This window comes from Bartonella sp. AU16XJBT, from assembly GCF_028618665.1.
Lineage (GTDB): Bacteria > Pseudomonadota > Alphaproteobacteria > Rhizobiales > Rhizobiaceae > Bartonella.
The window spans coordinates 1-57671 of record NZ_JAQITF010000007.1; the positions used below are offsets into that span (position 1 = coordinate 1).

The 57671-nt window shown below is 38.1% G+C and carries 45 protein-coding genes (1 of these 45 running past the window's edge); 33 read left to right on the forward strand and 12 right to left on the reverse strand.

All coding sequences use genetic code 11. From position 1 onward, the window contains the following. Window positions 1-23 precede the first annotated feature (23 nt). The 16 genes from PVV66_RS05310 (at window position 24) to PVV66_RS05385 (ending at window position 19624) form a co-directional block, all read left to right on the forward strand. Window positions 24-5900, forward strand: a complete 5877-nt coding sequence (locus tag PVV66_RS05310) for a YadA-like family protein (protein WP_273760960.1) — start codon at window positions 24-26, stop codon at window positions 5898-5900. Beyond that, the gene (locus PVV66_RS05315) at window positions 5897-6493 is read left to right on the forward strand and encodes an invasion associated locus B family protein (protein WP_273718116.1); all 597 of its coding nucleotides are present in this window, start codon (window positions 5897-5899) and stop codon (window positions 6491-6493) included. The genes PVV66_RS05310 and PVV66_RS05315 overlap by 4 nt, the downstream gene beginning before the upstream one ends. Window positions 6494-7443: 950 nt before the next feature. Next, on the forward strand, window positions 7444-8754 hold the full coding sequence (locus PVV66_RS05320) for a Ppx/GppA phosphatase family protein (protein ID WP_273718118.1): 1311 nt from the start codon (window positions 7444-7446) through the stop codon (window positions 8752-8754). Window positions 8755-8783: 29 nt separating this feature from the next. Then, window positions 8784-9512, forward strand: a complete 729-nt coding sequence (locus PVV66_RS05325) for an RlmE family RNA methyltransferase (RefSeq protein WP_273718120.1) — start codon at window positions 8784-8786, stop codon at window positions 9510-9512. A gap of 173 nt (window positions 9513-9685) precedes the next feature. Next, entirely contained in the window at window positions 9686-10711 is a 1026-nt protein-coding gene (obgE, locus tag PVV66_RS05330; protein ID WP_273718122.1) for a GTPase ObgE, read from the forward strand. Between the two features lies 1 nt (window position 10712). After that, window positions 10713-11852 carry a glutamate 5-kinase gene (gene proB, locus PVV66_RS05335; RefSeq protein WP_273718283.1) on the forward strand — a complete coding sequence of 380 codons (1140 nt, stop codon included), beginning with the start codon at window positions 10713-10715 and terminating at the stop codon, window positions 11850-11852. 44 nt (window positions 11853-11896) lie between these two features. Further along, window positions 11897-13153 carry a glutamate-5-semialdehyde dehydrogenase gene (locus tag PVV66_RS05340; protein ID WP_273718124.1) on the forward strand — a complete coding sequence of 419 codons (1257 nt, stop codon included), beginning with the start codon at window positions 11897-11899 and terminating at the stop codon, window positions 13151-13153. Between the two features lie 29 nt (window positions 13154-13182). Further along, on the forward strand, window positions 13183-13776 hold the full coding sequence (locus PVV66_RS05345) for a nicotinate-nucleotide adenylyltransferase (protein ID WP_273718126.1): 594 nt from the start codon (window positions 13183-13185) through the stop codon (window positions 13774-13776). 107 nt (window positions 13777-13883) lie between these two features. Further along, complete coding sequence (gene rsfS, locus PVV66_RS05350) at window positions 13884-14273, forward strand: ribosome silencing factor (protein WP_273718128.1); 390 nt, start codon at window positions 13884-13886, stop codon at window positions 14271-14273. A gap of 1 nt (window position 14274) precedes the next feature. After that, window positions 14275-14757, forward strand: coding sequence for a 23S rRNA (pseudouridine(1915)-N(3))-methyltransferase RlmH (rlmH, locus tag PVV66_RS05355; protein ID WP_273718129.1), 483 nt, complete (start codon window positions 14275-14277; stop codon window positions 14755-14757). Between the two features lie 134 nt (window positions 14758-14891). Beyond that, window positions 14892-16136: a murein hydrolase activator EnvC gene (locus tag PVV66_RS05360; RefSeq protein WP_273718284.1), complete on the forward strand. Its 1245-nt coding sequence runs from the start codon at window positions 14892-14894 to the stop codon at window positions 16134-16136. Then, on the forward strand, window positions 16126-17436 hold the full coding sequence (locus PVV66_RS05365; RefSeq protein WP_273718131.1) for a S41 family peptidase: 1311 nt from the start codon (window positions 16126-16128) through the stop codon (window positions 17434-17436). The genes PVV66_RS05360 and PVV66_RS05365 overlap by 11 nt, the downstream gene beginning before the upstream one ends. A 37-nt stretch (window positions 17437-17473) precedes the next feature. Further along, on the forward strand, window positions 17474-17995 hold the full coding sequence (locus tag PVV66_RS05370) for an RNA pyrophosphohydrolase (protein WP_273718133.1): 522 nt from the start codon (window positions 17474-17476) through the stop codon (window positions 17993-17995). A gap of 109 nt (window positions 17996-18104) precedes the next feature. After that, a complete protein-coding gene (locus tag PVV66_RS05375; protein WP_273718134.1) occupies window positions 18105-18665 on the forward strand; it encodes an invasion associated locus B family protein in 561 nt (186 codons plus the stop codon). Between the two features lie 328 nt (window positions 18666-18993). Further along, complete coding sequence (locus tag PVV66_RS05380; RefSeq protein ID WP_273718136.1) at window positions 18994-19287, forward strand: YggT family protein; 294 nt, start codon at window positions 18994-18996, stop codon at window positions 19285-19287. 22 nt (window positions 19288-19309) lie between these two features. Then, window positions 19310-19624: a DUF167 domain-containing protein gene (locus tag PVV66_RS05385; protein WP_273718138.1), complete on the forward strand. Its 315-nt coding sequence runs from the start codon at window positions 19310-19312 to the stop codon at window positions 19622-19624. A gap of 52 nt (window positions 19625-19676) precedes the next feature. On the opposite strand, the gene ppa is transcribed toward PVV66_RS05385, so the two are convergent. The 3 genes from ppa to mgtE all read right to left on the reverse strand — a co-directional run bounded on the left by ppa (window position 19677) and on the right by mgtE (window position 24718). Then, a complete protein-coding gene (gene ppa, locus PVV66_RS05390) occupies window positions 19677-20207 on the reverse strand; it encodes an inorganic diphosphatase (RefSeq protein ID WP_273718140.1) in 531 nt (176 codons plus the stop codon). A 66-nt stretch (window positions 20208-20273) separates the two neighbouring features. Next, a complete protein-coding gene (gene typA, locus PVV66_RS05395; protein WP_273718141.1) occupies window positions 20274-22100 on the reverse strand; it encodes a translational GTPase TypA in 1827 nt (608 codons plus the stop codon). A gap of 1241 nt (window positions 22101-23341) precedes the next feature. Next, on the reverse strand, window positions 23342-24718 hold the full coding sequence (mgtE, locus tag PVV66_RS05400) for a magnesium transporter (RefSeq protein WP_273718142.1): 1377 nt from the start codon (window positions 24716-24718) through the stop codon (window positions 23342-23344). A gap of 958 nt (window positions 24719-25676) precedes the next feature. Between mgtE and PVV66_RS05405 the strand changes: the two genes are divergently transcribed. Further along, the gene (locus PVV66_RS05405) at window positions 25677-27701 is read left to right on the forward strand and encodes a M3 family metallopeptidase (protein ID WP_273718143.1); all 2025 of its coding nucleotides are present in this window, start codon (window positions 25677-25679) and stop codon (window positions 27699-27701) included. Between the two features lie 163 nt (window positions 27702-27864). Here PVV66_RS05405 and PVV66_RS05410 read toward each other — a convergent pair whose 3' ends face one another. Further along, window positions 27865-28941: an SGNH family hydrolase gene (locus tag PVV66_RS05410; protein ID WP_273718145.1), complete on the reverse strand. Its 1077-nt coding sequence runs from the start codon at window positions 28939-28941 to the stop codon at window positions 27865-27867. A gap of 15 nt (window positions 28942-28956) precedes the next feature. Beyond that, window positions 28957-30213: a lytic murein transglycosylase gene (locus PVV66_RS05415; RefSeq protein ID WP_273718146.1), complete on the reverse strand. Its 1257-nt coding sequence runs from the start codon at window positions 30211-30213 to the stop codon at window positions 28957-28959. Between the two features lie 262 nt (window positions 30214-30475). Here PVV66_RS05415 and PVV66_RS05420 point away from each other — a divergent pair, with 262 nt between their 5' ends. Both PVV66_RS05420 and PVV66_RS05425 read left to right on the forward strand, forming a co-directional pair. Beyond that, entirely contained in the window at window positions 30476-31366 is an 891-nt protein-coding gene (locus PVV66_RS05420; protein WP_273718148.1) for a UTP--glucose-1-phosphate uridylyltransferase, read from the forward strand. A 40-nt stretch (window positions 31367-31406) separates the two neighbouring features. Then, on the forward strand, window positions 31407-32399 hold the full coding sequence (locus PVV66_RS05425; RefSeq protein ID WP_273718150.1) for an SIS domain-containing protein: 993 nt from the start codon (window positions 31407-31409) through the stop codon (window positions 32397-32399). Window positions 32400-32672: 273 nt separating this feature from the next. Here PVV66_RS05425 and PVV66_RS05430 read toward each other — a convergent pair whose 3' ends face one another. Continuing rightward, a complete protein-coding gene (locus PVV66_RS05430) occupies window positions 32673-33041 on the reverse strand; it encodes a hypothetical protein (RefSeq protein WP_273718152.1) in 369 nt (122 codons plus the stop codon). Window positions 33042-33307: 266 nt separating this feature from the next. Between PVV66_RS05430 and PVV66_RS05435 the strand changes: the two genes are divergently transcribed. The 3 genes from PVV66_RS05435 (at window position 33308) to guaB (ending at window position 38300) form a co-directional block, all read left to right on the forward strand. Beyond that, window positions 33308-34693 (forward strand): sigma-54 dependent transcriptional regulator, encoded by a 1386-nt coding sequence (locus PVV66_RS05435; RefSeq protein WP_273718154.1) that lies wholly within the window; start codon window positions 33308-33310, stop codon window positions 34691-34693. A 387-nt stretch (window positions 34694-35080) separates the two neighbouring features. Continuing rightward, window positions 35081-36652, forward strand: a complete 1572-nt coding sequence (locus PVV66_RS05440; protein WP_273718156.1) for a phospholipase D family protein — start codon at window positions 35081-35083, stop codon at window positions 36650-36652. A 148-nt stretch (window positions 36653-36800) separates the two neighbouring features. Beyond that, window positions 36801-38300, forward strand: a complete 1500-nt coding sequence (guaB, locus tag PVV66_RS05445; RefSeq protein ID WP_273718157.1) for an IMP dehydrogenase — start codon at window positions 36801-36803, stop codon at window positions 38298-38300. A 181-nt stretch (window positions 38301-38481) separates the two neighbouring features. Here the strand turns inward: guaB and PVV66_RS05450 are convergent, their stop codons facing one another. After that, window positions 38482-38628 carry a hypothetical protein gene (locus PVV66_RS05450; RefSeq protein ID WP_273718158.1) on the reverse strand — a complete coding sequence of 49 codons (147 nt, stop codon included), beginning with the start codon at window positions 38626-38628 and terminating at the stop codon, window positions 38482-38484. Window positions 38629-39135: 507 nt separating this feature from the next. Here PVV66_RS05450 and PVV66_RS05455 point away from each other — a divergent pair. The 7 genes from PVV66_RS05455 to PVV66_RS05485 all read left to right on the forward strand — a co-directional run bounded on the left by PVV66_RS05455 (window position 39136) and on the right by PVV66_RS05485 (window position 48231). Beyond that, window positions 39136-40422, forward strand: coding sequence for an RsmB/NOP family class I SAM-dependent RNA methyltransferase (locus tag PVV66_RS05455; RefSeq protein ID WP_273718160.1), 1287 nt, complete (start codon window positions 39136-39138; stop codon window positions 40420-40422). 133 nt (window positions 40423-40555) lie between these two features. After that, window positions 40556-42112: a glutamine-hydrolyzing GMP synthase gene (guaA, locus tag PVV66_RS05460; RefSeq protein ID WP_273718286.1), complete on the forward strand. Its 1557-nt coding sequence runs from the start codon at window positions 40556-40558 to the stop codon at window positions 42110-42112. A 171-nt stretch (window positions 42113-42283) separates the two neighbouring features. Next, window positions 42284-43006 (forward strand): glycerophosphodiester phosphodiesterase, encoded by a 723-nt coding sequence (locus PVV66_RS05465; protein ID WP_273718162.1) that lies wholly within the window; start codon window positions 42284-42286, stop codon window positions 43004-43006. A 986-nt stretch (window positions 43007-43992) separates the two neighbouring features. Then, window positions 43993-45327 carry a sn-glycerol-3-phosphate ABC transporter substrate-binding protein UgpB gene (gene ugpB / locus PVV66_RS05470; protein WP_273718164.1) on the forward strand — a complete coding sequence of 445 codons (1335 nt, stop codon included), beginning with the start codon at window positions 43993-43995 and terminating at the stop codon, window positions 45325-45327. Between the two features lie 95 nt (window positions 45328-45422). Then, window positions 45423-46307, forward strand: a complete 885-nt coding sequence (gene ugpA / locus PVV66_RS05475) for a sn-glycerol-3-phosphate ABC transporter permease UgpA (protein ID WP_273718166.1) — start codon at window positions 45423-45425, stop codon at window positions 46305-46307. 23 nt (window positions 46308-46330) lie between these two features. Then, on the forward strand, window positions 46331-47182 hold the full coding sequence (gene ugpE, locus PVV66_RS05480) for a sn-glycerol-3-phosphate ABC transporter permease UgpE (protein ID WP_273718168.1): 852 nt from the start codon (window positions 46331-46333) through the stop codon (window positions 47180-47182). A gap of 2 nt (window positions 47183-47184) precedes the next feature. Further along, window positions 47185-48231 carry a sn-glycerol-3-phosphate import ATP-binding protein UgpC gene (locus tag PVV66_RS05485; RefSeq protein ID WP_273718170.1) on the forward strand — a complete coding sequence of 349 codons (1047 nt, stop codon included), beginning with the start codon at window positions 47185-47187 and terminating at the stop codon, window positions 48229-48231. A 930-nt stretch (window positions 48232-49161) separates the two neighbouring features. Here the strand turns inward: PVV66_RS05485 and PVV66_RS05490 are convergent. The 3 genes from PVV66_RS05490 to PVV66_RS05500 are packed head-to-tail and all read right to left on the reverse strand — an operon-like array spanning window position 49162 to window position 51717. Then, the gene (locus PVV66_RS05490) at window positions 49162-50082 is read right to left on the reverse strand and encodes a metal ABC transporter solute-binding protein, Zn/Mn family (RefSeq protein WP_273718171.1); all 921 of its coding nucleotides are present in this window, start codon (window positions 50080-50082) and stop codon (window positions 49162-49164) included. 9 nt (window positions 50083-50091) lie between these two features. Further along, window positions 50092-50961 carry a metal ABC transporter permease gene (locus PVV66_RS05495; protein WP_273718172.1) on the reverse strand — a complete coding sequence of 290 codons (870 nt, stop codon included), beginning with the start codon at window positions 50959-50961 and terminating at the stop codon, window positions 50092-50094. 3 nt (window positions 50962-50964) lie between these two features. Then, window positions 50965-51717, reverse strand: a complete 753-nt coding sequence (locus PVV66_RS05500; protein ID WP_273718173.1) for an ABC transporter ATP-binding protein — start codon at window positions 51715-51717, stop codon at window positions 50965-50967. A gap of 682 nt (window positions 51718-52399) precedes the next feature. Here PVV66_RS05500 and nrdH point away from each other — a divergent pair. From nrdH to nrdF, 4 genes are read left to right on the forward strand one after another with little or no spacing between them, the layout of a single operon-like run. Further along, window positions 52400-52624 (forward strand): glutaredoxin-like protein NrdH, encoded by a 225-nt coding sequence (gene nrdH, locus PVV66_RS05505; protein ID WP_273718175.1) that lies wholly within the window; start codon window positions 52400-52402, stop codon window positions 52622-52624. After that, window positions 52624-53022 (forward strand): class Ib ribonucleoside-diphosphate reductase assembly flavoprotein NrdI, encoded by a 399-nt coding sequence (nrdI, locus tag PVV66_RS05510; protein ID WP_273718177.1) that lies wholly within the window; start codon window positions 52624-52626, stop codon window positions 53020-53022. Before nrdH ends, nrdI begins: the two co-directional genes overlap by 1 nt. Continuing rightward, window positions 53004-55154, forward strand: a complete 2151-nt coding sequence (gene nrdE / locus PVV66_RS05515; protein ID WP_273718180.1) for a class 1b ribonucleoside-diphosphate reductase subunit alpha — start codon at window positions 53004-53006, stop codon at window positions 55152-55154. Before nrdI ends, nrdE begins: the two co-directional genes overlap by 19 nt. An 11-nt stretch (window positions 55155-55165) precedes the next feature. Next, a complete protein-coding gene (nrdF, locus tag PVV66_RS05520) occupies window positions 55166-56140 on the forward strand; it encodes a class 1b ribonucleoside-diphosphate reductase subunit beta (protein ID WP_273718181.1) in 975 nt (324 codons plus the stop codon). Here the strand turns inward: nrdF and prmC are convergent. Together prmC and prfA are read right to left on the reverse strand one after the other, a co-directional pair. Further along, window positions 56137-57003: a peptide chain release factor N(5)-glutamine methyltransferase gene (prmC, locus tag PVV66_RS05525; protein ID WP_273718183.1), complete on the reverse strand. Its 867-nt coding sequence runs from the start codon at window positions 57001-57003 to the stop codon at window positions 56137-56139. The two genes, nrdF and prmC, sit on opposite strands and share 4 nt — an antisense overlap. After that, on the reverse strand, window positions 57000-57671 hold the 3' portion of the coding sequence (gene prfA / locus PVV66_RS05530) for a peptide chain release factor 1 (RefSeq protein ID WP_273718185.1). 405 nt of this gene lie beyond the right edge of the window; only the last 672 of its 1077 coding nucleotides appear in the window; the start codon falls outside the window, past its right edge — the gene reads right to left on this strand; the stop codon is at window positions 57000-57002. Before prfA ends, prmC begins: the two co-directional genes overlap by 4 nt.

Consider the following 57671-nt stretch of genomic DNA (forward strand, 5'->3'; position numbering starts at 1 on the left):
GTCTTGATACGAATATCAAGAATGTGAATGATCGTATTAAGGAAGTGTCTGAAAGTGTTGCACATGATTCCTTGTTATGGAGTGATGACGCTCATGCTTTTGTAGCGCGTCATGAAAAGAGCAAAGGTGAAAAAGGTAGAGCTGTAGCAACCCAAGAAAACAGCAAGATTACATTTCTGCACGCTGGTGATGTTTCTAAGGATTCGACAGACGCTATTACAGGTGGTCAGCTTTATTCAATGGGCGGCGAAATTTTAAAGTATTTGGGTGGTGGAGCTAAGTACGAGAATGGTCAATGGACAGAACCCAGTTTCAAGATTAAAAAATTTGCATCTGATGGTAGTACAACAGATGAAAGTTATTCAAGTGTAGCAGCTGCTTTTGAAGGTGTGAATAGTTCTTTTTCAGATCTTCATAAAGAGATTAAGAATGAAATTACCAATGTAAAAGGTGATAGTCTTGTTAAGTGGGATGAAGAGAAACAACTAGTCAGGATTGGTGGAGAAAAAGATGGTTCTGCAATCAATATTGCAGATAAGGGGAATAAGGATAGAATCCTTTCAGGCGTAAAGAAAGCAGAAAAGTCCAATGAAGCCGTTAATAAAGCGCAGCTTGATGAGAACGTGGATAAACTTTCTAAAGATATTGAAGATGTTCGTTCTGTGGCGGTTTTTTATGATTACGATACAGAAGAGATCAATCCACTTATGAGATCAGCGCGTAAAGCGAAACAAACCAGTGTGACTTTTGGAAATCCAAAGGAAGGTACTGTTAGTTTGCGTAATGTTGGAAATGGTAATATTGCCAAGGATTCAAATGAAGCAGTAAATGGTTCGCAGCTTTTTGAGACAAATAGTAAGGTTTCTACTTATTTAGGCGGTGATGCTAAGTATGAGAATGGTCAATGGGCAGCCCCAAGCTTCAAGGTTACAACAGTCAAAGATGATGGCAACTCTGAAGAGAAGAGTTATGGAAATGTAGCTGAAGCTTTAGCGGGTGTTGGCACTTCCCTCACAAATGTAAAAAATGAGATTACCAATGAAATTGCCAATGTGAAAGGCGATAGCCTTGTTAAGTTTGATGAAAAGGCAAATCTGATCAAGATTGGTGGCGAAAAAGAAGGTACGAGTATCAGTATTTCGGATAAGGATAGAGGGGATAGAACGCTTTCCGGTGTGAAAACAGCAACGAAGGACAATGAAGCCGTTAATAAAGCGCAGCTTGATGAGAACGTGGATAAACTTTCTAAAGATATTGAAGATGTTCGTTCTGTGGCGGTTTTTTATGATTACGATACAGAAGAGGATTCAGAAGAGATCAATCCACTTATGAGATCAGCGCGTAAAGCGAAACAAACCAGTGTGACTTTTGGAAATCCAAAGGAAGGTACTGTTAGTTTACGTAATGTCGGTAATGGTAATGTTGCTGAAGCTTCAAATGAAGCAGTAAATGGTTCGCAGCTTCATTCATTAGGCGATAAGGCTGCGACATATTTAGGTGGTAGTGCAACATTTACAGAGGGTGTTTTTACCGCTCCGACTTATAATATTTCTAATATTACTGACGATGGTACGGCAACAGAAAAGTCATATAGCGATGTTGGTAGTGCGTTTGCTGGTCTTGATACGAGTGTCAAGAATGTGAATACTCATCTAACGAATGAGATCAAAAATTTTAATGAAAAACTAACGAATATTACGCAAGAAGTCCAAGGTGATGCCTTGTTATGGAATGAAAGTGAAAAAGCGTTTGTAGCCTTGCATGGGGATAAGGAAAGCAAAACAAGCAGCAGGATCACATCACTTGCGGCTGGTTCTATAGCATCAGGCTCGAGCGATGCGGTTACGGGTGGACAGCTTCATACTATTACAGATGATTTATCAAAGATTTTAGGTGGTACTGTATCCTTTGATGGTGAAAGCTTTAAAGGACCAAAGTATGACTTATCGACAGTTTCTAAAGATGGTAAGGTAGATGACAAAACCTATGAGGATGTTGGTTTGGCCTTTAAAGGACTTGATGATAATATCCAGATTGTGAACGATCGTATTAAGGAAGTCTCAGAGGGCGTTGCGCATGATTCCTTGTTGTGGAATGATGAGGCCAATGCCTTTGTAGCGCGTCATGAAAAGAGCAAAGGTGAAAAAAGCAGAGCTGTAGCAACTCAAGAAAACAGCAAGATTACATTTCTTTTAGATGGTGATGTTTCTAAGGATTCGACAGATGCTATTACAGGTGGTCAGCTTTATTCAATGAGCAATACGCTTGCGACCTATTTTGGCGGTGGAGCTGAATATAAGGATGGCCAATGGACAGATCCTAGCTTCAAAGTTAAGCAAATCGGCTCTGATGGCGATATTGGTGAGGAGTCCTATAACAATGTAGCAGATGCTTTATCTGGTGTTGGATCTTCTTTCAAGAGTATTCATGATGAGATTAGCACTATGATAAGTGATAGCCTTGTGAAGCAAGAAGACAAAACTAATCGTATTACTGTTGGAGCAGAAACAGGTGGGGGTGAAATCAATATAGCCAACAAGAATAAAGAAGATCGGACTCTTTCTGGTGTAAAGAAAGCAGAGAATGATAATGAAGCTGTTAATAAAGGTCAGCTTGATAAAAGTTTAAAAGATCTTTCTGATAATCTTCAATCTGATGAATCAGCCGTTGTTCATTATGATAAAAAAGATGGAGAAAATGGCGGCATTAATTATACAAGTGTGACTTTGGGTAAAGGTAAGGATTCTACAGCTGTGGGTCTCCATAATGTTGCGGATGGTTCTATAGCATCAGGCTCGAGTGATGCGGTTACGGGTGGACAGCTTTATACACTAGGGAGCAGTGTTGCAAAGTCTTTAGGAGGAGAAGCTAGCTATGAGAGTGGCAAATGGGTAGCCCCAAGCTTCAAAGTTAAGACAGTTAAAGAAGATGGCAGTGCTGTTGAAGAGAGCAGCTATGATGATATAGTTTCAGCCTTTGCGGGAGTAGGTACGTCTTTTGAGAATCTTCAAAAAGAGGTTACTCAAAGCAATACGGAGGTTACTGAAAATATTAAGCAGAATGCACTATTGTGGAGTGATAGTGCAAAAGCGTTTGTAGCGCAGCATGGAGAAAAAGATGGTGAAAAGACAAACAGCAAGATTACCTCTCTTCAAAATGGAGAGATTTCTGAACACTCAACGGATGCGGTTACGGGTGGACAGATTTATTCATTGAATAAGACGGTTGCTTCATATTTTGGCGGTGGTGCTGGATATAATGATAAGGGAGAATGGGCAGCGCCAAGTTTCAAACTTAAAACCATTAATTCAGATGGCACTCCTAGTGAAGAGAAGAGTTATGATAATGTAGCGGATGCCTTTGCTGATGTTAGCAGCTCATTCACGAATATTAAAAATGATATTACTAATGTAGTAAGCGATAGCCTTGTTAAGCAAGATGCCGAAACAAAGGTTATCAAAATTGGTGGCGAAAAAGATGGTGCTGCAATCACTATTGCCGATAAAGACAGTAAGAGTCGCACTCTTTCTGGCGTGAAGGAGGCAGAACAGGACGATGAGGCAGTTAACAAGGGTCAGCTTGATAAAAATGTAACGAAACTTTCTGATGAAATTAAAGAGGTGCGTTCAGCTGCAGTTTTCTATGATTATGATGAGGAAGAAGCTTCAGATGACGTCCGCGGATTTACAAGATCAGCTCGTAAAGTTAACAAAGATAGTGTGACTTTTGGAGACCCAAGTAAAGGTCAAGTTGCATTACATAATGTTGCCGATGGTAAGATTGCCAAAGATTCTCATGATGTTATCAATGGTAATCAGATTGATGCAATCTCTCAGGATGTTGCTAAATTTTTGGGTGGTGATGCAAAATTTAGCGATGGCACGTTTACTGATCCCACTTATAAATTATCTAAGATTTCTACAGAGGGTAAGGTAGAAGAGGGCGAATTTAAAGATGTTGGTACAGCTTTTGAAGGGCTTGATACTAGTGTCAAGAATGTAAACCAGCGTATTAAGGATGTTTCTGAAAGTGTTTCTCAGGATTCTTTGAACTGGAGCAATGATAAAGGTGCCTTTGTAGCGCAGCATGGAGAAAAAGATGGTGAGAAGACAGCCAGCAAGATCACCTCACTTGCGGATGGCTCTATAGCATCGGGCTCGAGTGATGCGGTTAATGGTGGACAGATTTATTCTTTGAATCAGACGCTAGCCAAGTATTTTGGTGGTGAAATGAAGTATGAAGATGACGAATGGAGCGAACCAACGTTCACGCTTAAAACCTACAATGCAGATGGTACGGAAGGTGATCCACAGGAACATCATAATGTAGCGGAAGCGTTTGCAGGAATTGATAAGAATGTTCAGAACATTGTTAAAGACTTTAATGAAAAAGTCACGAACATCACAGAATCTGTGCAAGGCGATGCCTTGTTGTGGGACAAGACTACAGGTGCCTTTGTAGCGCAGCATGGAGAAAAAGATGGTGAGAAGACAGCCAGCAAGATCACCTCACTTGCGGATGGCTCTATAGCATCGGGCTCGAGTGATGCGGTTAATGGTGGACAGATTTATGATCTGAATCAGTCTCTAGCGACGTATTTTGGTGGTGATGCTAAGTATGTTGATGGAGAATGGAGCCTTCCAGGTTTCAAGATAATGACTTTCCAAGAAGATGGCAGCTTTGAAGAGGAGGATTATGATAGCATTGCAGCTGCGTTTGCCGGTATCAATAAGGTTTTCAAGAATCTTCATAATGAGATTTCAGACAACATTGAGCAGAATGCGTTGTTGTGGAGTGATGATGCCGGTGCGTTTGTAGCGCAACATGGAGAAGAAGGTAAAAAGGACAACAGCAAGATCACGTTCCTTGCGGAAGGTAAGATATCAGAAGATTCAACGGATGCAATTAATGGTGGTCAGATTTATACTCTTCAACAGAGCTTTGCCTCCTATTTTGGTGGAGGAGCTGGTTATGATAAGGAAGGGAACTGGCAAGCCCCCACATTCTACGTTCAAGCATTCAATGAAGATGGTACGAAAGGTGATAAAGAAGAGCGTAAGAGTGTTTCTGAAGCATTTGATGTTGTTAATGACAGCATGAGCACAATCAACGATCGTATAAAAGAAGTTGAAAAGGATGTTTCTTCGAATGGTCTGAATTGGAATGAAAAGGAAGGGAGCTATGATGCGTCTCACGCTGATGATCAGGGGGTTAAGAGTCCTAGTAAGATTATCAATGTAGAGGATGGGAAAGTAGACGAAGATTCGAAAGAAGCAGTTAATGGAGGTCAGCTTTGGAAAACCCAGCAGATGATTACAGATCAGGTCAAGGATATTGAAACTAAATTTACGGAGGGCTCTGTTCAGTATGATAAAGATGCTGATGGTAACAAGACCAACAAAGTTACGTTGGTTGGTGGCGATGACAGTTCTCCAGTGTTAATAGACAATGTAGCGGATGGAAAGATTGAAAATGGTTCGAAAGAAGCTGTTAATGGAGGTCAGTTACATGATTACACAGAACAGCAGATGAAGACGGTTCTTGAAGATGCCAAAAAGTATACGGATAAACAAGTTTCTAATATTGTAAAAGATGGCGTTAATGAGGCTAATTCGTATACGGATATGAAGTTTGAGACGCTAAATTATGCTGTTGAGGATGTTCGCAAGGAAGCAAGACAAGCAGCAGCGATTGGTTTAGCGGTATCCAACTTACGTTACTATGATATACCAGGATCTTTAAGTGTTTCATTTGGTAGTGGTTTGTGGCGCAGTCAATCCGCATTTGCTATTGGGGCTGGTTATACATCTGAAGATGGAAATATTCGGTCGAATGTATCTATTACGAGTGCTGGAGGTCACTGGGGGATAGGTGCTGGAATTACTCTGAGGTTGAGATGATAATAGAAAAAATGGCTGCTATTGTAAAAAAGAGAAGTATGTTAATAAAAGTTCTGTTTGCTCTTGTCTTAATAGGCAAGAGCGAAAGCTTTGCTAACGAGAACAATAATATTTATACAGTGCATCCACCGCACTTATCGATACCTAGAGGAGAACCAGGTGAAACACGTCGAATTATTATGCAGTTTTATGACTGGACTTTGATTTGTGATGAAAAACAAAAGCTTAAGCAAGGTATATGTAATGTGACACAGACTGTTCATGATCAGGAAGGAAATACCGTTTTTAGTTGGTCTCTTGTTTCTACGACAAATGGTCAAGCAGTGATTCTTTTTCGAACATTACCAAATTCTGATATAAATGTTCCGATTCAAATGTTTGTGAAAGGTGTAAAAAAACCTGTTCTTATTCATTATACGCAGTGTAATGAAACGGTTTGTTTGGCACAATCACCAGTAGGGCCGGTTCTTACTAAACAAATAGAGCAGGACAATACAGTACGTATTTCCTATAAACTTAAAGAGGGAAAGGTATTTTCTTTTACTGTGCCATTTAAAGGATTAAACGCAGCGCTTAATTCTTTGCGCCCTTAGAAATTCATTGAGTATTTTTAACAAGAGACATTTTTTCATAAATCGTTGTGTTATATTTTTGAATGTAAATTATAAGGTGCAATAAGTGAGAAGTTTTATGTAATATGATAGAGAGGTGATTTATTCGAAAGAGTGGGAGTTTTATGAAGTTAAAGCCACAATGAGTGCTTTATATAATAGAAAATTAGGTTAGAGCGTTCCACAAATCTTAAGAGTGATGGCGTTAGTTGTTAGCAATAAAAAGTGATTAGAAATACTCAATTTTAAATAAATAGAAATATGGCTTCCTTACTAATAAGAAGCAGGCTAGGATTTTTTCGAAGTTTCATATGGCTTTTTAAAGCAGTCTGATTAAAGATTAATATTTTTCAATTGAAATATTATAATAACAAGTAAATTTATAATCCTAGAGAATTTTTTGAATGATAATTTTTCTTTGTATTCACGAGATAACGACTATCGTAATTATATTTTGTAGGACCATGAAGCTTTTCTTCTAGCATAATCAAAGCCATTTTGTTGCATATAACAAACGAGGTCCGTTTGTGGATAACGCGATTAAAAAAAAGAAAAATTTTTTCTTATAAACTCTATCAATATATAGGTTGTTGCAACCTTAAGCGTTAGCAAAGAGTATGAAGGTACTGGTTTGTTACAATAGAGCTATACTTCGTGTGAATGATATAAAAATAGCATAATTTACGAAATTGATGTGAACGTAAACGATTAATTTATAGTTTTAAGTTCATAAAGAGAAGTATGACTTCACGGAAACATCAAAGGATTATACAAAATTTGAATGATACTAGCGTAGAAAATTTCGATGATAAGAAAAAAGGGAATGGTTTCTTGTATTTTATCATTTGATGCTGCATTGTTGCTTTATTTAGGAATGAGCAGAAGAGTTTTCGCGTTTATTTATTGGGGGAAACGCTCAAGGGATAAGAGAAATGACCCCGTTAAATTATGGTTCAAAAGAGATAAAGCAAGGAGAGTCATATGATACCGAAGTAAATCAGTTGTATGACCAGTGTGAGAATGATAGAAATAATCGTTCTGAATTGTCACGAACAGAGGCATGCTCTATCCTTGTTGATATAAAGAGGCAACAGAGAAAAAGACATTGTAAACAGAAACAGGTTTTGATTCAATCGGAGACAGCTTTTGAATTTTATAGTCAGACAATGATAGGTGCTCAAAAAACAAAAAAACTCAAAGCGCCTTTTCTCCGACGGTTTTCTCAAGTAAAATCTCCACCTCTTTATGCGGCTCTTGATTTGGGAACGAATAATTGTCGTCTTCTTATCGCATCTCCTAGCAAACCTGGATATTTTCGTGTTGTTGATGCTTTTTCTCGTATTGTACGATTGGGAGAAGGTTTAATAAATAATGGTTTTCTTAATACACAAGCTATGGATCGTGCGATTGAAGCATTAAAGATTTGTCATTTAAAGCTAAAACAAAGGCATATTAAGCGTTATCGCTTGATTGCAACGGAAGCTTGCCGTTCAGCAGAAAACGGTAGACATTTTATTCAGCGTGTTTTGGATGAGACAGGTCTTGAATTAGAAATTGTTGATCGGCAAACAGAAGCACGTTTTGCTGTTACAGGATGTAGTACACTTGTTGAACCAAATACTGAAGCAATTGTGCTTTTTGATATTGGAGGAGGATCATCAGAAATTGTGCTCCTTGATGTTTCTCAAAAGCGTTCTTTTCGTTTAGCTGGACAAATTACTGCTTGGACTTCTCTTCCTGTTGGTGTTGTTACGCTTGCTGAACGTTTTGGAGGGAATAATATTAGTTTAGATGATTTTGAAAAAATGAAAAGTTATGTGCGAGGGTTGTTAAATAATTTTTCAGATCGTCATAAATTAGGAGAGTTAGCGCAAGGATCGAAGTTTCATCTTTTGGGAACCTCCGGTACGGTTACGACTTTAGCAGGGATGTATCTTAATTTAGAGCGTTATGATAGGAGGAAAGTAGATGGCATTTGGATGGATGATGCAGATATTACTCTTATGACAAAACGCTTATTGTCATGGGATATAGAAAAACGTGTCATAAATCCTTTTATTGGGCGAGAGAGGGCAGATTTAGTTTTAGCTGGTTGTGCAATTTTAGATGTTATTCGAGAAGTTTGGCCAAGTCAGCGTTTAAGAGTTGCTGATCGTGGATTAAGGGAAGGAATTTTGATAGAGCTGATGTTACGCGATGGTGTGTGGTGTCGTCGTAGAAAGAGCAGAGATTTCAAGCGTTAAAGAATTAAATGTGGAGACAATGAATACAGATGAAAAAAACAACCAAAACCCCAACGGGTGGCTATGGAGGTTCAGGATCACATGAATTATATCAGCGCGTAAAAAAGAAAACTGGAACCATTAAAGCTTCATCACGGCGATGGTTAGAGAGGCATTTGAATGATCCTTATGTTCATCAATCAAAAGTAGATGGTTATCGTTCGCGCGCGGCTTATAAACTCATTGAAATTAATGAGCGTTATAAGTTTCTGAAAAAAGGTCAAAAAGTTATTGATCTAGGGGCAGCACCGGGGGGATGGTGTCAGGTAGCTGAGCGCATAGTAGGATCAAGTGATGAAAAACCTAGTGTTGTTGGTATTGATTATTTGCATGTTGATCCATTGCCTAGAGTTGCGATGCTAGAAATGGATTTTTTACATGCAGATGCACCGCAGAAATTAATTGAAACTCTAGGAACAAAACCCGATGTGGTTCTTTCTGATATGGCGGCGCCAACAACAGGTCATCGTCAGACGGATCATTTAAGAACGATTTATTTATGTGAAGTTGCAGCTGATTTTGCTCTTTCGGTTTTGAAGCCTGGGGGACATTTTTTAGCAAAGGCCTTTCAAGGAGGAGCAGAAAATACTCTTCTCGCAATGTTAAAACAGCATTTTAAAAAAGTCTATCATGTTAAACCACCCGCAAGCCGATCAGAATCCGTGGAGCTTTATCTTCTAGCACTTGAATTTAAGGGAAAAACAAAAATACAAGAATAGCGCCTTCTTTTAAGAAGGCTTCACTTTACTTAACCTATTTAAATGGGATGACTTTTTTCTCAAAGAGTTATCAGCAATAGTGACAGTTTTTCTGTTATCAATGATGAAAAACTGGTAAAATTAATGTATTGCCTATAGAGGTAGAGAAAGTGATTCCTCAGTGAGTGCTTCCAATGAAATTTCTTGATCAAGCTAAAGTTTATATTCGTTCTGGTAATGGAGGTTCTGGAGCAGTATCATTTCGCCGTGAAAAATTCATAGAATTTGGGGGACCAGATGGAGGGAATGGAGGACGGGGTGGTGATGTCTGGGCTCTTGTTGTTGATGGGCTTAACACGCTGATTGATTATCGCTACCAACAGCATTTTAAAGCAAAAACAGGGGGGCATGGCAAGGGGCGTAATATGACGGGTGAGAAGGGTGATGATGTCATCCTTAAAGTTCCGGTTGGGACGCAAATTTTTGAAGAAGATAATACAACGTTAATCTGTGATTTAACACAAGTGGGACAGCGCTATCGCCTTGCGAAAGGAGGGAATGGCGGTTTTGGTAATCTTCATTTTACAACATCGACAAATCGGGCACCGCGTCGCGCAAATCCAGGTTTAGCTGGAGAAGAGCGTGCTATATGGCTTCGTTTGAAGTTAATTGCTGATGCGGGGCTTATTGGTTTACCCAATGCCGGAAAATCAACTTTTTTAGCTTCTGTAACGGCAGCAAAGCCAAAAGTTGCAGATTATCCTTTTACCACTCTCCATCCTCATCTTGGTGTTGTACGAATTGATGGTCGTGAATTTGTTTTGGCTGATATTCCGGGGTTGATCGAAGGAGCCCATGAAGGGGTGGGAATTGGAGACCGTTTTTTAGGACATGTGGAACGTTGTCGGGTCCTCCTTCATTTGATTTCTGCTCAAGAAGAAGATGTTGCAAAAGCATATCAAATTGTGCGTCATGAACTTGAGGCCTATGGAAATAATCTAAGTGATAAAACTGAAATTGTCGCGTTAAGCCAGATAGATACGCTCACGATTGAAGAGCGTAAAATGAAGCAGGAAGCTTTGCAAAGAGAAACGGATCAACCTGTTATGATGTTTTCGGCTGTTAGTCGCGAAGGTTTAGAAAATGTACTGCGTGCTGGTGCACATATTATTGAGATGTCACGCAAAGAGGAGATGGGTGGGGATAGCAGGATTGATTGAGATGGCTGTTGGATTGCAAAAACTCACACACTATAAACGTATCGTGGTCAAGATTGGATCTGCACTTTTGGTTGATCCTCAGACAGGTTTACGCGTTGAATGGCTTAAAAGCTTGATTAATGATGTTGTTGAATTGCACAAAGGAGGCGTAGAAATATTATTGGTGTCTTCAGGCGCTATTGCGCTAGGAAGGACATTGCTACAGCTTCCTAAGGGAGCTTTGAAATTGGAAGAAAGTCAGGCATGTGCTGCTTTGGGACAAATTGAATTAGCGAAAACCTATGGTGATGCGCTTGCACAACATGGGCTCAAAACAGGTCAAATTTTGCTCACTTTATTTGATACGGAAGAGCGAAGGCGTTATCTCAATGCACGTGCGACGATCAATGTGCTTTTACGTTTTGGAGCAGTGCCTGTTATTAATGAGAATGATACTGTCGCGACGAATGAAATTCGTTATGGTGATAATGATCGTTTAGCTGCACGTGTGGCAACAATGATGGGCGCAGATCTTTTAATACTCTTATCTGATATCGATGGTCTTTATACAAAGTCTCCCCATTGTGATCCGACGGCTGAATTTATTCCTTTTGTGGCGTCCATTACGCATGATATCGAAAAAATGGCAGATGTTGCTGCTTCAGAGTTTTCGCGGGGAGGAATGAAGACCAAGCTTGATGCTGGAAAGATAGCGAATGCTGCTGGAACGGCGATGATTATTACTTCAGGCAAACGTATGAATCCCCTTGCGGCGATTGACAAAGGTGAACGCAAGAGTTTTTTTGCGGCCGGTGAGAAATCTGTTAGTGCTTGGAAAACATGGATTTCTGGTCATTTAGATCCGTCTGGTATTTTGACGATTGATCAAGGAGCCATTAAGGCTCTTGAATCAGGAAAATCATTATTAGCAGCAGGGGTTATTGCTGTTGAGGGAAATTTCCATCGTGGGGATACGGTTGCTATTGTTGATATAAATGGGGTTGAGATTGCGCGTGGACTTGTAAGTTATGGCAAAGATGAAGCTGTACGCATTATAGGGCGTAAAAGCGAAGAAATAGAATCTATTCTTGGGTATGAGGCACGCTCTGCTATGGTGCATCGTAATGATATGATTTTACGCTGCTTGACCAATTCTGTTTAAAAAAGTTACTTTGGTTTTATTGTTTTGGTAGAGTGAATGATACGATGACTTTAGAAGAACAAATGAAAGATATGGGAAAAAAAGCACGTTTTGGCGCTGCAGCTTTGGCTGTTGCTTCTTCTGAGCAAAAGAACAATGCGTTGGAAATGATCGCTTTAAGTCTAGAGGCTCACTCAGATGAAATTTTACGGGCGAATTGTTTGGATTTAGAGAAGGCTGCTCAGAATAATTTGAAAGCCGCAATGGTTGATCGGCTCAAATTAGATGAATTGCGTTTGGGTGCAATGATAGATAGTGTTCGCCAAGTTGCTCGTTTATCTGATCCGGTTGGGCAGGTCATGAGTGCGTGGACACGCCCCAATGGGCTTCATATAAGTCGTGTACGGACACCTCTTGGTGTGATTGGTATTATTTATGAGAGTCGCCCAAATGTTACAGTTGATGCGAGTGCTTTGTGTTTAAAAGCGGGTAATGCCGCGATTTTGCGCGGTGGTTCGGATAGTTTTCATTCTTCACATGCTCTTCATCGTGCATTAGTACAAGGTTTGGAGCGCGCTGGTTTACCGAAAGATGCAATTCAAATGGTTGCAACGACAGATCGTGCTGCCGTTGGGGAAATGCTCAAAGGATTGGATGGAGCGATTGATGTGATCGTGCCACGTGGTGGAAAGAGTCTTGTTGCGCGCGTTCAGTCTGATGCACGTGTTCCAATTTTTGCCCATTTAGAGGGACTTTGTCATATTTATATTGATAAATCAGCAGATTTGGATATGGCGCGCAATATTGTTTTAAATGCGAAGTTGCGTCGGACAGGGATATGTGGTGCTGTTGAGACAGTTCTCATTGACAACGAGGCATTAAAAAAGTTTCTTCCTGTTTTGACTGCTTTACAGGAGAAGGGGTGTGAAATCCGTGCCACAGAAGATATTGTATTTCTTCTGCCAGATGTGAAATTAGCCTCTGAAGAAGACTGGTCACATGAATATCTTGATGCTATTCTTTCTGTTAAAACGGTTGAAGGGGTTGAGGGAGCCATTTCTCATATTAAGCGTTATTCATCAGGACATACGGAATCGATTATTGCTGAGGATATGGAAGTGGTGAAGAATTTTTTTAATCATTTGGATTCAGCTATTTTATTGCACAATGCGTCCACACAATTTGCTGATGGAGGTGAGTTTGGTTTTGGAATGGAAATTGGTATCGCAACAGGAAAAATGCATGCACGTGGTCCCATAGGTGTTGAACAGCTGACATCATTTCAATATCATGTTAAAGGAAATGGTCAGGTTAGAGCTTGAAAAATCCATTTTTTCCATGGAAAAATCGTATGCCACCTGTTGAAAGATCCAATGTTGTGGGTCTTTTTGGTGGTTCCTTTAATCCGCCGCATGCGGGGCATCTTCTTGTTGCAAAAATTGCTATTCGTCGTTTGCATCTTGATCAGTTATGGTGGATGGTTAGTCCAGGGAATCCTTTAAAGGATTGTACACAGTTGCTTCCTTTAGAGGAGAGGATGCAATTAAGTTTTAAGCTTATTGATCATCCGAAAATTCGCTTAACAGGTTTTGAGCAGGCTATAGGGAGCAAAGTATCAGTCGAGACGATTTTTCATATTCTGAATCATTACAGTGGCGTAAATTTTGTATGGATTATAGGTGCAGATAGTTTTACAACGATTCATCATTGGTATCGATGGCGTGATATTGTCTCTATGCTTCCTATTGCAATTATTGACCGTCCTTTAGGCAATAAGTCAGCTCTCTCTTCTCCTATGGCACACATTTATCACCAGTTTCGTTTGGATGAGAGAGAAAGTGAGCGATTACCTTTTATAAAACCACCAGCTTGGACTTATTTGCATGGACCTTTATCTTTTCAATCTTCAACAAACCTTCGTTTGAAGAAGAATAATTTTTCTTGAACAATTTATAAGATTCTGCTTCTCTTTAGAGAAAGCTTTTTTACATTCTACAACAATAAGAAAGGAATATTGATCTGAAAAACGTTGTACAAAACCACTCTTACGATATGATGCCCTTAACAGAAAAAGAAGTTTTTTCTGTTAAGGAGAGTCTGGAAATTATTCTCAAGAGTTTAGAAGATACAAAAGCAGAAGATATTGTTGCTATTGATATTCAAGGGAAGTCATCTTTGGCTGATTATATGGTCATAGCTTCAGCAAATTCCCAGCGTCATGTATCTTCTATTGCTGATCATTTGTTACGCATTTGGAAAGACAGTGGGCAAGGCCTTGCACGTGTAGAAGGGCTTTCTGGAGGTGATTGGGTGTTAATTGATACAGGTGATATTATCATTCACCTTTTTCGTCCGGAAATTCGTCTTTTTTATAATTTAGAAAAAATATGGATGGCTCCAGATTTAAACAATACAACATCGGTTCTCTTCGGAGATCATTAAAATGCAAATTTCTATTTTTGCGGTTGGTCGTATGAAAAGTGGAGCAGAGCAAAAATTGGTTCTGCATTATTTGGATCGTTTTTCTAAAAGTTCTGGAGCTGTAGGATTTCATTTAAAAAAGTTACAAGAGATACCAGAAAGTCGTGCTCAAACAGCGTGTCAACGTATGGAGGAAGAGGGAAGAAAACTTATTGAATTTTTACCTGAAAAATGTCGATTAATTGTGTTGGATGAGCGTGGAGAGTCGATTTCTTCAGCTGCTTTTGCTGAAAAATTAGGGTGTTATCGTGATGAAGGCATTCGAGATGTCATCATTGCTTTGGGGGGACCTGATGGGCATAATGAACAAATAAGGAATCGTGCTGATTTTCTTTTATCTTTTGGTTTTATGACGTGGCCACATCAAATTGCACGCATTCTTCTCACAGAACAACTTTACCGTGCTGTAACCATTGCAAATCATCATCCCTATCATCGTTTTTAAATATTTTTGTTCAATTTTTATCACTTATTTATATATTTATTAATATAGTTTTAGCCGACACCGTTTAAAGCATCTCTCGTGTATACGATGAGGTGTTATGGTTTTTGCAAATGAAAAAGCTTCTTCATAGAAAGATGCGATATTTATATGGGGAATGCGTGATATTTGTCATCCTGCTCTTGAGTATGTTTTTTTGCTTTTCTGCATCGCATGCGGAAGATACAATGAGGAGTACAGAAGTACATAAAGAATTGGGAGAAATTCGTCAAAATATTTCACTTTCGCGTGAGCGTGTTGTTTTTCTTACGCGTCAAGTTGAGAATTTAAAAAAAGATCAACGTGTTTTGAGTGATGCACTCATAAAAGCTGCTCAAGAAGAACGTAAAGTCGCAGATGATATTGCAGAAAGGGAAGAAAAGCTTGAAAAAATGATAGAAAAGCGGGTACAAGTCTATCAAAGTTTAAAAAGTCGTCGCACTGAATTTGCAGAAGTTCTTGCAATTTTAGAACGTATGGGATTAAATCCACCTCCAGCTCTTGTGATACAGCCAGAGGATGTGTTGGCTTCTATGCGCAGTTCTGTTTTATTAGGGGCTGTCATTCCTCAGATGCAAGAGAAAACACGAGATTTAACAGAGAAACTCAAGGAGTTGACCAATTTAAGCAATTCCATTACTATGGAATATACGGCATTAAAGACCAAACTGCAAAGTCAAGCAGAACAGCGAAAACGTCTAGAGCTTTTATTAGACAAAAAAAACAAACTACAAAAAAAATCAGAAAAAGAACTTACAGAACAGCAACAAAAAAATATTGCTCTTGCTAAAAAAGCGCAGTCTTTGGAAGAATTGATTTTAGAGCTTGACCGTCAGTCAAAACTTAACTCTGATTCATCAATACAGATACGGAAAAGTTTACAATTGTTAGAGCAATCCAATTTTGAAAGCCGAAAAGGTTCTTTACTTTTTCCTGTTTCAGGAAAAAGAATCCGATATTCTCATAAGAATTCGCAGATTACGCGTTTTGGTGAGACGATAGAAACAGAGTCAGGGGCTGTTGTTATATCGCCCGCGGATGCTTTTGTTGCTTTTGCTGGGCCATTTCGTTCTTACGGACAGTTAATCATTCTCAATGTTGGAAATGGTTATCATATCATTCTTACTGGAATGTCGAAAATTAATGTAAAACAGGGGCAGTTTGTTCTTTCAGGTGAGCCTCTGGGTATGATGGGGATGCAATTTATTGCAAATAGTGTTGCATTGGATATAGGAAAAGCTTCTCCAATGCTTTACATTGAGTTTAGAAAGCAGGGAAAGCCTGTAAATCCAACTCCTTGGTGGCAGACTGAAAAAATGAGAAGGAGCCAAAATGATTCGTAAAGTTATTCTTTTGGTCGCTGGGGTATTGCTCGGCGCCTGTTCAATGATTATGGTGCAGTCTGTTGCTGCAAATAATGAAGATAACGCCTATAAAAAATTGGCCATATTTGGCGATGTTTTTGAACGCGTGCGTAAGCAATACGTCACAGTTCCAGATGATAAAAAGCTTATTGAAAATGCTATCAATGGCATGCTTACATCACTGGACCCCCATTCATCTTATTTGAATGCTGAAGAAGCTAAAGATATGCGGGATTCTACGAAAGGAGAATTCGGAGGTCTTGGTATTGAGGTCACTATGGAAAAAAACTTAATTAAAGTTGTTTCACCGATGGATGATACCCCCGCTTCAAAAGCAGGTATTCTAGCAGGAGATCTTATTTCAAAAATTGATGATGTACAAACGAATGGTCAAACATTGAATGAAGCTGTTAATAAAATGCGAGGGGCTCCTGGAACACCAATTACTTTAACAATTATTCGTTCTGGCGTTGATCAGCCATTTGAAGTTAAAATTATTCGTGATATTATCAAGGTAAAAGCGGTGAAATATCGGGTTGAGGGCGACATTGGATATTTAAGAGTTATTCAGTTTTCTGAGCAGACATTAGGGAATCTTCTGGCAGCGATTAAAGATATCCAATCTAAAATTCCTGAAGATAAACTAAAAGGTTATGTTCTTGATTTGCGGCTTAATCCTGGTGGACTTTTAGATCAAGCTGTTAATGTTTCGAGTGCTTTTCTCAATAAAGGTGAGATTGTATCAACGCGTGGCCGTAAAAAGAGTGATGTGACGAGATTTGATGCGAAGCCAGGTGATGTCATCAATGGAAAACCACTCATTGTCCTTATTAATGGTGGTTCGGCAAGTGCTTCTGAAATTGTTGCAGGTGCCCTACAAGATCATCGTCGTGCAACAATTTTAGGGACGCAATCTTTTGGTAAAGGATCTGTTCAAACGATCATTCCTCTAGGCGAAGATGGTGCCTTACGTTTAACAACAGCACTTTATTATACGCCGTCTGGCACTTCTATTCAAGGAACAGGGATCACACCTGATATTATTGTAGAGCAACCACTTCCTGAAAAATATAAGGGTTATGATGTAAAAGTTGGTGAGTCCGCATTAAAAGGGCATATCAAAGGGAAACGAGAAAACAATAAAGGATCTGGTTCAGCTGCTTTTGTTCCGAAAGATCCTAAGGATGATATTCAATTGAATGAGGCTTACAAACTGTTACGGGGTGAGCTGGCGAATGCAGCATTTCCACCAGATCCCAATAAGGATATATTAAAGTGAGAAATGATATCGATAGCTTGCGCTTTTGAGGAATATAATGGATGCAGATGTTAACTTGAAGACTCTTCCTTATCGCAGATGTGTTGGGATTGTTGTCTTTAATCATGAAGGTAAAGTTTGGGTCGGGCGTCGTTTAATGACGCCTGCTCATGCGGATATTGAAATATCGCATCGTTGGCAGCTTCCTCAAGGAGGGATTGATGAAGATGAAAAGCCATTAGATGCGGCATATCGTGAACTTTATGAAGAAACGGGTATTCGATCTATAAAGTTGATTAAAGAAGCGCAAAATTGGTTCCACTATGATTTTCCACAAGAACTTGTTGGAAGCGCATTAAGCAACAAATATCGTGGGCAAATGCAAAAATGGTTTGCGTTTCAGTTTACGGGAGAGCTTTCTGAAATTGCAATTAATCCACCGCCAGACGGCAATAAAGCGGAATTCGATCAATGGAAATGGATTGATCTAGAAACCCTTCCTTTGATTGTTGTTTCTTTTAAAAAGCATGTTTATATGAGAGTTGTCAACGAATTTCGAGGTAGCCTTAGGTCATTATAAAAGCTATATGACTATGAGAAAGCTTTTTTTATTAAGATGCTTTATATGATGTATATTATTTATAAATGATAATCATGTTTCTCTTTTATGTAAAGAACAGGAATATAAAATGAAAAAGTTATTTAATTTACTTATAGTTTGTACTCTTTTGAGTATTTCATCTGTTGCATTTGCAACAAGTTCAAAGCCTTCTGCACCGAAAGAGGCAGCAGCGACATTGCCAAATGGCGCTTCTTCTTTAACTGAAACCTATGGTTTGTGGACCATTAACTGTGGGTTACAAGAAGGGAAAAGAATTTGTTTTATGCACCGTCAAGAAGTAAATGAGCAGGGGCGTGTTATTGTGGCTATGAGCCTTATTCTCAATACTGAAGGTGTTGTATCGGGTAATTTAACAGTTCCTTTTGGCATTTTGGTTTCTAAGCCTGTCCGTTTACAAGTTGATGAAGGAAAAGCTGTTATTGAAACCGGTATTCGGACTTGTGTACCAGCAGGTTGCATGGTTCCAGTTGCTTTTGACAAAAATCACGTAGCAGCTTTACGTTCTGGAAAACAATTAAAGTTGGCGATGACAATTGCGGCTGCAGGTGAACCAGCTTTGAATGATTTATTTGTTCAGCTCGATGGTTTTAGTAATGCCCTTAACCGTTTGATTGCTTTGCAGAAATAATTTTAAAAACAAAAACGGCCTTTTAAGGCCGTTTTTAGTTTTTGCGTATATGATCATTCAAACGATGAGATTTAAGGTTAATCTTATAATTAAGAGGTTTTAAAGTTTTCAGATTATTTTCTGTTTCTTTTCTTTCCATTGCACTATTTTTAATTTTGATATTTGTCTTCTCGCTTCATCATCATTAAATGGAGAGGCGGAGAAGTTGGAATATTTAGTCTTTTATTCACAGAATATTAGAGTATAAATATTGTATTCAATATACAGACTTATCTTAACGAAGGCTTTTTATACGCTTTTCTGTTTCCTGGATTGAAAGAGATAACGCATGGTTTATGCATTGCTTCAAACGATTGATTTGGTTTTTAATATTTATATTGATATTTTAATTGCTAGTGTCATTTTTTCTTGGCTTTATGTTTTTAATATCATAAATTCGCGCAACCGCTTTGTTATTTTGATAGGAAACTTTTTATATCGCCTTACAAATCCCATTTTAAACCCTATCCGGCGGATTTTACCAAATTTGGGAACAATTGATATTTCGCCTATTGTGGTGTTTATTATTATTTATTTTATTCGTACTTTTATGTGGCGCGCTTACGCAAGCATGTATCTATAGAAATGTGATTTGAGGCAAATATATGTTTTATCAAGTTGATAAAAGTAGTTTGATTTTGTTTGTATACCTCATTCCCAAATCATCTGTTGACAAAATAATAGGGATTGAATGTAGGGATGGTGAGAAACAATATCTGGTTACACGCCTTCGTGCTGTTCCTGAAGATGGCAAAGCAAATAAAGCTCTCATTAAATTTTTTGCGAAGCAGTGGAAAATTCCATCTTCTTCTATTTCTCTGAAAAGTGGGGCAACATCTCGCTACAAACAACTTCACTTTTCAACACATTTAGAAGAGTTAAAGGAGATATGGCAATCCTTTAGAGATCGTATCTCGTAGAAAAATAAATAATAAAGCCTATTAAAAAATAGGCCTTATGTTATTAAAATTATTATATTTCTTTGTTGCGCTCAACCGCTTGCTTAATTAATTCATGAGCAAAGTTTTTATTACGCCACCCTTCAATTTTGGCCCATTTTCCAGGTTCCAAATCTTTATAATGCTTGAAGAAATGTTCAATTTGCTTGAGTGTAATCTCAGGCAGGTCTGTATAGTCATGAATATTGATATAGCGTTTTGTTAATTTTGGTGTGGGAATGGCAATAATTTTTTCGTCTTTACCACCATCATCTTCCATCATCAGAGCCCCAATAGGGCGAACATTGATCACACAACCAGGCATCAGTGGACGGGTATTACAGATAAGAACATCAATAGGGTCACCATCATCTGAAAGTGTATGAGGAACAAAACCATAATTTCCAGGATAAACCATTGAGGTATGAAGAAAACGGTCAACGAATAATGCGCCCGACTTTTTATCCATCTCATATTTTATTGGTTGACCACCAAGAGAGACTTCCACAATAACATTAATATCTTCTGGTGGGTTTTTGCCTACGGGTATTTCCTTAATATTCATAGAGACATCCTTTCTGGGATTAAAGTAAGGCTTACAATAAAATATTTTACCAAAGAGATTATGAAATTAGCTTGAAATTGATGCACGCGTTTTTTCAAAACGCTTACGTTCATTGGGATCAAGATAAAGTTTGCGGAGACGAATATTTTTAGGGGTGACCTCCACAAGTTCATCATCTTGTATCCACGATAGAGCACGTTCTAATGTCATTTTAATGGGAGGCGTTAACTTTACGGCTTCATCTTTTCCAGACGCACGCATATTGGTGAGTTTTTTTCCTTTTAAAACATTGACTTCTAAGTCGTTATCCCGTGAGTGGATGCCAATAATCATACCTTGATAGACTTTCACACCTGCATCAATGATCATAGGCCCGCGATCTTCAAGATTAAAAAGAGCATAAGCGACAGATTCACCGTTGTCATTTGAAATCATAACACCATTAACACGCCCAGCAATGTCTCCTTTATAAGGTTCATAAGCATGGAAAAGGCGATTCATAATTGCTGTACCACGGGTATCCGTTAAAAGTTCAGATTGATAACCAATGAGTCCTCGAGTGGGCGCATAAAAAACAAGGCGGACACGATTACCTCCAGAAGGGCGCAATTCCACCATTTCGCCTTTACGTTCAGACATTTTTTGTACAACAGTACCGGAATATTCTTCATCAACATCGATAACAACTTCTTCAATGGGCTCGAGAGTTATTCCATTTTCATCTTTTTGCATCACAACACGTGGGCGTGAAACACTAAGCTCAAATCCTTCACGGCGCATATTTTCAATGAGAACCGCAAGCTGTAATTCTCCTCGTCCTGAAACATAGAAAGAATCTTTATCGGCTGATTCTTCAATTTTAAGGGCGACATTGCCTTCTGCTTCTTTTAACAAACGGTCACGAATGACACGGCTTGTTACTTTATCTCCTTCCGTTCCTGCAAGGGGACTATCATTGACGAGAAAACTCATCGTAACAGTAGGAGGATCAATTGGTTGAGCCGTAAGGGGGTCATTAACAGCTGGATCACAGAAAGTATCCGCAACGGTACCTTTTTGTAGACCTGCAATCGCAACAATATCACCAGCACTTCCTTCTTCAATAGGTTGCCTTTCTAGACCACGAAATGCTAAAATTTTTGAGATACGTCCAGTTTCTAAAAGTTTTCCATCTTGCCCAAGAACCTTAACATTTTGATTGGGTTTTAGAGAGCCGGAATGAATACGACCTGTAATAATTCGCCCCAAAAACGGATCTGCTTCAAGAATAGTCCCAATCATGCGGAATGGTCCTTCTGCTACACTAGGAGAAGGAACATGCCGCGTTACAAGATCAAATAAAGGACTAAGTCCCTGATCTTTTGGTCCCTCAGGGGCTTCAGCCATCCATCCATCGCGCCCCGAGCCGTAAAGAATAGGAAAATCAAGCTGTTCGTCGGTTGCATCAAGAGCGGCAAAAAGGTCAAAAACCTCATTAATGACTTCATCAACGCGTGCATCAGGTCGGTCGATTTTATTAATAGCAACAATAGGGCGCAATCCCACTTTTAATGCTTTCCCAACGACAAATTTTGTTTGTGGCATTGGTCCTTCAGCTGCATCAACAAGGACGATGGCTCCATCAACCATATTTAGAATACGTTCAACTTCTCCACCAAAATCAGCATGTCCTGGTGTATCAACAATATTAATTCGAGTCTCTTTCCAAACAACAGATGTTACTTTCGCTAGAATTGTAATTCCACGTTCTTTTTCAATATCGTTTGAATCCATCATACGTTCGCTTGTACGCTGATTATCACGGAAGTTTCCTGATTGCTTGAGAAGTCCGTCTACAAGCGTTGTTTTCCCATGGTCAACGTGGGCAATGATGGCAATGTTACGCAATTGCATAAATTTTCTTCTTTTCGTTTAATGAAATTTCATTTGAGGCAAAGTCTTTACATTCTTCGCCTGACTATTAAAAAGCCTTTTACATGTTTTTTTATAATTTTGGAAGATAGAGACCATATTTTTATGGCAAAACGATTCATCCAAGTCTTTAATGTTCTATGAAGCCTTAATTGCTGGAGTTTCGTAAAAGAACTTTATCGTTCGTGTGTGTTCTATTCTCGAGCCAAGAATTGTCCATAAATCATAGTCAACTGGATTTTTATCAATATGACGCAAGAAATTTATATGAACGGCTTGTAGGAATAAGTAAAGCAAGCTGTGTCATCTTTGTTGTTTTGCAAAAATATTGATAAAAATTTAGAATATCTCTCAATCTATAGCCAATCTATTGACAGCTTTATAACATTGTTATTCCTAATAAAGCTTTCGTTTCTTTTGGAGTTTGTCAATCAACATCTCCAGATTTAATGCAACCGCATATTTAAGATAAATACTGAGATTTAAGAATTTTATAAGAAGTTCTAACTTTTGTATGCCAGATGAGAGGAAAAATGATATCTATTTGATTTATTTATGAAATACGAACACAGCCTGATTTATAAAGAATATGAAGGTATAGAAAGTTTCCCTCTTTGCTGTTATTTTTAATTCGGTTTTATGACTTTAAGATCTTCTCAAGAATTACATTTAAAATCATCGAGATTGGTGTATTGCCTACACTTTTGTTTATCATACTTTATAGAATTATACCTCTCCTACAAATAGAACGCTCTAAAAAGAATACATTTGTTGTGCACATTTCTGTCTTCTTTTAAAGAGAGATGCCTTAATATCACATATCCATTGCATGATAGGGCCAATGAATGCTCTAATACACGTGAACGGTATACCCTCAACGCCTTTGTGAAGCGTATAAACCCTATATCACCTCCATTATTATTCTTGTCTCAGCTGTCATATTGCGACAGCTTGTATATTTGAGAGAAGACATAAGGAGTATTTTACTCCTTTCTTGATATAATTTCCATCCACACATCTATCCCACCTATGACAAGCAAGAAGATGATTTTATGAGAAGATTATGATGAGATAATTTTACGGTATGATTTAATATATAAAAATGATGTATTATTTATAAACTGATGCGCTAGAAAACAAATAATAGAGCTTGTGCTCTTATGGAAAGATCTGAAACAACATGGCAAGATCTTTCCATAAGGGTTTGTTTTTACATCACATGTTTAAAGAAGAGTTCCTGACAAAATAAGGGAAGCTACAGAAAAATAGATTATAATACCCATGACATCTACTAAAGTTGCCACAAAAGGAGCAGAAGCACTTGCAGGATCAAATTTTAAACCTTTAAGGATAAAGGGCAACATAGAGCCAGAAAGAGAACCGAAGGTAACGATGCCGACTAAAGCGGTGCCTACAGTTGTTGAAACAGCAATCCAATGTTGTCCATAGTCATAGATACCGAGTTTTTGCCAAAGAGCAATGCGCGTAACGCCAATAATTCCGAGTAAGAGACCAAGGGATAGTCCTGTTGGAATTTCACGAATGATAACTTTCCACCAGTCTTTCAGCGTGAGTTCACGTAAAGCCAATGCGCGGATAATAAGGGATGTAGCTTGTGAACCGGAATTTCCTCCTGAACTCATAATGAGAGGAATAAACAGTGTAAGAATAATCGCTTTTTCAAGTTCAGTTTCGAAATGTTGCATAGCGCTTGCGGTTAGCATTTCACCGATAAAGAGTAAAGCGAGCCAGCCGCCGCGTTTTTTCATCATTTCAGGAAATTTGATTTGCATATAGGGCTTATCAAGCGCTTCCATACCCCCAAATTTATAGGCGTCTTCATTCATCTCATCGACCATAGTATCAAGCACATCGTCAACGGTTACAATGCCAATGACATGGTTATTTTCATCAACGACGGGCACCGAGAGAAGGTCATGGCGCTGGAAAAGACGCGCAATATCTTCATGATGCGTGAAGGGCGATATTGTAATGGGCGAGTCATGGGTAGGAACATTAAGAATTTGTTCATCAGGTGAGGCAAGAATAAGGTTACGCAGTGAAACAGCTTTGAGAAGAGTTCCTGTTTTAGGGTCAATTACATAGCTGGTATAAACTGTTTCTCGTGTTCGCTCTACCTCACGAATGTGATCCAAAGTTTTTTGTATGGTCCAGTTTGAAGGAACCACTATAAATTCTGTTGTCATCAGTGCCCCTGCTGTATGATCAGGATAACTGGTGAGTTTTTTAAGTTCAGCGCGCGTTAAGGGTTTAAGCAAGGCATAAAGCCGCGTGCGGGTTTCTTTATCCATTTCTTGAAAGACGTCTGCAGCAGCATCTGCAGACATGCCATCAAGAATTTCAACAGCACGATTTATGGGCAGAAGTTCTAAAATAGCAACAGGTTGCTCAAGCTCTGGTTTATCAAATAGTTCGATAACATACTCAAGAGGCAGAAGACTGAGAATAGTTACACGCTCCATGATATCGAGGTCATTGATGATATCAATAGAGTCCGCAAAATGCTGACTTTTTAATTTTTCAGCGAGAGCTTCAGGAGAAAAATTTTTGAAGTCGAAGGTCGTTTTGATTTCAGTCATGATAAAGTACCTCCTGAAAAGTTGGAGCGTTATAAATCTAGATAAGATGACGAGATAAAAAATAAAAAAATAAAAGTTTATGGAAGATCCGAAAAAACCTCTCCGACTATATTTCCAATTATTAATATTTTAATTAAAGTCAAGGATAGATTATAAGTTATAAACAAGTTTCTGAAATCACTGAAAGTAAGAATACAGCCTAATTTAGGGGTAATATGAAGGCGTAAATGTAAAAAACAGTTCTCATTTTTCCGTCATTTCTTTAGTACAGCTTTGCGATTTTTGAAAGAATCTACAGCAATGTTTTGTAAAGATTAGAGATTATACCTTTCTTCAAAATTTTGGTTTTTACGTTCTTTATGGGGTTACTCTTTAAAAAAACAGCATACACTTATGTTACGAATTCATACGCTTGTTTTAAAGAAATATCTCTGAGCACACGTTACGCCCATTTCATGACGTTACGCGTAAATGGTATAAAATTCATAGAAGATTACCATCTTTACGTTTAAATAAAAGGTGCGCACTGGTATCATTATACTATTTTCCAGCCCCCAATACTATAACAGCTCTTGCATTTTAAAAATTCATAAGAAGCGTTTTTATGTTTTTCTTCAAGTGTTTTTATCAATAGGCAATTTCATTTGTGATGTGTGAGCGAATAATCTTTATTGCTTCTATATAATATGGTTTAAAATCAGAGAATCTTACGATATTCAAGTTTCTCATTTAATATAAAAAACGATAATTTATCTTTATAAATCAAAGATTTTGTTTGATAAGTGTAGAAATTCTTATTTTTATTGATCTCATAAAGCTAAAGATATTTTAAAATTTTTTATTCAAGAGAGCTTTGAAAGTTAGTTTTGAAACTCACGAAATAGTTTTAGTATATTATCAATTTGTGTCGTAAAGATAATTGTTACAGCTTAAATTTATAATGGAGACATAAAGTATTATGACAAAAGCAGTAGTGCTGGACTGGAAGGGATTTTCAGGTCTTCCTGATTTTTCTTCTATAGGAGATGAAGATTTTAAACCCGCTTTTGAACAGGCCCTTCAAGAAGCCGAAGAAGAATTAGAGGCGATTGCGATGGTGCAAGAACCACCAACGCTTGAGAATTTTTTGCAACCTTTTGAGCTTTGTGGCAAAGCGCTGGATCGTGTCTGTTCAATATTTTTCTTGCGCACCAGTGCTCATACGAATGCGTTGATTCAACAGCTCGAACAAGAATTCGTTGTAAAACTTTCCCGTTATTCTTCAAAAATGATGATGGACGCGCGGATATTTGCAAAAATAGATGTACTTTATAAACAGTCGCAGCAGGGCATGTTTGAGAGTGAAACAACACGCGTTCTTGAATTATGGTGGAAAAAGTTCGTTTGTCATGGTGCAAAACTAGACGATAAAGCTCAGAAACGGCTTGTGGAAATTAATGAAAGGCTTGCTTTTTTAAATGCTACTTTTGGGCAGAATGTCTTAAACGATGAAGCTGAATGGATTCTATTTTTAAAACAAACAGACTTATCTGGTTTACCGGAAGATCTTATTGCTTCAATGAAAGAAATTGCGTGTGAAAGAGGCAATGAAGAAGCCTATGCGTTAACACTAGCACGCTCGATTATTGAACCTTTTTTAAAATTCTCTGATCGTCGTGATTTGCGTGAGGTTGCATTCCAAGCTTGGGCTAAACGTGGTGAAAATAATAACAAGAATGATAATCGAACCATTATTTTAGAGATTGTTGCGCTTCGAGATGAGCAGGCTAAATTATTGGGATATAAATCTTTCGCAGATTTGAAACTCGATAATACCATGGCTAAAAGTGTTGATTCCGTTATGAATTTGCTTATGCCTATATGGGAGCGCGCAAGAGCAAAGGCTTCTACTGAGCAAATTGAATTACAAAATTTTGCCAACAATCAAGGAAGCAATGAATCTTTAGCCGCTTGGGATTGGCGTTATTATGCTGAAAAGCTCCGCACTGAAAAACTCTCTTTCGATAGCGCTGAAATTAAATATTATTTTCAACTTGATCGTATGATTAAAGCGGCTTTTGGGGTAGCAGAAAAACTTTTTGGCATTACCTTTGAAGAAAAAAATGCTGTTGCACTTTGGCATCCTGACGCACGTCTGTGGGAAGTAAAGAAATCTGATGGAAGTTTACTTGGGCATTTCATTGGTGATTATTTTGCACGTTCTTCAAAACGATCCGGTGCATGGATGAGCCAATTGCAATCGCAGCATAAATTGAATGGCGGCCAAAAACCGATTATCTACAATATTTGTAATTTTGCTAAACCCTCTAAAGGGGAGGTTGCACTTTTATCACTTGATGATGCACGTACACTTTTCCATGAATTTGGGCATGCATTGCATGGTTTGCTTTCTGATGTCACATGGCCCTCTGTAGCGGGAACATCTGTTGCACGCGATTTTGTTGAACTTCCCTCTCAACTTTATGAACACTGGTTAACCGTACCAGAGATATTAAAATCTTATGCTATACATGCAAAAACAGGGCATCCGATGCCACAAGAATTGATCAATAAAGTTTTGGTGGCACAGACATTTAATGCTGGATTTTCTGCGGTTGAATTTATCTCATCAGCTTTAGTGGATATGGCTTTTCATCAAGGAGAAGCAGTCACTGATCCAACAATTTTTGAACATAAAGAATTAGAAAAGTTGCACATGCCTGATACGATTATTATGCGTCATCGTCCTGCGCATTTTATGCATGTGTTTGCAGGGGATGGTTATGCTGCTGGTTACTATTCTTATATGTGGTCGGAAGTACTTGATGCTGATGCTTTTCAAGCATTTGAAGAAACAGGTGATGTCTTTAATTCAGAGCTTGCTGATCTTTTAAAGCGTTTTATCTATTCTGCAGGGGGAAGCCGTGATCCAGAGGAACTGTATAAAGCTTTTCGGGGACGGATGCCTTTACCAGACGCAATGATTAACAAACGTGGACTATAAACGATAACGGTATGGTTAACACCATGCCGTTTTCATATTATTCGAAAGATGCAGTTGCGATTTATGCAAATCTTCCCTTCATTTATGGTTCTGTGAGCAGTATTTTTTATCTTATTCGCTTTTCGTTTATGGGGGAAATAAGATTTTATATTTTAAATCAACATTATGGGGAAGAAAAATTATCAGCGCGATCTTTTTGATGCCCATTTGGTGGAAACCATGATTTTTTTATAAAACTTGATTTTCTTTTGCCTAAAAGGTGGGTATTTTGTTGTGTCATATCCTCGAGGCTCATCGGAGGCTGACGCATAATATTACTTGGTTCTTGTTTTTCTGATTCTTGTATAAATTTTTGCATAGTTTGATCGGTTAAGTATGGCTGTTCATGAGAAAAGGCATGAAAATTTAAAATATTTTTCAATGGTTCTTCTAAATAAGAGGCAAGTTTTTTCTTTCCTTCAGATGTAAAATGAATGCCATTATTGGTACGTAATTTGGCTATTTTCCCATGAATATCATAGCCTGAAAAAGAAAAGTTTCCTTCTTTATCAATAAAACCGCTCCAGATATCGAGAAAATATCCTCCCGCTGTTTCTGTTTCTTGTTTATAGAGCGCGTTAAAAATTTTCATTTTTTGTGTCAAAAGGTCATTTCCAAAAGAAGGCTGACCTATCCATATCCATGATTTTCCAGAGGCATGAAGACTTTCAGCAATTTCGATAATTCGTTGTTTGTAGATGCGTATCCATTCTGATTGATCTGTGTTAATCATGCTATGAGAGTCTATGATGGGTTGATTGTCATTTGCACCGATCATCATGATAATGACATCGGGATTATTTTGATCAATGAGTTTAGAAATATTGCTTTGCCAAGAATAATAATTCGTTCGAACTAAGCCAGAAGCAGGCATTGTGTTGTTCATGATAACGATATCGCTATTATCTGCAAAAAACTTTTTAAGTGCATCGGCAACAGCAGAAGCTGTAAAATCCCCTATGACAAGAATGCGCTTTGCATTCTCATTTTTCAGCTTTTGTATGTTTTTTTGTGTTACGATCTTTTTTTGCGGCTTGTTTATTTTTTGTTCTATAATTTGCGGTGGTTGTTGTGTCGGTTTATTTTGTTGTGATAACCATTTGAAGAAGTTGGTTGCTTTACTTGGAGATGGCTGTATAATCCCCACAATAGAAAGTGAAAACAGCAAGAACATCAAGTATATCAGACGAAAAAGAGACAAAACCTTAACTCTCCATTATTGTTTGCGAAGGAGAAAAAGCACTTGAGAGGATGGATATCCATTTGCTTTTAAACCGTGATGTAGCTGAAAAGCTTTAATTGCTTTGCGGGAGGCAGTTCCGATTTTTCCATCAACATTCTCTTTATAATAGCCCAGTGCACTTAAGCGAGATTGCAATTCTTTGCATTCTTGGAAGGTAAGAGGTTGAAAAGGTCTTTGCCAATCATTCACTAATCCAGGATGTCCAGCAATACGATCAGCAAGAAGGGCAACAGCAAAAGCATAACGATCTGCATTATTATAACGTTTTATAACAAAGAAATTTTTTGTGACTAAGAATATAGGTCCTTTGGCTCCATCTGGATATTTTAATATTGCTTGTTCAGCTAATGGAGGAAGAGGATGCCCATTTGCGTATTTTACACCTAATTTTTTCCATTGTTCAAAGGAATACCAGCCTTCAGGAAGATTTTTCCCCTGGGGAACTTTTACCTCTACTCCCCAAATAAGGTGAGGTTGCCAGCCATTTTTGTGGAGAAGATTAGCAGCAGTAGCCAGAGCATCTGGAACAGAGGTCCAGATATCACGCCGTCCATCTTTATCCATATCAACGGCATAGGCGAGATAACTGCTTGGAATAAATTGGGTATGTCCCAATGCACCGGCCCAAGATCCAGTGAGTTGAGAGCGTTTAATTTCACCACTTTGTAAGATTTTCATAGCAGCAATCAGTTGTGTATGTGCATATTTTGCACGTTTTTTATCAGCATAGGCGAGAGTTGCAAGCGAGCGAATGGTATCACGCATGACACTTTTATTGGTTAAAATTTTCCCGTAATTGCTTTCCATAGACCAAATAGCAAGCAGAATATTGCGGTCAACACCAAAACGTTCTTCAATTTGAAGAAGCCATTTATTCCATTTTTTTGCTTGGCGCCGTCCTTCCACAATTGCAATATCATGGACACGATTATCAAAATAATTCCATGGGGGAGCAATAAATTCCGGTTGGTATGCGGCGCTTTTTAAAACTTCTGGATCAATGGCATTAATGCCTTTAAAAGCCATATGAAACGTAGAGGGGGTAATATTATGAGCAATAGCTGTTTTTCTAAACTCTTTAATCCAGTATCTAAATCCACTATCAGCATATGCAAAGGATGCAAAAAACATTAAAAAAGCAGACAAAAGAACGACAAAGCCAGTGATAAGCGTTCTTCGATTGATTGATTTCTCTAAAAAAAAGAAAGTCTTCAATTTAGTTTTTTGCATTTTGAAATCCCCATTAATATTCAATTTATTAGATGTGCAATAACTTTATTTTGTATTTAGTTTAATTGATAATATGATCAAGAAGAGGAAAAAACTGCAACAAATAATTCGTTTAATCCTTTCAATAAATTTTCATATTCTCTTTTACATTTTTGATTGCCCATTATAATGATAATCAAAACAATAAGATATCTTTTTTACTATTTCATAAAAACATGTGATAAATAGACAAGGTTATATGAATTCATTGAGGAGGGTGAGTTTGCGTAAAATCCGGAAAGCAGTATTTCCCGTAGCAGGTCTTGGTACGCGTTTTCTTCCTGCGACAAAAACGATACCTAAAGAAATGCTAACAGTTGTTGATAAGCCAGTTATTCAATATGTTGTGGATGAAGCTCGGGAGGCTGGTATTGAGCATTTTATTTTTGTGACTGGACGCAACAAAGCAGTCATTGAGGATTATTTTGATGTGCAAGTTGAATTATATACAACACTTGCTGAATGTGGAAAAAAAGAAGACCTTGCGCATTTATACCGTTTACAGCCATTGCCAGGGACAACTTCTTTCACACGGCAACAGCAACCTTTGGGGTTAGGGCATGCGCTTTGGTGCGCGCGTGAATTAGTTGCAGGCGAACCTTTTGCTTTGTTATTACCTGATATGTTGATACAAGCGAAAAAGGGGTGTCTTTCTGAGATGATGAGCCTTTATGAAAAAACGGGGGGCGGAAATATTATAGCAGTTCAGGAATGCGATCCTAGAGAAACCCATAAATATGGTGTTGTGGGGAAGGGCAAACAGATTGCAAATGGTTTTGAAATCACAAAAATGGTAGAAAAACCAGCGCTTGGAACGGCACCATCAAATTTGTACATCAATGGACGTTATATTTTGCAGCCAGAAATTTTTAATATTCTTTCCACTCAAGAACGAGGAGCAGGAAATGAAATTCAACTAACAGATGCGATGATAAGGCTTTCAAACGAACAGGATTTTTGGGGTTTGCAATTAGAAGGGCGCACTTTTGATTGCGGTTCTAAAGCTGGTTTTATTGAAGCTAACGTTGCATTTTCTTTGGCACGTGCTGATATGCACAGCCATATTTCTGCCTCATTGAAAAATTTACTGGAAACCATTACAGTTGAAAAATGATGTAGATCTCTCACTTTGATTTTATTGATTGAATTTGATTATGACAATACCATTTCCTCATATGGCTTTGCAGGGTGCTGTTGCATCGGCGCTTAAAACACTCGCCAGTGAAAAGCAAGGGCTTGAGGCTCTTGAAGCAGCTCTTCTTGGAAGTCTTTCATTTTCTTTTGCCGCGGCTGTTCAAACCATTAGAAATGCCCGTGGGCATGTGGTCATTACCGGGCTTGGGAAAAGTGGCCATATAGGGACAAAAATTGCAGCAACCTTAGCTTCAACTGGAACACCTGCTTTTTTTGTTCACGCTGCAGAAGCTAATCACGGTGATCTTGGTATGATTGGATCTGATGATGTTATTCTTGCGTTATCATGGTCTGGTGAAACGCAAGAGTTAAGTGGCATTATGAGTTATGCGGTGCGTTTTCGTATCCCCCTTATTGCAATGACATCAAGTGAGCACTCTGTGTTAGGACGACAAGCTGATATTGTTCTCTTATTACCAAAGATAGAAGAAGCTTGCCCTCATGGTTTAGCGCCTACAACTTCAACAATTATGCAATTGGCAATGGGAGATGCATTGGCTGTTTCTCTTTTAGAAATGCGTGGTTTTACCGCAACCGATTTCAAAATATATCATCCTGGTGGTTCTCTTGGTGCAAGCCTTAAATACGTGTGTGATATTATGCATGAAGGTGATCGTATTCCTTTGGTTATGCAGGGAACAGCTATGACTGAAGCGATGAATGTTTTGGTAGAAAAACATTTTGGTTGTGTTGGTGTTGTCAATCAAAAAGGTGAACTCATTGGAATTGTGACCGATGGTGATCTTGCACGGAACATTCATTTTAATTTATCAAAATTTAATGTTGATGAGGTAATGACCAAAGCGCCTAAAGTTGTAAAGCCAAATACACTTGTTGGTGCAGCAATGGCTTTTATTAATGAACATCATATTGGTGCATTTTTCGTGGTTGAAGATAAAAAACCGATAGGAATTGTTCATTTTCATGATCTTTTGCGCATTGGTGCTGCTTAGATGAAAGTTCCCTATCAGATAAAATGCTATTTTAGGCTAAAATAGATTGAACGATACAAAGTCACAATTTTATTGTGAAGGGGCTTTTACTGATATTTTGTGGAAAAAATGATTATTTTTACGCATTTTATAATGTTTAGAAAATTCTAAAGATAGAGACTATATCAGTCTCTTTTCGTATTTTAGAGAGGATTTCCTCTCAGGAGGAGAAATGATCACCTCCTGTTTGATGTATGTGCTCCCTCTGCTCTTAATTTAAGAGAAGCTTTACTTTTACTTTGTTGAAGATTTCCGCTTAAGGAAAAACTGAGCTCCTGTATGTGAGGTGCAGAGAAGTTGTGTGGCGTCATATGACATTGTACAATTGACTCTCGAAATCGTTCCACGGAGAATAGAGCGTATTTCAATTTCTATATTTTGAGCATCAAGATAATTATATGCCCCTTCTGATAGTTTTTCTTCTGTATCGGCTGCACGTGTTTCAAAAACACCATTGTGGAAAGAAGAAATAATACCATTTTCATCAATCCATTTTCCATCAATTCCAGTTGACATATTGGGGCTATAATATTGCGAAAAGCTACAGGCACTTAATAGCAAAGCGGCGATTGTAAGACATAAAATATGATAGGTATGTTTCATTGATTTCACTCTATTTAGATTATTTTGCTCTCTATTTCCTATAAAATTATTAAATTATGCCATGAGTCAATATGAAAAATTTGATGAAAATCAATGAAAAAGCAAAAAAAATAGAAAAAAATGCCTTAATGTTGTATTTAATTAACAGCTTGATGAAATGTGCAAGTGAAGCACAAGAGGTGAAATATTTCTTATGATTTACAACAATTTTTACATTAAGCCGCTGAATAGTCTCATGAGTAGTCTCAAAGGAGATTATTGACATTATGGTTGGTCCCATTCTTGTTGCGAGTGAAGATTATGGAAGACGTATAGAGCTTTCTGCTATGCTCCGGGGTTTTGGTTACCGTGTCATTGAAGCAGAAAATGGGCTCCGTACAATTGATCTTTTACACAGACGTAAAAACATTGTGCTTGCACTCCTTGATGTCGTTATGAGTGATTTGAGTGTGAGCGATTTGATTAAAATGATTAGAGTTGCTGGTGTTTCTGTTCCTATTGTTGTGATAGCACAACAAGAAAATCAGGATTTACTCCAGAAAGCTTTAACAGCTGGAGCTGTTGATTATTGGATTCATCCAGTAACATTATTACGCGTAAGAGTTACTTTGGATATTCTTGCTCTGATTTCTGCCTTGGAGCATGAGGTTCGAGATATTCGACGAAAGAAAGAGAAGCATTTACGGTTTTCTGACCTTTGCATAAAAAGTAGAGCTATGCAGGTTGTTTTAGAGAAATCGAGAGCCGCAGCAACGACTTCACAGAATCTTTTGATAGAGGGTGAAGTTGGAACAGGTCGTGAGACTTTAGCTCGGATTATTCATCATGAAGGTTTATTGGCAGAGGGCATTTTTATTCGCTTTCAATGTTCAGCGATTGCTGATCCAGAAGAAGAAAATCAGCATTGGTTTAAAGAATTCCTCCCATTGGTTTCTTCGCTTGAAAAAGGAACACTTTGCCTTTGTGATATTGATCGACTTGAGCCCATACAGCAAAGGCGGTTTGCTCATTATCTTAAAGAAAGGGAAAGGGATACAAAAGGAGAACTTTTTCCTTTTCGGATTATTGCTATTTCAACATCGCGTTTAAAGGACTTGGTTAAAGAGAACTTTTTTTTGCATAGTTTGTTTGAACAATTTTCTCATTTATCTATTAGCGTCCCTGCTTTACGAGAATTAAGGGATGACTTTCCAGAGATCACACAACGTTTGATCGATCGCATCATAACAGAGACAGGGCGATCACATGTACATGGTTTAGCAGGATCAGCTCTTTCCTTGCTTATGCAGTATGATTGGCCTGGCAATAGAAATGAACTTGAAAATTTTTTATTTCGTGCGATTTTACTCAGTGAGGGACCGTTATTAACTGTTCGAGATTTTCCCCAATTAATGGGAAATTCATTAATGAGTGTTCCAAATATCATTGAGGGTAATATGCAAGAAGATAATGAACAAGAATCAATACAATTTTTGAACACTGATGGGCATGTGCGTACTTTTGCAGAGATGGAACATGATATTATCGAGAAAGCGATTAAACATTATAAGGGGCATATGAGTGAGATTGCGCGCCGCCTCCATATCGGTCGCTCTACACTTTATAGAAAAATGGAAGAATTGAAAGCCATAAGAAATCAAGAACGAAAGTGAGATTTATAACAAATCATCTTCTGATGACAAGTATGATTTTCAAAAAATTAGAAGGGCTTTTGATAAAGTTAGTGGGGCTACTTAAAGAAGACAATCATTTATTATGAATTTTATTTATTGGGGATGATTTTGTAGAATTAAATCAAATATAAATTTTATTGGACTATTTTAGCGTTTGTTTCATTTTATATATATTATTAAAGCCGAGAGATATTTTTTAAAGCTTTTAAATATTACAGCTGAAATTTTTGCGTCATGGATATTAAGTTCATACTCTCTTAAGCAAGAAGTGGCATTTTATTTGCCACACGGTTAAGATAAAATGATTAGTATTCTGGTTCGTATCACGGGTGATGCGATAGCTTAAAAATAGAAAGTTTATCCTCTTTGACTCTTTTACAGATTGTTGTTGGTTTTATTCTCTTTTTTTTTATTGCGTCTATGTTGGCAATCTACACCTATGGGCGTTTTGTGAAAAGTGCTAGGGGACAATCTTCTTATGCGTTGCCTATTCAGAAGGATGAAACCAAGCTTGATCGTATCGTTAGTCAATTAGCTGAGAAAGAAAATGGACTGGGGGTTAATAAAGATGCCCTTTCCCTTATCATCAGCAATTTGGATGCGTTTTGTGTTCGTGCAATAGGTGCGGCAGAGGCTGGGCGTAGCCTTGATCTGATGTATTATATTTGGGACGATGATTTAACGGGGCGTTTATTACTAAGTGAAATAGTTGAGGCAGCTGATCGGGGTGTTCGGGTACGGCTTCTTTTAGATGATATTAACGCTCAGGCACGTGATCCAGCTTATATTGCGCTCGATAAACATCCTCATATTGAGGTGAGAATGTTTAATCCAGGGCGATCGCGTAAAGGTGGTTTTCGCCGCGGTTTAGAGATTATATTACGGGCAATTACTGTGACACGTAGAATGCATAATAAAGCTTTTATTGTTGATGGCAGGGTCGCTTTTGTAGGAGGACGTAATCTTGCTGATTCTTATTTTGATGCTGCTGAAGAATCTCATTTTCGAGATTTAGATTTGATGTTAATCGGTCCCTCTGTTAAAAAGGTAGAAAGTATCTTTGATGATTTTTGGAATAGTGCTGTTGTTTTGCCAATTCATACTTTGGTTATTCCTAAAAGCGCAAGTGATCTTAGCTATTGGAAGGATAAATTACGAAAATTTCGGGATTCCAAGGTTGCAAAAGTTTATTTAGATTATGTCAAAGAGCACATTAATTTTGATTGTTTTATTCAGACAGGAAAGCGGTTATTTTTAGCCGATAAAGTTGTTGTTCTTTCTGACCCTCCAGAAAAAGCATTGCGTAAAAAAACAAGCAATTGGCTTATGAAGGCGCTCTCAAAGGTTATTGGAAATGCTCAAAAAACGGTTCAGATTACATCACCTTATTTTGTCCCTGGTAAGGTTGGTACGCAGAATTTTAGTAATTTGGTTTCAAAAGGTGTTGATGTCAAAATTCTTACCAATTCTTTGGCTGCGACCGATGTAGCATTAGTGCATGGTGGTTATGTACCGTATCGTAAGGCACTGTTAAAAAGTGGTGTTAAGCTTTATGAATTAAAAGCGGAAGGTAACCCCCATGGGTTACGATTGTTTCGATCGAGTAAGGCAAGTTTACATGCCAAAGCTTTTTTAGTTGATCGTAAAACAGCTTTTATTGGCTCTTTAAACTTTGATCCCAGATCAGCAGCGCTCAATACAGAAATGGGCATTCTTTTTGAATGTGCCCCCATTACAGCAAGGCTAGATTTGTTGTTTTGTGAAGAAACAACGGGGGAAATGAGCTATCATCTTCGTCTTGGTGATAATAATCGTGTTTATTGGGATTTTATTGAAAATGAAAAAAAATATAGCATTGATTATGAGCCAGAAAGCAATTTTTGGCGTCGTGCATTTGCAAAAATAATAAGTTGGTTACCGATTGAATCACAATTGTAAATTTTTATAAACCACACTTAAAAAAAATATTTATTTTTCTTTTCATTTTGTTTTTAGCATGGCATAATTTTTTGCCAATCTACCCTATGAGAACCGCAGTTGTATTTTAAAGCTTCGTGCGGTGTTTTATTATAAAAGGAATTTTGCTATGGCAAAGATTGTTGAAACGGGAACAGGGGCATTGGCACTGACTTTTGATGATGTACTTTTACAGCCCGGTCATTCTCTTGTTATGCCTAGTCAAGTGGATCTTACGACACGCATTGCAGCTGATATTAAGCTCAATTTGCCATTACTTTCCGCTGCAATGGATACGGTAACAGAATCGCGTTTGGCAATTGCTATGGCTCAAGCTGGTGGTCTTGGGGTTATACATCGTAATATGTCTTTTGCAGAGCAGGCAGAAGAAGTCCGCCAGGTAAAAAAGTTTGAATCTGGTATGGTTGTTAATCCAGTCACAATTGGACCTGATGCAACACTTGAAGAAGCGAAAGCTTTGATGCGCTTGCATAGCATTTCTGGTATTCCGGTTGTTGAAAATAGTGTTAAAGGAGAGACAGCGGGACGACTTGTCGGCATTTTGACCAATAGAGATGTTCGTTTTGCATCAGATCCAAAACAAAAAATTTATGAATTAATGACGCATGAAAATTTGATCACAGTGCGTGAAAATGTTCAACTGAGTGAAGCAAAATATCTTTTACATCATCACCGAATTGAAAAATTATTGGTTGTGGATGAACAAAATCGTTGTGTCGGCCTGATAACAGTTAAGGATATTGAAAAAGCAAAATTAAATCCAAATGCGGCTAAAGATTCTCAAGGACGCTTGCGTGTTGCAGCGGCTAGTAGTGTTGGGAATGATGGAATTGAACGTGCTGAACGCCTCATTGATGCAGGTGTTGATGTATTGGTCATTGATACAGCGCATGGACATTCTCAGCGTGTGCTAGAAACTGTTGAACGGATTAAAAAGATGGCTTGCTCTCCAGCCGTTATTGCTGGGAATGTCGCAACTGCTCAAGCAACGCAAGCATTGATTGACAGTGGTGCAGATGCGGTAAAAGTTGGTATTGGTCCTGGCTCTATTTGTACAACGCGTATTGTTGCTGGTGTTGGTGTTCCTCAACTTGCAGCTATTATGAATGCTGCAGAAATTGCGGAAAAAGCGGGTATTCCTATCATTGCAGATGGTGGGATCAAAGCATCGGGTGATTTTGCTAAAGCTTTAGCGGGTGGAGCTTGTGCGGCGATGATCGGTTCTCTTTTAGCGGGTACAGAAGAAAGTCCTGGTGAAGTTTATCTTTATCAAGGTCGATCTTTTAAAGCCTATCGCGGTATGGGATCTGTTGGTGCTATGGCACGAGGATCAGCAGATCGCTATTTTCAAGATGATGTCCGTGATGAATTGAAGTTGGTTCCTGAAGGTGTGGAGGGGCAAGTGGCCTATAAAGGTTCTATAGCATCAGTTCTCCATCAGCTTGCTGGTGGACTGCGTGCTTCTATGGGCTATGTTGGGGCAAAAGATCTCGTAGAGTTTCGTAAAAAAGCAACGTTTGTTCGTATTACCAATGCGGGACTCCATGAAAGTCATACGCATGATGTTTCGATCACACGGGAAAGTCCAAATTACCGGGGTCCAGTTTGAAGGAATAAGTGCTTAGCGTCACTATTGCATAGATGTGACATCTTCCGAGAATAAGGAAGAGAGACGGCCCTTTTTTCTGTTTATAATTTGGTACCATAATCCAGAAAAGGAAAGAATTAGAGGCTAAAACTCTAATTCTTTCTGTTAAGACTTGTGTGAAGTAAATTATATAAAGTTAGAATTAACTTTTTGTTGTCTTGCGTCCTGTCTTTGACGCACGTTGGCGAGTGTTTGTCGGATCACTTTGGACGGATTTCTTTCCATTGTTTGAGGGCATTGTATTATGACGGCTTTTAGATGAAGTTGTTTTTCCATTATTATAAGTCATTATTTTCTCCTTTTAAATTGTCTGGCAGTTGCCAGTATAGTAAAAACGGTCATGCCAAATAGTGGTTCCAAGCATTTTCTAAAAAGTTAATTTTTGGTTGAGAATAAGATGAGCTTGTCTGATCTTGTTAGAAGCTTTTCAGAGGGATAATATTTTCAAGATGGAAGATATTTGATTTTCCCTGTTGTTTATATAAGTTGAGAAAATTTCATTTTACGCAATAATAAAGAGTTTGTTTTTTTCGTAATGCATGATGGAAAGAAGTTTTTTATGGATGGCAGCGTATCTTTTAGCGTAAGAGGATTTTATGTATTTTAGAAGGATAAAAAGCCAATGGGCAAAAAATGAAAAGAAAAATCTAGATACACTCAATTGGATCTTATAGAAAATATGCTCAGATCATTTTAAAAGTGAATGTAAATTTTTGAGAGCTTTGACCAGATTTCGTTGGCAATAAGAAGATAATATAAACGATTTAGAATTTTATTATTTTAATGGGAGAAATGAATGAGATTAGGTGGGCGTTTGCAAGCAGCAATAGATGTTCTCAAAGAGATAGAAATGAGGCATCGCCCCGTAGGAGAAGCTTTAAAGGACTGGGGGCTTTCTCATCGCTTTGCTGGAGCAGGTGATCGTGCAGCCATTGGTACAATCGTTTATGATGTTCTAAGACGACGATATTCTTTACAATGGCGTATGGAGAGTGATGATATTCGGGATATTGTTTTTGCTACCTTGTTAGATACTGGAAAAATGACGTTGGAGCAAATTGACAATGCGTTAGAAGGCGACCGGTTTGCTCCGCAGTTATTAGAGGATAAACAGCGCAAATCGTGGCAAAGGCGGCAATTAGTGGATGCACCAGGCTATATTCGTGGTGATATTCCTCAATGGTGTCAAGCACATCTTTGTCCTTTATTTGGTGATAATTGGATCACTGAAGCAGCTGCGTTAGCAACGCGTCCTTCTTTAGACTTACGGGTAAATAACTTAAAGGCAACACCAGAAAAGGTGTTGAAAGAGTTAGCAAAAACCAAACTTCAATCTTTGCCATGGTTTCGGCAAGCCTTAAGAGTTGCTCCGATTGAAAAATTTGATCGCCATCCCAATGTTCAAGTGGAACCAGCTTTTCAAAAAGGGCACTTTGAAATACAGGATTTAGGATCTCAAATTGTTGCTCACCTTGTGGAAGCGCAAGAAAGCATGCAGGTATTAGATTATTGTGCAGGTGCTGGTGGCAAAACATTAGCTTTAGCTTCCGATATGAACAATCGTGGGCAAATTTATGCTTATGATTTTGATAAAGCACGCCTAGCGCCTATTTTTGATCGTCTTCGACGCGCTGGTGTTCGTAATGTACAAACACGAGCACAAAAAGAAGAACTGAAGTCCCTAATAGGCCAGATGGATAGAGTTTTGTTAGATGCACCCTGTAGTGGGACAGGAACATGGCGTCGTCGTCCAGATGCGAAATGGCGTTTAACATTAGAACAGGTAAAACAACGCCAAACAGAACAGAGGACTATTTTGAATGAGGCGATAGAGTATCTTAAGCCTAATGGGCGCTTAGTCTATATTACCTGTTCTCTTTTTGCAGATGAAAATGAGGAACAAATTTCCCATTTCCTTCAACAACATTCTCATTTTTATCCAATAGATATGCAGGCACTTTGGCAGAAACATTTTAGTTTTTCTTCTGTGCAACCAGTCTTTTCAAATTATGGATTGACTTTGTCACCTGCAACCACACAAACAGATGGTTTCTTTTTATCTGTGTTGCAAAAAAAACATTGATCCATATTTTTGCATTTTTTATCATAAATTTTACCAGAATAATCTTTTTCTTAAGAAAACAGGCTTGTGAAAAGAGAGAGATTGAATCATAACTCTCATGAATTCTCTTTTTACAATTATTGATTGGTTTTCTATGAACATATCACATTCAGACGCTGTTCTTATTATTGACTTTGGCTCACAAGTTACACAACTTATTGCACGACGGGTGAGAGCAATGGGGGTATACTGTGAAATTGTGCCTTTTCAATTGGCTTTAGAAGCTGTGCGCCGCATAAATCCTCAAGCTATTATTTTATCAGGAAGTCCTTATTCCGTTATTGATGAAGGGTCGCCGCGTGCTCCAATGGAAATTTTTGAGGCAGGTATTCCGATTCTTGGTATTTGTTATGGGGAGCAGGTCATGTGTGTTCAGCTTGGAGGAAAGGTTGAAGCTGGACATGAGCGTGAATTTGGTCGTGCTTTTTTGGAAGTGCAAGAAAAAAGTGCCCTTTTTGATGGAGTGTGGGAAAAAGGTTCTCATTATCAAGTATGGATGAGCCATGGTGATCGTGTGGCAGCTTTACCAGAAGGTTTTCGTGTCATAGGAACCTCAAAAGGAGCTCCTTATGCGGCTATTTCTGATGAGAAAAGACGTTTTTATGCGGTACAGTTTCATCCTGAAGTTATCCATACACCGGATGGTACAAAACTTTTACAAAATTTTATTCATAAAATTTCTGCTATTAAAGGTAGTTGGTCAATGGCTTCTTATCGTGAGCAGGCAATTGCTACGATACGACAAAAAGTTGGGGAAAGTCGTGTGATTTGTGGTCTTTCAGGGGGGGTGGATTCATCTGTTGTAGCGGTGCTCCTTCATGAAGCTATAGGAAATCAACTGACATGCATTTTGGTAGACCATGGGCTGATGCGCAAAAATGAAGCAGAAGAAGTTATAACGCTTTTTCGTGATCATTATAATATAGAGCTTATTCACGTTAATGCTGCCGATATATTTCTTAATGCTTTAGAAGGTGAGACAGATCTAGAAAAAAAGCGCAAAACGATTGGTCGCCTTTTTATTGAAGTTTTTGAAGAAGAAACGAAAAAAATAGGAGGTGCAGAGTTTTTAGCACAAGGAACACTTTATCCAGATGTTATTGAGAGTGTCTCTGCTATTGGTGAATCGGTAACCATTAAAAGCCATCATAATGTGGGGGGGTTACCAGAACAGATGAATATGAAACTTGTAGAACCGTTGCGTGAGCTCTTTAAGGATGAGGTTCGCTTGCTAGGGCGAGAGTTAGGGTTACCCGAGCAGTTTATTGGTCGCCATCCTTTTCCAGGACCTGGTCTTGCAATTCGCTGTCCAGGGGCTGTGACCCGTGAAAAATTAGAAATTTTACGTGAAGCAGATGCTATTTATCTTGAGGAAATCCGTAAAGCCGGTCTTTATGACGAAATTTGGCAAGCTTTTGCTGTTCTTCTTCCTGTTCAAACTGTTGGTGTGATGGGCGATGGTCGCACTTATGAATTTGTTTGTGCTCTTCGTGCCGTCACATCTGTTGATGGAATGACTGCTGATTTTTATCCCTATGATATGGCGTTTTTAAGTAAGACGGCAGCACGTATTATTAACGAAGTTAGAGGGATTAATCGTGTTGTATATGATGTAACCTCAAAGCCTCCTAGTACTATTGAATGGGAATAATTAAAGATGAAGGGTAAGTCTTTTTAAGAATAAAATATGATTGAGGATTTTATATTCGAAAAGTGTAGAAAAAATCATTTAAAAATGATTGTGTATTTTCATATGATATAAGCCGGTATCTGGCAATCTGTACGTCAATATCGTTTAAAATTGAGAAGTGTGGAATCTTGCATGTCTGAGAAAAAAATTGTTGCACACCGTGGTGGAGCTCATCTTTATCCTGAAAATACCCTTTCGGCATTTAATAATGCTATAGCGTTAGGTGTTGATGAAGTTGAATGTGACGTTCATTTACTGAAAAGCGGTGAAGTGGTTGTTTTTCACGATTTCGGTTTAGATCAATTGGTTGGCAAAAAGGGGTATATTCATGACATTGATAATGAAACACGCAGACAATTTTGCGTGAAAGGCAGTCGAGAAGCCCCCCCTTTATTAGAAGAAGTGCTTGATCTTTTAGCACCAACCAATGTTGGTTTGCATCTTGAAATCAAAACATGTGGTGAAGTGGAGCGTGAAACAATATTATCCCAAAAAGCGCTTGCACTCATAAAAAGTAGAAATTTATCAGAACGGGTTTCTGCCATTAGTTTTGATCCTTTGGTCCTTCGTCCTTTTATTGAAGCAGGCATACCATCTGGTCCATGCGTTGATAATTTTGAAGGTGATATGTATCGCCATTTTTCTGAATGGAAACAATTGGGGTATTCTGATTTAAGTTTAGATGGTTCCATTGCCTCACAGGATTTTATTGAAGCAGCGCTTGAAGCTGGTTTTACTGTAGGGGTATGGACAATCAACGGAAAAGTTCGGTTATCACATTGGCTTAATATGCCTGTACATTACATTACGACAGATCAACCGGATCTTGCATTGCAATTGCGTGCACAAAGGTAAAAAAATATACTTCTACAAAATCACTGTCCCTTCATAAAGCTAGCCTCATGGAAAAAAGTAGGAAGTGTTTTCTTTTGCGCAATAATAACACGTTGATTTTTAATGATCACTCAATACTTTTTATATTGAGTTGAGAGCTCTTAATATCAAAAGATTTTCTCACTTCAAATTTTTTACAATGAATCAAGCAAAATCATTCATTTGCATATTACGAGCGGAATTGATGTGTGGATAAAAAGCTATTGAGAAAAAATAAAATATTCATTTAAACTCTCTTAAAAGCAAGGCTTATTGAAGGATGAGGGGCATCGTATGATGGTATCGTTTTGCACTTTTATAAAGTATAAAAATGATGACGTACAAAAAGTCTTATATACTTTAGCGGAGAGGTTTTATGGCTTGTTTTATAGGGGCTATCATGAAATGTAGATGTATTAAAAGATTTTTTAACGGCATGGAAATTGGTCATACAATATATCATTTTGTTTTGCATAAAAGGCGTGATCCCATTGCGGGGAAGGAGACTATTAAGCGCTTCAAAATGATTTTCTTAATTTTAAGAAAAATTCTATGTGTCTCTTCATTAAATTCAGCAGCAACATCGTGTTAAGGTTATAAGCCGAAAATTGTAAGACAAATAACAAAAGAATAAACAATTCTTTTTTGAAAAAAGTAAATCCAGATATTATAGATATTACAAAGTCATTATCATTAAATGACATTTACGATCTATATCTTTTTACCTATTCCCGTGCTTGTTTAGGTCATCTCACTTTTTTCAGCTCGTTACAAACGCGTATCTCTTTAAACCATAAGAAAGCTTATAAAAGAAAACGAATAAATCTACACAAATTCATTTGACCTTTTGGTGGTTCCTGTTTAAATGAGAGGGTGTATTTCTGAAATAAAACTGTCATAGCATGTTCATGTGTAATACTATAAATTCAGGGGTAGTTTGTATTCCATCACTTCAGAAAGGGTGAACCATGAGTCGTTTTTATCTTTTCATAGCGGCTACGGTTGCTATCATAATGTCCACAGCTGGAATAACAGCAAGTTTTGCGCAGACAAAAATCAGCTTTTGGCATTCTATGAGTGGTGAATTAGGAAAGCAAACTGAAAGTCTCATTAACGATTTTAATGCAAGCCAATCTGAGTATAAAGTTGTGCCTTCATTTCGCGGCGAGTATGAAGAGGGTTTGGTCGCACTTATTGCAGCGTTTCGTGGAAAGAAACAGCCCGTTCTTGCCCAAATTTATGACGTTGGTACTGGAACTATGATGGCAGCAAAAGGCGCGATCTATCCATTTTATCAACTTATGGCTGATACAAAACAAGAATTCGATCCTACAGATTATTTTCCTGCTATTAGCGGCTATTACTCCGATGAACAGGGGCATATAATCTCTATGCCTTTCAATATTTCAACACCAATCCTTTATTACAACAAAGATATCTTTAAAAAAGCAGGACTTGATCCAGAACAGCCTCCTAAAACATGGCAAGATGTAGAAGATTTTTCTAAAAAAATTCTTGAGGCTAAAGCGGCAACGTGTGGTTTTACAATGGCTTATGCAGCTCAATGGATTGGAATAGAAAATTTTTCAGCGTTGCATAATGTTCCTTTTGGAACGAAGGAAAATGGCTTTAAAGGGCTTGATTCAGAACTTACATTTAATGGACCTTTACAAGTGCGTATGTGGACAGACCTGAAAAGGTGGTCTGATCAAGGTATTTTCCGCTATGGTGGTCCTGCAGGCGCATTAGATTCAACACCAATGTTTATGGCACAAAACTGTGCAATTTTTATGCAATCTTCAGGATCACATGCTGGAATTGTTTCTGAAGCTCAGTTTAATGTGGGCGTTGGTATGCTACCGTATTATAAGGATGCAGAAGGAGCGCCGCAAAATTCAGTTATTGGGGGAGCTTCTATTTGGGCATTTAAGGGGCATACCCCAAAAGAATATGCTGGAGCAGCTGCTTTTCTTAAGTTTCTTTCAAAAATAGAAAACCAAGCAAAATGGCATCAAAAAACAGGTTATCTTCCAACCACAAAAGCAACTTATGAATTGAGCAAAAAACAACATTTCTATGAAAAAACGCCAGGGGCTGATATTGCTATCAAACAGATCAATCTTAATCCACCGACAGTTAACTCGAAAGGGATAAGATTTGGTAATTTACCACAAATTCGTACCATTCTTGATCAGGAGTTGGAAGCTGTTCTTAGTGGTTCAAAAACACCGAAAGATGGTTTAGATGAGACCGTTGAACGTGGAAATAAACTGTTGCGTGAATTTGAAAAATCCAATCATTGATCTCGTTTTTTTGTTAAACATTAAAGACTCAACAAAAGCAGTTGAGTCCTTTTTGTTTATTTTTTTAGAGTCTCTACACTTAAAGAGCCCTGCGAATGCAAGAAAAACATGCATATTTTAAAAATAGTCTCCTTTCTTACGGACTACTTTTTCCTCAGCTTCTTGTGACTTTTTTGTTTTTCTTTTGGCCTGCTGCTCAAGCCATAAAATCATCTTTTGAGCGTGAAGACCCTTTTGGTTTTACAACGACCTTTATTGGTTTTGAAAATTATCTAACCGTTCTTTCTGATCCTACTTATCTGCAATCCCTTCTTATAACAGCAGTATTTTCCATTTCAGTTACTGTTGCTTCAATGACAATATCACTTCTTTTGGCTGTCTGTGTTGATCGTGTCATTCGGGCCAAAAAGGCTTATACAATGTTTTTGCTCTGGCCCTATGCTGTTGCTCCAGTATTGGCAGGTATATTATGGTTGTTTATCTTTCATCCTACTATTGGGATTATTCCTTTTCTTCTCGAGAAAATAGGGGTTCTATGGAATTATCGTATTAATGGCACTCAAGCGATGTTTCTGATTGTCATTGCAGCTAGCTGGAAACAAATTTCTTATAATTTTCTCTTTTTTCTTACAGGTCTTCAGTCCGTTCCCCGTTCTCAAATAGAAGCAGCAGCCATTGATGGTGCTGGTCCCTTTAAACGATTTTGGACTGTTGTTTTTCCGCAAATTTCACCAACAACATTTTTCCTTCTTATCGTCAATATCAATTATGTTATGTTTGACACCTTTGGCATTATTGATAACACAACTTCTGGAGGTCCTGCGCGTGCAACCAGCACTCTCGTCTATAAAGTATATGACGATGGCTTTAGAAATCAAATAATCGGTACATCAGCAGCACAATCAACAATATTGATGTTGATGGTTATTGTCTTAACCTTTATCCAGTTTCGCTGGATTGAGCGTCGTGTACAATATTAGGAAACAAATTATGGCTGAAAATTATGGTTGAAAATCGCCCTGTTCTGAAATTTCTAACTCATATCACTCTCATTGTTGGCATTATCATTATTTGCTTTCCAGTGTATGTTGCTATCATTGCATCAACCCATAGTTCAGCAGCATTTAATGCGGGAACACTTCCTCTTTTACCTGGGAAATATGCTCTGGAAAACTATAAAATAATTTTTGGTGATGGCCTTGCACAGCTGGGTCTCCCTAACCTCTGGCCACTCTTAATGAATTCACTCATTATGGCTCTAGGGATTAGCATTGGAAAAATTATTATTTCACTTTTGTCTGCTTATGCCATTGTCTACATGCGTTTTCCCTTCCGAAAAACTGCTTTTGTTCTTATTTTTGTTACATTGATGCTGCCTGTTGAAGTTCGTATTCTTCCAACCTATGAGGTTGTCGCGAAATTGGGTATGATCGACACCTATAGTGGAATGATTATCCCACTTATTGCATCCGCAACCGCTACATTTTTATTTCGTCAGTTTTTTTTGACTGTTCCTGATGAACTCTTAGAGGCAGCACGTGTTGATGGTGCAGGACCATTTAAATTTTTTAAGGATATTCTCCTTCCTCTCAGCAAAAGCAATATCGCTGCTTTATTTATCATTATGTTCATTTATGGATGGATACAATATCTCTGGCCTCTTATTATCACAACGGATCAAAATCATCAAACGATCCTTATTATTTTAAAACAGCTTATTGTCGAATCACTACAACATGATCCTCAATGGAATATCCTCATGGCAGTATCGGTTATTGCCATGGTACCACCTGTTCTTGTTGTTATCTTCATGCAGCGGCTTTTTATCAAAGGCCTTATTGAAACGGAGAAGTAATTGTGGCCATAATCCAGTTATCAAATATAAAAAAACGGTATGACAACGGCATTCTGGTCATTGATGACTTAAACTTAACTGTTGCTGATAAAGAACTTCTTGTTCTTGTTGGTCCTTCAGGATGCGGAAAATCAACTCTGTTACGTATTATTGCAGGACTTGAACAAGTCACCTCAGGTGAACTGTGTATTGATAATGAACGTATCAATGATCGTGAACCAGCGGATCGTGATATTGCTATGGTTTTTCAAAATTATGCCCTTTATCCCCATATGACAGTTCGTGGAAACCTAGAATATGGTCTTAAAAATCGTAAAACGCCTAAAGAAGAAATAAAAAAACGCATCGCTCATGCTGCAAAGCTTTTGGAGATAGAACCATTTCTTGATCGTAAACCACGACAATTATCAGGGGGACAACGCCAGCGTGTTGCAATGGGACGTGTGATTGTACGTCAACCACGGGTTTTTCTCTTTGATGAACCTCTTTCAAATCTTGATGCAAAATTACGGGCACAAATGTGTATTGAGATAAAAACGCTACAGCGTTCATTAGGAACAACCAGCCTCTATGTTACCCATGATCAACTAGAAGCCATGACATTAGCTGATAGAATAGTCGTTTTGAATAAAGGAGCTATCGAGCAAATTGGAACACCAATGGAAATTTACGATACGCCAGCAACCACATTTGTTGCTGATTTTATTGGTTCTCCTCCTATGAATTTTCTTGATCGTCATGTCCTAGAACAACACTTAGGGCATTCATTTTCTTATAGCCAAGAAACTGATCTTTTAGCTTTCAGACCTGAAATAATCTTATTGGGCGAACACCCAGATAAAGGACCTGTCTTTCACACACAAATTGAGCTTATCAAGCCGATCGGAACAGGTTGCCATGTTTTAACGCGTTGGAATAATATCATTTTTACGATTGAAATAAAAGAACGCTTGACACACGATTATGGTCAAAAACTAAGTTTTACTGTCGCTCATCAAGATTTTCATACCTTTAACAAAAACACTGGAAAGCGCACAAGGAATAAGTAAACATTAATTGATATGACAAGACTTTCTTTTATGCATCATCATGATAATGTTGTGTTTTGGCTTTCTCGATTACATTCACAAAATCAGAGTGTAACTGATGAGATGAGAAAAATTAAAAGTTTTTGTCATGATTCATTGTCTCATGACGCTGAGAATGTCGAAGCACGCATATGAAGAAATTCTATCTTTTTACGGTCTGTAAGAAGAATATTATTTTTTAAACATAATAAAGTTCTTTTCATTGGAATTAATACGGATAATAATTTATTAACCATGTTTTTGCGGATGTAGAAAAGTGTTTTATTCATAAAAACAGCCTCTTATCATCTATTTTCTGATGAGATAATTTATATATCTTATAAAGAATGCGTAAGAAAAATAGAGAGAAAAATTATTTACAAGTGGTGGCGTCAGATTCCCCATATCTTAGCTTTTATCGGTGATATAAAAATCCATTTTTTCTATAAAAATAGGACAGTGTTCTAAATAGCTTGTACAAGAATAGGTACGTTCTACTTAATGACAATAGATTAATTTATAATGATAATTCACTGTTTTATATGTTAAATGAGAGCCTCGAATATCGTAAGATTTCCTCATTCCAAATCTGTTCGATGTTGAATCACTCACAATCATTTGCTTGGCTGTTACAAGCAGGGAGATCTGTGTGGATAAAAAACTATTAAGAAAAGACTTAAAATGTTTCTTATGAATTATTTCAAGTATTGAGAATTATTGCAAAAGAAACGTTGTAAAATAACATAATAATACTCGCAGTTTGGGCACCATGAGGAAATAAATCCACTTATGACTTTATCTCTCTGAACATCTATAGAATATAGATTTTTTCTGTAAAATTAACTTTATTTCGTATCATTATTAACATAATAGACCTATGTTTTTATGAACTTTTTTTTATAAAAAGATTTTTTAATATTTTGTGATGGCATCAATGATGGTATTCACATTATGCTTCATCATATCGAGATACGTTGCGGCAGGGCCATTTTCATTTGATAATGCATCAGAATAAAGGGTTCCACCAATTTTTAAACTTGTTTCTTTTGAAATTTGTTTGATGAGACGGGGATTAGAGATATTTTCAACGAACAATGCTGCTGCCTTATTCGCTTTAATTTGTTTGATAAGTTCAGCAACATCAGCTGCGGTTGCTTCAGCTTCTGTTGAAGCGCTTTGGGGTGCAAGGATAGTGAAACCATATTCTTTGGCAAAATAGCCAAAAGCATCATGAGATGTGATAATGATACGTTTATCTTTAGGGATGGTAGCAATTTTTGTTTTTAGGGTATCTTGTGCCATTTTAAGCTTTTTGATGTAGATTTCGGCATTTTTATTGTAGCGCCTACAAGATTGTGGATCAATTTTACAAAAAGCAGCAGCGATATTATTCACATAGATTTCGACATTGGGAATTGTTTGCCAAGCGTGTGGATCAATAATGCTGTGATGGTGGTGATGGGCACCATGTTCTTGATTTTTCATTTTGAGGGGGGGAATGTTAGCGCTAACCTCGACAAGAAGTGCTTTTGTACCGCTTGCTGTAATGAGGCGGTCAATGAACCCCTCTAAATGAAGTCCATTGATAAAAATAATCTGAGCGTTTCTAAGAGCTTGAGCATCATGAGGAGTAGGTTCATAAGTGTGGGTATTTGCATTGGGTCCTACAAAAGTGGTCATAGAGATATTGTCGCCTCCTACATTTTTTACGAGATCTGCAAGAATAGAAAAGCTTGCAACAACTTTTATTTTATTGTGTGCAGAAGCAGAAAAGGGAGAAAGGGCAAACAATAAAACACCAAGCAGAACAAATTTTTGAGTAAACTTAGGCATAGTTTTTCCTTAAAGTGAGGAAGTATAAAAGAGGTGGGGAAACCATGTTACAATAAAGCCTCGTGGACTGATAAAGCAGGAAATAAGGTAAATAAATCCTGCGGCAATGATGATAGCAGGGCCAGAGGGAAGTGAGAGATGAAAAGAAAGTAGAAGACCACATACACTAGAAATGATTCCAAAAAGAGTGGAAAGCACGCAAATAGGGCCTAAGCGTGAAAACCAAAAACGGGCTGTAATCGCTGGAATCATCATAATGCCAACGGAAAGTAATGTTCCTAGTGATTGAAAGCCCCCAACCAGATTCAACACGACAAGTCCTAGCAATGAAATATGGATATATTTACTCAATGGAGAGAGTGATTTAAAAAAGAGGGGGTCAAAGCTTTCTAAGACGAGCGCACGCCAGAAAATAAAAAGGCTGCAGAGTGTGATCAGCATTATGATGGTGATCAACCAAAGAGCTTGTGTATCAATTGCAAGAACCGATCCGAATAAGAGATGAAGCAGTTCAATGGTTGAATCTTTCAGTGAGATAATAATGACACCTGCTGCGAGTGCAATAAGATAAAAGACGGTCATAGATGCATCTTCTTTCTGAAAGCTATTTCGTGAAATTAAAACGGTTGCTAAAGCAACGATAATGCCAGCGAAAATACCACCAAGTGTCATAGATATGAGGGAAAAGCCGCAAATGAAAAAAGCAGTTGCAACACCAGGAAGAATGGCATGAGAGATAGCATCTCCTGTCAAACTCATTCCACGGAGCATCAAAAATACACCAACAGGACAAGCGCTAATAGAGAGGAGAATAGAGCCGATAAGGGCGTTTTGCATAAAGTGGAAATCAACAAAGGGGGCAAGAAAAAATGCGTACACGTCTTATAACCTAAGAAAGAGAGAATCATTAATAGGAGAGAGGTGCTTTCGTGCACTAATACACAAAGAGTTGGAGATGAGAGGGGGCATAATGTAGTCAATGGTGTTGTCGAGAAACTGTGTTGTTTCTCCATAAAAGGCATTTTGTTGATTAATTTGAATCATTTGAGGAAAAAATTCTTGCACGACGAGAGGGTCATGGAGTGCTGTGAGAACTGTGCGCCCTTGCTGTTGCCAGTACGTGATCAGTGCAAGAAGGTCTTTTTGGGTATTGCGATCGATACCATTGAAAGGTTCGTCAAGCAAGATAATATCGGCATCTTGTACAATGATACGTGCAAAAAGGGCGCGTTGTAATTGCCCACCTGATAATGTTTCAAGCGAATGGGTGGCAAGTTCTGTGAGCCCAACCATTTCAAGCGCATTCTGAATCTTAGAATCATAAGGGCGCTGGTTTTTCCATAATCCACAAAAAGACCATAGTCCTGTTTTTACAAGTGTTTTCACATCAATTGGAAATGTTTGGTCTATATCACATTGCTGAGCAAGATAAGCAATGCGGCTTTTTTTGGGTTTTGTAATTTTTCCTTTAAGAGGTTTAATCAATCCGGCGATGGCTTTGAGCAATGTTGATTTTCCAGCACCGTTATCACCTGTTATTGCGACCAAGGAACCCGCTTTTAACTTTGCTGAAAAACCCTTGATCGCTATTCTATTCCCATAGCCTAATGTTGTCTTTTTAAAGTTCAGATCCATAACTTATACCATCTTTGCTTATTATTTTGGAAACTATGTAATAATATAACGTTTGTCAATAAAATGTTATATTATTACATAATTTTGAGTGTTGAATATTTTAGTGGGAAGATCGTGGACAATTCAAAATAATGGTTGAATTCTCCTTGACGAAAGAGAGAGAGTATATACTATATATAGTATCAAAATGATTGGTGATTCTAAATAAGCACAAGAGAGGGTGTTAGTGTGTTTCGTTTGGTATCTAAGTTATTTCCAATGTTATCGTATAAAGTTTGTTGAGCAAGGGTATAGCGATATTCTTGCTGAAGTGTCTCTTTTGGAAGGATTTCCTTTCGTTTTTGTAATTGATTTTTGCCGTGAAAGAGTAAAAACAGAACTCTTGAAAACGGTGGTTTAGAACGTTAGTTTTTTAGACAGCAGGAGGGAATTGTTTGCCAAGCAAAAGATTGTTTTATAACTGGGGGCCCCCATTTAAGTTGTAGAATAATCGCTTATTCTCATCATAGTCCTTGAAGTCATTTGATGAGAGGTTCTGTTATGTTCAGAAAGCTGTGTGCTCTTTGAAAATAATCGCACGTTTTGCATACAATTTCTGTTGTTTGTTATTCTTGAGTACCTATAAAATTATTAGATTGACTCTTTTAGGGTTGATTGTTTTGAATTGTGAAAGTTGAAGAAAATGTCGATCACTATTTATAGCAAACCATCTTGTGTTCAATGTGATGCTACACGCCGCGCTTTTGATGCAAAAGGCATTCATTATCGTGTTGTTGATATTTCCTCTGATGAACAAGCATACAGTTTTGTTCAATCTCTGGGGTATCGTCAGGTTCCTGTCGTTGTTTGTGGTGAGAATCATTGGTCTGGTTTTAGACCAGATATGATTAGTGGTCTTTGTGCTTAATGGGGCTTATTGTTTATTATTCGAGTGCAACGGGTAATACAGAACATTTTGTCTCGCAACTTGGTCAACGACTCTTCAGAATTGATAAAAGAAAGCCCTCTGCATTCGTTGGTGAACCTTATGTACTGGTTGTCCCTACGTATGCAGATGGAGAAGGAAGAGGGGCGGTGCCGAAAGCCGTTATTCGTTTTCTTAATGAAGCTGAGAACCGCAAGTTAATTCGTGGTGTCATTGGTGGTGGGAATCGTAATTTTGGTCGCTATTATAATTTAGCCAGTAAGATCATAGCTGAAAAATGTTGTGTACCTTGCCTTTATCGTTTTGAGCTGCGTGGAACTGATGAAGACGTTATTTGTGTAAAAAAGGGATTGGAAAGATTTTGGAAACAATTGGGATAGAACAGTCGCAGAAATCCGATCAGATTACGGATTATCATGCGCTGAATGCAATGCTTAATCTTTATGATGAAAATGGCCATATCCAATTTGATATGGATCGGCTTGCAGCACGGCAATATTTTCTTCAGCATGTTAATCAAAATACAGTTTTTTTTCATAACCTGAAGGAAAAAATAGATTACTTAATAGAGGAAGGTTATTATGAAAAAGCCTTATTTGAGCTTTATGATTTCTCTTTTATTAAAAAGCTTTTTAAACGCGCTTATGCATTTAAATTTCGTTTTCCTACCTTTCTAGGTGCATTTAAGTACTATACCAGTTATACGCTAAAGACTTTTGATGGGAAGCGTTATCTTGAACGGTATGAAGACCGCATCTGTCTTGTGGCTTTATATTTGGCACAAGGGAATAAAGCTCTTGCTGAAAGTTTTGTGGATGAGATTATTACAGGGCGTTTTCAACCAGCAACGCCAACATTTTTAAATGCTGGAAAAAAACAACGAGGTGAATTGGTTTCGTGTTTTTTGCTCCGTGTTGAAGATAATATGGAATCGATAGGCCGTGCGGTTAATTCTGCTTTACAGCTTTCAAAACGCGGTGGAGGTGTGGCACTTTGTTTAACAAATTTGCGGGAAGCTGGAGCGCCAATTAAGCAAATAGAAAATCAATCGTCCGGTGTTTTACCAGTGATGAAACTTTTGGAAGATTCTTTTTCTTATGCCAATCAGCTTGGGGCCCGGCAGGGAGCTGGAGCTGTTTATTTGCATGCACATCATTTAGATATTATGAAATTTTTGGATACAAAGCGTGAAAATGCCGATGAAAAAGTTAGAATCAAAACGCTTTCTCTTGGTGTAGTTATTCCTGATATTACTTTTGAGCTTGCTCGGAATAATGAGGATATGTATCTCTTCTCATCTTATGATATTGAGCGTGTGACAGGTAAACCCTTTAGCGATATTTCTTTAACGGAGCATTATCGCTCTTTTGTTGATAATGCAAAGATTCGGAAGAAGAAAATAAGTGCACGCGTTTTTTTTCAGACATTAGCGGAAATTCAATTTGAATCTGGTTATCCTTATATTTTATTTGAGGACACTGCTAATCGATCCAATCCGATTTCTGGACGCATAAGTATGAGCAATTTATGTTCAGAAATTTTGCAGGTGAGTGAGGCAAGTGAACTGGAGACAGATTTAACCTATCGCACGATTGGAAGTGATATATCTTGTAATCTTGGGTCAATGAATATTGCTAAAGCCATGGAAAGTCCTGATTTCGGACAGACGGTGGAATCTGCTGTCCGCGCTCTTACTGCGGTTTCGGATATGAGTAATATTGCTTGCGTGCCGTCCATTGCGAAAGGCAATGCTGAAAGTCATGCGATTGGTTTGGGACAGATGAATTTGCATGGGTTTCTAGCGCGTGAGCAGATCTATTATGGGTCTCCAGAAGCGATTGATTTTACCAATATCTATTTTTATATTGTGACATATCATGCCATACGGGTTTCCAATTTAATTGCCCGCGAACGTCAAGAAATGTTTGCAGGGTTTGAAAAATCAGCTTATGCTGATGGACGTTTTTTCGAAAAATATATTGAAAAAGAATGGAAACCGCAATTTGCACTTGTACAAGAGCTTTTTGCACGGAATAATATTGTCATCCCAGATCACAAGGATTGGCAGGAACTCAAGAAACGCGTTATTGAGTATGGGCTTTATAACCGCAATTTGCAGGCAGTTCCCCCTACGGGATCTATTTCCTACATTAATCATGCCACTTCTTCTATTCATCCAATTGCTTCAAAAATTGAAATTCGCAAAGAGGGAAAAATTGGGCGCGTTTATTATCCCGCTCCTTATATGGATAATACAAATTTGGATTTTTACCAAGATGCTTATGAGATTGGTCCTGAAAAAATTATAGATACCTATGCTGCTGCGACACAGCATGTTGATCAAGGTCTTTCATTAACACTATTTTTTCCGGATACCGCTACCACACGTGATGTTAACCGCGCACAAATTTATGCCTGGAAAAAGGGTATAAAGAGTATTTACTACGTGCGGCTGCGACAAGTCGCATTGAGTGGAACAGAAGTTGATGGTTGTGTTTCGTGCAGCTTATAGGAGGTCATCATATGACAAAGATTACAACCAAAAATCCTATTGTGTCTGCTGTTAATTGGAATAGATTACACGATGAGAAAGATCTTGAAGTATGGAACCGATTAACTGGAAATTTTTGGTTGCCTGAGAAGGTTCCACTTTCCAATGATATTCCCTCATGGTCAAGCTTAACGGATGAAGAACGTAAATTGACGATTCGTGTTTTTACAGGATTAACGCTGCTAGATACAATTCAAAACACGGTAGGGGCTATTTCATTGCTTGCTGATGCGATAACAGAGCATGAAGAGGCTGTTTTGACGAATATTGCGTTCATGGAAGCGGTTCATGCACGTTCTTATTCCTCTATTTTTTCAACTCTTTGCTCGACGGTAGAAGTCGATGATGCATTTAGATGGTCAGAAGAAAATAGTCATTTACAGAAAAAGGCTAGATTAGTCCTTGAGCGTTATGAAGCAAATGATCCACTCAAGAAGAAAATTGCCTCGACTTTGCTAGAAAGCTTTTTATTTTATTCTGGTTTTTATTTGCCCATGTATTGGGCCAGTCGCGCTAAGTTGACCAATACAGCAGATCTCATTCGACTGATCATTCGTGATGAAGCAGTCCACGGTTATTATATAGGGTATAAATTCCAATTGGGATATGCAAAGCTTGAGGAAGCCAAAAGACAAGAAGTTAAAGATTTTGCTTTTAATTTGCTCTTTGACCTTTATAACATCGAGTGCAAATATACCGAAGATCTTTATGATGCTCTTGGATTGACGGAAGATGTAAAAATTTTTCTTCATTACAATGCTAACAAGGCTTTAATGAATTTGGGTTTTGAAGCTCTTTTCCCTCCTGAAGTGTGTCGTGTTAATCCTGCGATTTTGGCAGCTTTATCACCAAACTCTGATGAGAATCATGACTTTTTTTCAGGGGCTGGTTCTTCCTATGTCATTGGCAAGGCGGTTGCGACTACGGATGATGATTGGGAATTTTAATGCTTGTATGCAAACAGAAGTGCGCGGGGTATCCCACTTAGATCTTTGCGCATTTCTAAACATTGAAAACCATTTTTTTCAAATAAATCGCAGACTTCTTTTTCTTGAGAGTAACCGATTTCAACAGCAATAGTGCCGTTTTCTTTTAAGTAGTTGGCTGATTCATGGGCAAGCTTTCGATAAAAATCAAGCCCATCTTTTCCACCAATAAGAGCACGCAATGGATCATATAAGCGCACTTCTTTTGCAAGTGTTTTGATATCTTTTGCGGGAATATAGGGTGGATTGGAAACAATGAAATCAAAGCGATCTGTGACAGAATCAAACCAATCGCTAAGAAGAGGTGTGAAGCGATGTATGACGTCAGCATTTTTTGCATTTTTTGTAGCCGTTTTAAGGGCATCTTCAGAAATATCGACCGCTACTGTATAGGCTTGGGGAATTTGTTTAAGAATAGCAATGGCAATAGCACCACTTCCTGTTCCCATATCAAGGAATGTTATTTTTCTCGAATTTTCGACCTGTTTTTTGAGGAAAGGGAGAATAAGCTCGATGAGCGTTTCTGTATCCGGACGAGGCTCTAACGTTTCTTGAGACAACGCGAAAGATATACCATAAAATTCTCTCATCCCTATAATACGATAGACAGGTTCTCCCGCAATACGGCGTTTTACAGCTTGTTCTATTTGTATAATGTGCTCAGAAGACAGTTGTATATCTGGTTTAGAAATTCTTGTCGCAGCATTTATTCCTGTTATCCATTCGACGAGTATTTTCGCATCGAGATCGGCTTCCAAAATTCCTTTCGTGCGCAATCTTTCTTGCGTTTGTTGAATAACATTCTTGAAAGAATATTTGCTCAATTATTATCCATTTCCATCAGGAGTGTCGTTTGATGATCTGAAATGAGTGCATGAACAAGCTCATCAAGATCTCCTTCCAAAATTCGATCAAGCTTATAAAGGGTCAGATTAATACGGTGATCCGTGACGCGCCCTTGTGGAAAATTATAGGTACGAATACGTTCTGAACGATCACCAGAACCAACTTGACTTTTACGAGAAGCTGAACGTTCACTTTCTATCTTTTGTCGTTCGATATCGAACAAGCGTGCCCGTAAAATTTGAAGGGCCCGTGCTCGGTTTTGGTGTTGTGATTTTTCTGCTTGTACGACCATAATTCCTGTTGGAATATGCGTGATCCGAACAGCTGAATCCGTTGTATTGACGTGCTGTCCTCCAGCGCCAGATGCACGCATTGTATCAATACGAATATCTTCAGGACGAATATCAATATCAATTTCTTCAGCCTCTGGAAGCACTGCAACAGTAGCCGCTGATGTATGGATACGTCCTCCAGTCTCTGTTTCAGGGATACGTTGCACACGATGGACACCTGATTCATATTTCAATTTAGAAAAGACACCTTTTCCTGAGATGGTCGCAATAATCTCTTTATATCCGCCAACTTCCCCCTCACTGAGTGAAATAACCTCTACTTTCCAATGGTGAGCATGGGCATAACGTTCATA

Bases quoted from the DNA above. Each gene is read 5' to 3' on its own strand.
- PVV66_RS05315 (WP_273718116.1), top strand. From the start codon at position 5,897: ATGATAATAGAAAAAATGGCTGCTATTGTAAAAAAGAGAAGTATGTTA.
- PVV66_RS05320 (WP_273718118.1), top strand. From the start codon at position 7,444: ATGACCCCGTTAAATTATGGTTCAAAAGAGATAAAGCAAGGAGAGTCA.
- PVV66_RS05325 (WP_273718120.1), top strand. From the start codon at position 8,784: ATGAAAAAAACAACCAAAACCCCAACGGGTGGCTATGGAGGTTCAGGA.
- obgE (WP_273718122.1), top strand. From the start codon at position 9,686: ATGAAATTTCTTGATCAAGCTAAAGTTTATATTCGTTCTGGTAATGGA.
- proB (WP_273718283.1), top strand. From the start codon at position 10,713: ATGGCTGTTGGATTGCAAAAACTCACACACTATAAACGTATCGTGGTC.
- PVV66_RS05340 (WP_273718124.1), top strand. From the start codon at position 11,897: ATGACTTTAGAAGAACAAATGAAAGATATGGGAAAAAAAGCACGTTTT.
- PVV66_RS05345 (WP_273718126.1), top strand. From the start codon at position 13,183: ATGCCACCTGTTGAAAGATCCAATGTTGTGGGTCTTTTTGGTGGTTCC.
- rsfS (WP_273718128.1), top strand. From the start codon at position 13,884: ATGATGCCCTTAACAGAAAAAGAAGTTTTTTCTGTTAAGGAGAGTCTG.
- rlmH (WP_273718129.1), top strand. From the start codon at position 14,275: ATGCAAATTTCTATTTTTGCGGTTGGTCGTATGAAAAGTGGAGCAGAG.
- PVV66_RS05360 (WP_273718284.1), top strand. From the start codon at position 14,892: ATGCGATATTTATATGGGGAATGCGTGATATTTGTCATCCTGCTCTTG.
- PVV66_RS05365 (WP_273718131.1), top strand. From the start codon at position 16,126: ATGATTCGTAAAGTTATTCTTTTGGTCGCTGGGGTATTGCTCGGCGCC.
- PVV66_RS05370 (WP_273718133.1), top strand. From the start codon at position 17,474: ATGGATGCAGATGTTAACTTGAAGACTCTTCCTTATCGCAGATGTGTT.
- PVV66_RS05375 (WP_273718134.1), top strand. From the start codon at position 18,105: ATGAAAAAGTTATTTAATTTACTTATAGTTTGTACTCTTTTGAGTATT.
- PVV66_RS05380 (WP_273718136.1), top strand. From the start codon at position 18,994: ATGGTTTATGCATTGCTTCAAACGATTGATTTGGTTTTTAATATTTAT.
- PVV66_RS05385 (WP_273718138.1), top strand. From the start codon at position 19,310: ATGTTTTATCAAGTTGATAAAAGTAGTTTGATTTTGTTTGTATACCTC.
- ppa (WP_273718140.1), bottom strand. From the start codon at position 20,207: ATGAATATTAAGGAAATACCCGTAGGCAAAAACCCACCAGAAGATATT.
- typA (WP_273718141.1), bottom strand. From the start codon at position 22,100: ATGCAATTGCGTAACATTGCCATCATTGCCCACGTTGACCATGGGAAA.
- mgtE (WP_273718142.1), bottom strand. From the start codon at position 24,718: ATGACTGAAATCAAAACGACCTTCGACTTCAAAAATTTTTCTCCTGAA.
- PVV66_RS05405 (WP_273718143.1), top strand. From the start codon at position 25,677: ATGACAAAAGCAGTAGTGCTGGACTGGAAGGGATTTTCAGGTCTTCCT.
- PVV66_RS05415 (WP_273718146.1), bottom strand. From the start codon at position 30,213: ATGCAAAAAACTAAATTGAAGACTTTCTTTTTTTTAGAGAAATCAATC.
- PVV66_RS05425 (WP_273718150.1), top strand. From the start codon at position 31,407: ATGACAATACCATTTCCTCATATGGCTTTGCAGGGTGCTGTTGCATCG.
- PVV66_RS05430 (WP_273718152.1), bottom strand. From the start codon at position 33,041: ATGAAACATACCTATCATATTTTATGTCTTACAATCGCCGCTTTGCTA.
- PVV66_RS05435 (WP_273718154.1), top strand. From the start codon at position 33,308: ATGGTTGGTCCCATTCTTGTTGCGAGTGAAGATTATGGAAGACGTATA.
- guaB (WP_273718157.1), top strand. From the start codon at position 36,801: ATGGCAAAGATTGTTGAAACGGGAACAGGGGCATTGGCACTGACTTTT.
- PVV66_RS05450 (WP_273718158.1), bottom strand. From the start codon at position 38,628: ATGACTTATAATAATGGAAAAACAACTTCATCTAAAAGCCGTCATAAT.
- PVV66_RS05455 (WP_273718160.1), top strand. From the start codon at position 39,136: ATGAGATTAGGTGGGCGTTTGCAAGCAGCAATAGATGTTCTCAAAGAG.
- guaA (WP_273718286.1), top strand. From the start codon at position 40,556: ATGAACATATCACATTCAGACGCTGTTCTTATTATTGACTTTGGCTCA.
- PVV66_RS05465 (WP_273718162.1), top strand. From the start codon at position 42,284: ATGTCTGAGAAAAAAATTGTTGCACACCGTGGTGGAGCTCATCTTTAT.
- ugpB (WP_273718164.1), top strand. From the start codon at position 43,993: ATGAGTCGTTTTTATCTTTTCATAGCGGCTACGGTTGCTATCATAATG.
- ugpA (WP_273718166.1), top strand. From the start codon at position 45,423: ATGCAAGAAAAACATGCATATTTTAAAAATAGTCTCCTTTCTTACGGA.
- ugpE (WP_273718168.1), top strand. From the start codon at position 46,331: ATGGTTGAAAATCGCCCTGTTCTGAAATTTCTAACTCATATCACTCTC.
- PVV66_RS05490 (WP_273718171.1), bottom strand. From the start codon at position 50,082: ATGCCTAAGTTTACTCAAAAATTTGTTCTGCTTGGTGTTTTATTGTTT.
- PVV66_RS05500 (WP_273718173.1), bottom strand. From the start codon at position 51,717: ATGGATCTGAACTTTAAAAAGACAACATTAGGCTATGGGAATAGAATA.
- nrdH (WP_273718175.1), top strand. From the start codon at position 52,400: ATGTCGATCACTATTTATAGCAAACCATCTTGTGTTCAATGTGATGCT.
- nrdI (WP_273718177.1), top strand. From the start codon at position 52,624: ATGGGGCTTATTGTTTATTATTCGAGTGCAACGGGTAATACAGAACAT.
- nrdF (WP_273718181.1), top strand. From the start codon at position 55,166: ATGACAAAGATTACAACCAAAAATCCTATTGTGTCTGCTGTTAATTGG.